The sequence below is a fragment of the Polymorphospora sp. A560 genome, assembly GCF_045781765.1.
GTDB lineage: Bacteria > Actinomycetota > Actinomycetes > Mycobacteriales > Micromonosporaceae > Polymorphospora > Polymorphospora lycopeni.
The window spans coordinates 1,431,900-1,488,855 of record NZ_CP122282.1; the positions used below are offsets into that span (position 1 = coordinate 1,431,900).

Consider the following 56,956-nt stretch of genomic DNA (forward strand, 5'->3'; position numbering starts at 1 on the left):
GCTCGGGATGAGCAGCCCGAGCAGGACGACGAGGAACAGCGCGTTCTGCCCGCGGAACCGGATGCGGGCGAAGGCGTACCCGGCCAGGGCCGACACCGCGAGCGTGCCGAGCGTGACGACGGCGGCGATGTAGGCGCTGTTGAAGTACTGCTGGGCGAACGGCTGCAGTTCGAAGACCTGCCGGTACGCGTCGACCTGTGGGTTCGCCGGCAGCAGGCTCGGCGGCCAGGAGAAGATGTCGCTGATCGGCTTGAACGACGAGGTGACCATCCACCAGGTCGGGAAGACGAACGGGACGGCGAGGACGAGCAGCGCGCCGTACAGGCCGAGCTTGGCGCGGCGGGACACCCTACTGCTCATGGAACACCCACCTCTTGCGCATCTGCCACTGGACGACGGTGAGGACCAGCACGATCCCGAAGAGCAGTACGGACAGCGTGGCGCCGTACCCGAAGTGGTGGAACTGGAACGCCTGCTGGTAGAGGTAGTAGACGAGCACGGTGGTGGACGTCCCCGGCCCGCCCTGGGTGAGCACGGCGATCTGGGCGAAGACCTGGAGCGAGCCGACCACGGTGATGATCGAGGTGAGCAGGATCGTCGGGCTGATCAGCGGAACGGTGATCTTGCGGAACTGGGTCCACCGGCCGGCGCCCTCGACCCGCGCCGCCTCGTAGAGTTCGGCCGGCACGCCCTGCAGGGCGGCCAGGAAGAGCACCATGTTGAGGCCGACGTTCTTCAGCACCTGCACCACGACGACCGACAACATCGCGGTCGCCTCGCCGCGCAGCCAGTTGGGGCCGTCGACGCCGATCGTGTCCAGCAGGCCGTTGATGCCGCCGTTGTCCTGGAGCAGGAAGCCCCAGACGATCGTCCAGGCGACCAGCGACACCACGACCGGCGAGAAGAACAGGGTGCGGAAGACGACGGTGCCGCGCAGCTTCTGGTTGAGCAGCACCGCGAGCAGCAGGGCCAGACTGAGGTTGAGGACGACCAGGCCGAGCGAGAAGAGCCCGGTCGCGCCGAGCACCGACGGCAGGTTGGGGTCGTCGGCCAGCGCCCGGTAGTTCTCCGCGCCGACGAAGTCGAAGGTGTCGGCGAGCACGTTCCACTCGTGCAGGCTGTAGTAGACGACCAGCCCGAGCGGCAGCAGCACGAAGATGATGCTGCCCAGCAGTTGCGGGCTGACGAACAGCAGCCCGGCGAGCTGGTCCCGGCGCCGGGTGGTCCACCAGGACCGGCGGGGCGGGTCGGCGGGCTTGGCGGCCGGCGGGGTGGACCGGGCGTGGGCCCGGTCCACCACCTGCGTCGTACGCGACATCAGCGGTCCAGCAGCGGCTTGATCTGGGTGCAGACGCCGGTGAGTACGGTCCGTACGTCGGCGCCGGGCTGCCACAGCGGGTCGAGCGCGGCCCGCACCGCCTGGCTGATCTCGGCCTGCCCGGTGTGGCTCGGCTTCACCACACCGGAGGAGATGCCGTCGATGACCACGCTCTGCAGCTGTTCCGGCTTCAGCAGCGGGTTGGTCTTGGCCAGGGTCTCGGCGGTGAGCTGCGACTGGCGCGGCGGCGGGAAGAACTGCGCGAGCTTCGCCGAGTTGGTCGGGTTGGTCAGGAAGGCCAGGAAGTCCGCGGCCACCTTCGCGTTGTCGCCCTTGCGCAGTACGCCCATGCCGCCCTGGCCGATCACGGCGTAGTCGCCGTTCGGGCCGGCCGGCAGCGGCACCAGGTCCCAGCCGAACTTCTGGTCGGCCAGCAGCGACGCCCGGGAGATCTGGGTGATCGTCATGCCGGCGTCACCGGCGAAGAAGTCGGCCGTGGTGCCGGGGGCCGGCAGCGCCTTGTCGGTGAAGATCGCCTTGTGCAGGAACGTCATCGCGTCGACCATCGGCTGCTGGTCGAAGCCGCAGGTCTTGCCGTCCTCGCTCCACGCCTGGGCACCCCATCCGGTCCACACTGTGGACAGGTTGTCCCAGCCCTTGTAGTCGAAGTCGCGGATGACGAGCCCGGCCTTGCCGGTCTCGGCGTTGACCGCCGAGGCGGCCGCGACCGCCGTGTCCCAGGTCCACCGGCCGGCCGCGATCAGCTCGGCCGGCGTCTCCCGGCCGGCCTTCTCGAAGAGGTCGGTGTTGACGAAGACCCCGAACGGCGAGGTCGAGAACGGGTACGCGTACAGCTTGCCCTCGTCCTGCCACAGCTTCGTGGCGGCCGGGGTCAGCTCGTCGAAGGCGTACCCGTCGGTGCCCTTGAGGGTGTCGTCGAGCGCGACCAGGGCACCCGACGAGACGAAGTCCGGCGCCGAGTTCTCGAAGATCCAGGCCAGGTCGGGCGGGTTGCCGCCGGCGATCTGGGTGGTGAGGGTGGTGGTGTAGTTCTCGAACGGGATCGGATCGAACTTGATCTCGGTGACGTTCGGGTTCGCCTTCTTGTATTCCTCGGCGATCTCGTTGAACAGCGCGAGGTGCGCCTCGTTCGCCGACCAGGTCGTCATGCGCAGCGACACCGGTCCGTCGCTGTCGCCGGCGTCGCCGCCGCCGCATGCCGTCAGGCCCAGCAGCGCGGCCAGTGTCACCGCCGCCGTCAATCTGGCTCTCATCAAACCCTCCCTCAGTAGCCGGCGATGTCGGGCCAGTGCAGCTCGACGCCCTCGCCGACGAGGCGATTCTGGAAATCGGCCAGCAGGCCGGGAGTGTCACGTACCGCCCGGGGGACGACCCCGCGCTCCAGACAGAAGTCCGCGAGCATGCCGGCGACCTCGCCGACGTTCCACTCGACGGGGTGCAGGCGGTACGAACCGTTGGTGATGTGGGTGGTGCCGATGTTCTTTCCGGCGGGCAGGAGGTTGTCCATGCGCCGGGGGATCAGTGCGCCCAACGGGATCTGGAAGGGGCACGAGGCGACGTCGACGTAGTTGTCGCCGCCGGTCGACGGGTGCAGGTCGATGCGGTACATGCCGACGCCGACCGAGTCGGGGTAGATGGCCGCGCCCTTGTCGCCGCGTACGTCCAGCGACAGGTCCTGCTCGACCACGGTGTATTCGGCGCGGATCCGGCGCGACTCGCGGATGTACGGCGCCTGGGCGAGCCCGTCCGCGCTGCCGGTGACGTCGCCGCGCAGCCGCAGGCCGGGGAAGCCGGTGCCGCCGTCGGTGCGCGGCGCCTCGGTCTGCAGCCAGTAGAGCACCGACCGGGACAGTTCCCGCGCCGCCGCGAAGTGGTGCTCCGGATCCGGTACGTCGATCACCGGGCTCTCGAAGTAGTCGATCATCGGCCAGTTGACCAGGCAGATGTCGCTGTCGTACGCCCCCTCGCGGAACAGTCGGCGGGCCGCGATCCGCCGGAACGTCCACAGGTTGCCGTCGCCGGGGTTGCGGCGCTGGTCGGCGTCGACCAGCAGCGGGTCGTCGTCGGGATTCGGGGTGAAACTCCGCTCGGAGATCTCCAGCGTGCGTGGGTTGGGAGAGCGGAACGACAGCATCCGGTCGCCCCAGAACGCCGGCTGGTAGTCCCGCCAGAACGAGTAGCGTTCCGGCCGGTCGATGGTGTGGTCGCCGTCGACGTGGTCGACCGCGAAGCACACCGACATCGCCTGCATGTTGGCCGGCTGCGCCACGTCCGGCGCGCTCGGCTCACCGGTGTCGGCCCGCGACTCGAACCCGGTGACGTACTCGGTGCCGGTCATCGGCAGCAGCTCACCGGTCTCGGTCGCGTCCAGGACGTACCCGGCCGTCACCACGATCTCGTCGGCGCCGTCGCGGTGCGCGACCGTCACCGCGGTGACCCGGTCGCCGTCGACGGCGGCGGACACCGGCCGGTACGGCTGCAACACCCGCAGCCGCCCGGATCCCCGGTACGGCGCCAGCATCGACTCCAGGACGGCGACCGCCACCCGTGGCTCGTGGCAGAGCCGGCTGACGTGGCCGGCGCCCGGGTTCAGGTCCCGCCACGCGCGCGCCCGGTCGGTGAGCGGGTAGTAGCGGCGGTAGTAGTCGCGGATACCGTCCCGCAGCGCCCGGTAGCTCGCGGTGATGCCGAAGCGTTCCACCCAGCTGTGCTCGTCCGGTGGCACGGCCTGGCTGGTGAGCTGGCCGCCGAGCCAGTCGAACTCCTCGGTCAGCACCACCGAGCGCCCGGCGCGCAGGGCGCCCAACGCCGCCGCGACCCCGCCGAGACCTCCGCCGACGACCAGGATGTCGGCTCGCATCTCCCGCAACGTGCTTCCCTTCACTTGGTGGACCTTCCCGACCCGGCCGGCGGCGCCAGCGTGGCGCCGTCGACGGGTTCACAGGACAGCAATCTCTGGATCTCACTCCGCCCGGTCGGCTCGAGGAGGGTGGTGAGGACCTCGACGGCCTGCCAGCCCATCTGCCGGCGGGGAATCCGGAAGCCGGAGAAGTCGATGTCGGTCGGTGCCGGCCGGGTCGGGTCGCCCAGCGCGAGGATCGACAGGTCGCCGGGGATGGACAGGCCGCGCTCGCGGGCGAGGCCGGCGATGGCGGCCCCGTCGGCGTACTCCTCGACGAACGCGGCGGTCACCCCGGCGTCCAGCAGCGCGTCGAGCAGGTCGGCGGGGGAGCGGTCGGCCGTCGGCTCGTGCCGGGTGGTCACCCCGGTGGCGGCCACCGCGGCGGTGAAACCGCGTAGCCGGTCGGCGTGCGACTCCGGCGCCGGGCGCCGGTCCGGGCCGGTCGGGCCGTCGCCCTGTCCGACGTACGCCAGCCGGCGGTGCCCGACCCCGACCGCCCGGTGTACGAGGGCGGCCGTCGCGGCCGGATAGTCGGCGCCGACGTACGGCACCGGGCCGCCGGCGTCGTCGCGGCGGCCGACGGAGACGAACGGCAGTCCTTCGGCGACCAGCCGGGTCAGCTCGTGGTGGTCGAGCGACCGTCCGAGCAGGACACAGCCGTCGGCGAGCCGGAGCCGGTTGTCCTCGTGGAAGACCCGGCGCCGGCCGTCGACCACCGGGGCGCTGGTGAACAGCAGCAGGTCGCAGCCGAGCTGTTCGGCGCACTGCTCGATGCCGACCAGGAACGGGTGGTAGAAGTCGCCGGTGCCGGTCGGGAACACCGGCTCGTAGGTGAAGACGCCGATGATGCGGTTGTGCCGCGCGGCCAGCCGGCGGGCGATCGGGTCGGCGACGTAGCCGGTGCTGCGGATCGCCTGCAGCACGCGGTCGCGGGTCTCGGGCGCGATCCGTACGTCGGCGTCGGCTCGGCCGTTGAGCACGAGGGACACCGTGGCCTGGCTCACGCCGGTCATCCGCGCGATGTCCTGCTGCGTCACCCGTCTCCGCGATGCGGTCACGTTCCGTACCCGTCCGTTTCTCTGCTAATACGCATTAGTTACGTCGAGATGAAATCCTGCGGTCCCGGATCGTCGGCCGTCAAGCCCTCGGCGGCAACTTTTTCTCGGCGAACCTGCCTTGATAATTCGTATTAGCGTCTTGACGCCGCCATCGACGGGCGACGAAACTCAGCCATCACGAGCGGGTCCGGGATGGACGACCAGGTCACTGAGGGTGACGGTGGGTCGGCGTGCCCGCCTGCCCGCACCAGGCAAGTCCTTGATCGACGAGCGTCCCCTCACGATCGGAGGCACCACCATGGACCATCACCCCCGACCCGACGCCGGACCGGCCGTGCCGGACCCGGCCGGCGGCGCGGCCGTCCCGGGCGAGCGGTTCGCGCTCCGCCGCCGGGGCCTGCTGCGGGGTGCCGCGCTGCTCGGCTCCGCCGCCGCGGCCGGTGGCTTCGGCGGGCTGGCCGCGGCCGCCCCCGCCCACGCCGGGCCGGCGGGATTCCCCAACTACCGCTACGTCCGCGACGCGTTCGCCGGCCCGCTGCGCTACAACCCGACCGGCGAGATGATCTTCCCCTGTGTGCGTGGCGTCTACGACAAGATCAGTAACGCGCGCGGGCGGTACTACCTCTACTACGCGCCGCACGACGCGCCCGGCGGGATCTGCCTCGCCTATGCCGACCGGCTGGAGGGGCCCTACACCGAGTATCCGAACAACCCGATCATCAACCGGTTCCTGCAGGGAAAGGCGACGGTCAGCCACGTCTCGTCGCCGCACGTGGTCTGGAACGCCCCCACCCGCGAGTTCTACCTCTACTTCCACGGCGAGAACCACACGACCCGGGTCGCCCGCTCCCGCGACGGGATCAACTTCACGGACATCACCCCGATCCTGAGCACCCGGCTGGTGCCGAACACCACCGAGACCTCGTACGCCCGGGTCTTCGAACACTCCGTGGCCGGCAAGGGCAACCGGTACGTGATGCTCTTCATGGGCGCCCACACCATCCGGCCCGGCACCCGGAAGATCTTCTGGGGCTGGTCGCCCAACGGCTGGGACCAGTGGCAGTTCGCCCCCAACCCGCTGGTCTCGCCGGCCGGTGACGGGCTGACCGACATCGCCGCGCCCCACCTGCTCAAGCGCAACAACACGACGTACGTCGTCTACCACGGCAACGACGGCCGGATGCGGCTCACCGAGGTCGGCAACAACTTCGACCGCGAGGTGCACCTCGGCGTCTTCCACACCCCGATCGCCTCCGACAACGGCCGGGTCGCCTCACCCGCGTTCGGCACCGACGGCGGCGTGTCGTACATGATCTACGAGGCCGGCCCCCGCCTGGGCGCCCGCATCTGCGTCGCCCGCGCCGTCTAGCCCCACCGATCACGGTGATCAGGGACCGCGTCGCGCGTGTCGTCGGCGCGGCGCGGCTCCCGGTCCCTGATCACGCGGATCAAGACGCCGGCTCCGACCGTTTCCGCCCCGGCGGGTCGGGTAAGCGAGCGCCCGTACCCGCTGGTCCGCCGCGCGGACCCGCAGCGGATTGGGGGACGGGATGGCGGACAGCATCGCCAGGTTCTTCGAGGGACTCAACCACCACGGGCACGAGGCCCGGCTGGAGAAGCTGAACGGCACGGTACGCATCGAACTGCACGACAACGGCCACTCCGAACACTGGCTGGTGACCGTGAAACGGGGCGAGATCACCGTGACGCGGGAGGACCACGTCGCCGACGCCACCATCTACGCCTCGCCGGAACTGTTCGGGCGGATCGTCCGGGGCGAGGCGAACGCGATCTCGGCGCTCCTGCGTGGCGAGATGAGCAGCGCCGGTGACCTGCAACTGGTGGTCCGGCTGGAACGGATCCTCCCCGGCCCGCCGGACGCCCGCGGCCCGCACCGGCGTATCGAAGCCGGGAGGGTCGCGTCGTGACCGAGGAGAACCTGGTACGCATCCTCGACGGCAGCACGTTCGTGGTCAGCGACGGGCGGGGCGACATCGAGGCGACCCCGACCTCGCCGACCGGGTTCTTCGCCCTCGACACCCGGTTCCTGTCGAGATGGGTGCTGACCATCAACGGGCAGCGGCTCGACGCGCTCAGCGCCGACGACCTCCAGTACTTCGAGACCCGGTTCTTTCTCGTGCCGGGCACCGCCACCCACTACGTCGACGCCGCCCTGTCGGTCATCCGGCAGCGAATGGTCAACGACGGGTTCGACGAGGAACTGACCGTACTCAACCACAGCCAGGACCGCCTCGACCTCGACGTACGCGTCGACGCCGGCTCCGACTTCGCCGACCTCTTCGAGGTCAAGGACGCGGTGGCCAAGAAGGGCAACTACTACCGGCGGATAGAGGACGGCAAGCTGCGGCTGGGATACGAGCGCGAGCACTTCCGTCGCGAGACGGTGCTGTGGGCCAGCGAACCCGCCGAACTCGACGACGACGGCATGACGTTCCGGATCGGGATACCACCCAACGGGCAGTGGCACACCAGGATCCGGGTGGTCGCCGAGACCGTCGTACCCACCGGGCACGACCTGCGGATGGGCCTGCAGGTCCACGGCGGCGAGAAGCGGGCCATGGAGGCCGACCTCGCGGAGTTCGTGGCCCGGGCGCCGACGATCTCCTGCGAGAGCGAGGCGCTGGCCGGCACCTACCGGCGCAGCCTGGTCGACCTCGCCGCGCTGCGGTTCGCGCCGATCTCGATGCCCGGCCAGGCGCTGCCCGCCGCCGGCCTGCCCTGGTTCATGACGATGTTCGGCCGGGACAGCATCCTGACCAGCCTCCAGGCCCTGCCGTTCGTGCCGGAGCTGGCCGCGACCACGCTCAAGGTGCTCGCGATGCTCCAGGGCAGCCGGCTCGACGACTTCCGCGACGAGGATCCGGGCCGCATCCTGCACGAGTTCCGGTACGGCGAGAGCGCCGCGTTCGAGGAGCAGCCGCACTCGCCGTACTACGGCTCGGTCGACGCCACGCCCCTGTTCGTGGTGCTGCTCGACGAATACGAGCGCTGGTCCGGCGACGCCGACCTGGTCCGGTCGCTGGAGTCCGAGGCGCGGGCCGCGATCGCCTGGATCGACGACTACGCCGACCTGGTCGGCAACGGCTACATCTGGTATCAGCGGCGCAACGAGACGACCGGCCTGGAGAACCAGTGCTGGAAGGACTCCTGGGACTCACTGTCCTACCGCGACGGCACACTGCCCGGCTATCCACGGGCCACCTGCGAGGTCCAGGGGTACGCGTACGACGCGAAGCTGCGCGCCGCCCGGCTGGCCCGGCTCTTCTGGAACGACCCCGGCTACGCCGACCGGCTGGAACGGCAGGCGATGGAGCTGAAGGAGCGGTTCCACGAGGACTTCTGGGTCGCCGACGGGGAGTACTACGCGCTCGCGCTGGACGCCGACGGCCGGCAGGTCGACACCCTGACCTCCAACATCGGGCACCTGCTGTGGAGCGGGATCGTCGACGAGCGGTACGCGCCGAGGATCGCCGAGCACCTGCTCGGACCGCGGCTGTTCAGCGGCTGGGGGGTGCGGACCATGGCCGAGGGGGAGGTCCGCTACAACCCGATCGGCTACCACACCGGCACGATCTGGCCGTTCGACAACTCGTTCGTCGCCTGGGGCCTGCGCCGGTACGGCTTCAGCGAGGAGGCGGCCACGATCGCCGAGGGGATCATCGACGCGGCACAGTTCTTCGCCGGCCGGTTGCCCGAGGCGTTCGGCGGGTACGCCCGCTCGCTGACCCGGTATCCGGTGGTCTACCCGACGGCGTGCAGCCCGCAGGCGTGGTCGACGGGAACCCCGATGCTGTTGCTGCGTACGATGCTCGGCCTGGAGCCGCACGAGGGGCATCTCGCGGTCGACCCGGCCCTGCCGACCGGCCTGGGCCGCCTCGAACTGCTCGACATCCCCGGCCGGTGGGGACACGTCGACGCCTTCGGCCGGGGCCGGATCGACGTGACCGACCGCCGCCCCCTGCGCGAGACGCACGGCGGCGCCGTCACCTGACACCCCCTTCCCGCGATCTTGCAGTTGTCTCCTCCTTTTGCTCGTTGTGGAGGGCGACAAGTGCAAGATCGCGGGGAGACGGGGTGGCGGGTCAGGGCTTCAGGTGCTGGGCCACGGCGTCGGGCAACGGGGTCGTGGGGCGGGCGATCAGGCGGCTCAGGTCGCCAGTGCCGGTGTGCAGGTCGCCCCGGGCCAGGCCGGCGTCGCTGTCGGCGAGCATCCGCGCCACCGGCTCCGGCAGGCCGAACCCGGCCAGCGTACGGGCGTACTCGTCGACCGGCAGGTCGCGGTAGGCGACCTCGGTGCCGCTCTGCCGGGTCACCTCGGCGGCCAACTCGGCCAGCGTGAACGCCTCGTCGCCGCCGAGTTCGTAAACCTTCCCGGCGTGCCCGTCCCCGGTGAGCACGGCCACCGCGGCGGCGGCGAAGTCGGCCCGGGTGGCGGCGGAGACCCGGCCCTCGCCGGCCGCGCCGAGGATCACGCCCTGCGCCACGGCACCGGCGAGGTCGTAGTTCTCGAGGTACCAGCCGTTGCGCAGCAGCACGTACGGCAGCCCGGAGGCGCGGACCAGGTCTTCGGTCGCCTTGTGCTCGGGACCGAGCGGCACGCTGGTGGTGTCGGCGGCGAGGATGCTCGTGTACGCCAGCAGCGACACCCCGGCCGACCTGGCCGCCTCGACGACGTTGCCGTGCTGGCGCAGCCGCTGGCCCAGCTCGTTGCCGGAGACCAGCAGCAGCCGGTCGGTGCCGGCGAGGGCGGCGGCCAGGGTCTCCGGCCGGTCGTAGTCGGCCTCGCGGACCTGGACGCCACGGGCGGCGAGGTCGGCGGCCTTCTCCGGGGCGCGTACGGCGGCGACGATCCCGGCGGCCGGTACGCCGCGGTCGAGCAGCTGTTCGACGACGAGCCGGCCGAGATGGCCGGTCGCTCCGGTGACAGTGATCATGTGGAGCTTCTCCCGATGGGTGGCGGGCCGGCGGGGCTCGCCGGGCGCTTCCCAAACGATTGCACTAACTTTTCGAAAGTGCAAACTTCGGGGGAGTATCGTCGGACCATGAGCAGCGCCCCGCCAACGGCCGCGTCGTTCGACCCGGACGACGCGCTGATCTGCGACGTCTTCGCCCGAGCCTGCCCGTCCCGGGCGATCATGGAGAACATCGTCGGCAAGTGGGGGGTGCTCGCGCTCGCCGCGCTGCTCGACGGCACCTACCGCTTCAACGCGCTGCGCCGCCGGGTCGACGGAGTGAGCGAGAAGATGCTGGCCCAGACGCTCCAGAACCTCGAACGCGACGGGCTCGTGCACCGCGAGGTGCAGGCGACCATCCCGGCCCGGGTCGAATACAGCCTGACGCCGGCCGGCACCCGGATCGCCACGCAGCTGGTCAACCTGCTCGAGGTGATCGAGGCCGAGGCGCCGGGGATGATCGCGGCCCGCGCCGAACAGGAGCCGGCAACCTGACCCGGTCACACCGGTCGACGGACGAAAGCCGGCCGGTGGTGACCGCCTGATCGGTCACCACCGGCCGGGGTTCAGCGGGCGAGATAGGTCCGGTGCAGCTCGGCCAGGATCCGCGCGCGGTCCCGGTCGCCGGCCTCGGCGAGCTGGTCGAGGAGCAGGCCGGCGAGCGCGGAGAGGCCCACCAGCAGCTCGGCGACCGCCCGGCCGGGTTCCGCCCCGGTCAGCGACTCGCCGACCACCCGGTGCAGGGTCTCCCAGTAGAGCGCCGGGTCGTCGCCGGAGGTGACGTACGCCGTGGTCAGCTCCAGCGCCGGCGGCAGGAGCGTGGCGATGACCTCGTCAGGGGTGGCCGGAGGCATCAGCCCGCCGGCGGGTGGCGGCGACGGCCGCCGCGTAGCGGGCGCTCACGTCGGGCCAGTTGACGACCTCCCACATGGCCTTGACGAAGTCCGGCCGTACGTTGCGGTATTGCAGGTAGTAGGCGTGCTCCCAGGCGTCGAAGGCGAGCAGCGGTACCGAGCCGATGCCCACGTTGCCGTGGTGGTCGTAGACCTGCTCGACGATCAGTCGCTTGCCGAGCGGCTCGTAGGACAGCACGCCCCAGCCCGAACCCTGCACCGCTGTGGTGGCGGCGGAAAGCTGCCCGTGGAACGCCTCGAACGACCCGAAGTGCTCGGTGATCGCGTCGGCCAGGTCGCCGTCGGGGCGGTCGCCGCCGTCCGGCGACATGTTCTGCCAGTAGAGCGAGTGCAGGACGTGCCCGGAGACGTTGAACGCCAACGTCTTCTCCAGCCCGACGATGCTCGAGAAGTCGCCCTTGTCACGGGCCTCGGCGATCCGCTCGACCGTGTCGTTCGCGGCCTTCACGTAGGTGGCGTGGTGCTTGTCGTGGTGCAGTTCCAGGATCTGGCCGTTGATGTGCGGCTCGAGCGCGGCGTAGTCGTAGGGCAGGTCCGGCAGCGTGTACGTGCTCACGGAAGCGGTCTCCTCGTCGGTGTGGCCAGATGCCATTTTCTAGTAGTTGCCAACTATAGGCAAGAAGAGCCGTCCGGATATGCGAACGTGGGCGCCTCCCTGAACAGGGAGGCGCCCACGTCGTGGCGTGTCTTCTTACTTGTTGGTGGTGTCGGTGATGATGTCGGCGGCCATCTTCTCCCACTGGGCGTAGTGGTCGGGGTAGGCGGAGACCTGTACGGTCTGGGCGGCGACGGTCAGGGGCATGTCTTCCCAGCCGTCGACCTGGGTGAGGCCCTTGTAGAACGCCTTGGCGGAGTAGTCGGGGTCGGTGATCTGCTCCACGCTGCCCCAGCCGGACGAGGGGCGCTGTTGGAACAGGCCCTGGGAGTCGTGGTCGTTACGGTCGCCGAGGTGGCCGAGGTTCTCCAGCTTCGACTCCTGCAGGGCGGTCGCGATCGCGATGGTCCAGGCGCGCGGCGGCAGGTTGAGGTCCTTACCCGCGTCGATGATCTTGCGGGCGTTGTCGAGCTGCTCGGCGTTGGGGGTGAAGCTGGACTGGTCGCCCGGGACACCGTTCGGCATCAGCTGTTCGGTGGTCGGCTTGTCCGCCTGCTCTGCCACGGTCTGCGCGACCGTGACGGCCTGCGTGGGGGTGGGGTCGGCGGCCAGGGCGGCGCTGGTCGGGCCGGCCAGACCGGCGGCCATGGCGATGCCGGCGGTGGCGAGCAGGGCCTTACGGGTGTACGTGGCGAAGACAGTCATGATCGGGGGTGTCCTTTGTTCGAGGGGGATGGTGACAACCCGAACGGGGTGTGTTCGGGCTGCCGCCCTCACGCATGCCTCTCACGCGGGGCAAAACCTTCACGGACGTGGCGCGGGGGGTGCTGCTCACGTCCGGACCGGGTGTAACGCACCCGCACCCCGGGCCATTCCGGCCCGGCGACATCCGGCTGGGGATCTCCGGATCGGGCGGGGCGCGATCGGGTGGGGCACCGCAGCGGTGCCACCTCGGCCGCGGTCATGTATAACGACCCGGGCCCGCCGGCCATTCCGCCGATCGGCCGCCCGGCAGGCGTCACCATCCGCGCCGGAAATGTCCCAATGTCCGGATCGGGAGCCGCGCTCGGGCCCGGGTATCACCGGGCTACCTTGTCGATCTGGGCGTCAGGGACCTTATACGTCGCGGATAAGGTCCCTGACGCCCAGATCAACACTTTCGTCGCGACCCGGCGGCGGTGCCCCGATCCTTCCGGCAGCGGATTGCGTGCGAATCGGCGCGCGTCATGTCCCCGGTGCCGGCATCCTGGATAGGTGACCACCCCGCCCGGAGACCCCCGTACCGACCTCGAACACAAGGTCACCGAGCGACGCGACCGCCCCGACGGGCTCGACGCGTTGCACCTCGTCGAGGTGCCGCTCGTACCCGAGATCCGGCTGCACCTGGCCGAGGACGCCATCGTGTGGTGGGCCAGGATGGAGGCCGAGGCGGGCCGGAGCCTGGCGGCGCCGTACTGGGCCTCGGCCTGGGCGGGTGGCCAGGCCGTCGCGAGGTATGTGCTGGATCATCCGGAGACGGCCGCGGGGTGCCGGGTACTCGATCTGGCCTCGGGGTCCGGTCTGGTCGCCATCGCGGCGGCCCTCGCCGGGGCGAGCACGGTGACGGCGACCGACATCGACCCGTACGCGATCGCCGTGATCGCCCTCAACGCGGCGGCCAACGGGGTCGCCGTCGACGTGAGCGGACGCGACGTGCTCGACACCGACGGAGACGGCGCCGACCTGGTGCTCGCCGGTGACGTCTTCTACGACCCGTCGATGGCCGACCGCATGCTGCCGTTCCTCGACCGGGTCGTGGCGCGCGGCGGCCGGGTGCTCGTCGGCGACCCGGGGCGCGGCACCCTGCCGTGGGAGAGCCTGGAGGTGGTCGCGAGCTATCCGGCGCCGACCGAGGCCGCGTTCGCCGACGCCGAACTGGCCCGGACGTACGTCCTGCGGCTGTCGCGGCCCTGACCGGTCAGGACCGGACCGGGTCGCCGACGCGTACGGCGCCCGGTTCGACGACCGACGCGTACCGGCCGAAACAGGTGGCCCGGCCGTACGACGCGACCGGCATCCGGTGGTGCCGGGCGAGGGTACGCAGCAGCCGGGGGTCGGCCGGCACGCCGCCCGGCTGGGCGAGCGACGGTACGACACAGCGTGGCGTCGGCACCAGCACCGAGAGGACCAGGTCCGGGCCGATCCGCAGCCGCTGCCCCGGTTCCGGATCGTGGTCGAGCGACAGCACGAGGTTGGGGCGGAACCGGGCGGCGGCCACCGGTGCGCCGTGCTGCCCGGCGAGCGCCGCGAGCGCCCCGGTGGTGACCAGGTGGACCGGGCCGAAGTCGAAGAACCGCCCGCCGGGTTCGAGGCCGACCGGGGTGGTGGTGTCGGTGCCGGGCCGGGCGTCGGCCATCCACTCCGGGATCAGCCCGGGTTCGTCGGGCCACCACCGGTGCACCCGGCCGCCGGCCGGGGCGGTACGGGTCAGCCGTACCGGAGTGTCGAGCCAGGTCGACAGGGCGGCGTCGGCCGTACCGTCGTTTGTGGATGCCGGGGCGGCGCCGGGCACCGTGACGGTCAGCCCGCCGGTGCCGGTGTCGCGGGCGGTGACGTCGAGCAGCCGCCCGAAGCGGCCCGGCTTCTTGGCGCTGGCCAGGACGTCGTCGGCGTCGACACAGGCCCAGACCCGGTCACCGGCGAGCCCGTCCCGATCGACATCCACATCGGACAGTGCTTCGCCGGCGCCGGACTTGAGGGGATAGCGGTGCAGCGACACGAGCCGCCCGCCGCCGTGGGAGAGGGTCACCCGGCCGACGCTAGCCGATCGGTGGGGTCCGGTCCGGGACGGCGGAGCCGGCCGCCGGGTCCACCGGACCGGCGCGCCCGGCCCCGGCCGGCACCACGGTCGGCAACTCGTCGAGCACTCCGGCGAGCAGGTCGGCGGCGATCCGTTCCGGGTCGGGGTGCGGCCCCCAACGGGCCACCGACCCGCGGTGCGCCTCGGCGACCTGTCCGGGCAGTGCGGCGAGGAACGCGTCGAGCCGGCGGCGGGCCGGTCGGCGCAGGAACACCCACAGCAGACCCACCGCCGGCCGCATCAGCCCCCGGCCACCGGCGGTGACCGAACCGGCGACCGTCCACGATCGGCCGCCGGTGACGCGCAGGTCGGCCCGGCCGCGCCCGCGCGGATGCTCGACGGTGGCCACCAACTGCGGCTCCTGTCCACCGTGCGGCGGCAGCCGGTCGGTCGCCAGCCGGACCCGGACCAGGGCCGCCCCACGGGTGAACCGGTTGCCGCCGGACGGGTCGCGAATCTCGGCCACGACCTCGACCGGCCCGGCCCGGTTCGGCCGTTCGACCGTCACCCGTACGTCGGCGGCGCCGGCCTCGTCGCGTACGGCGAACGCGGCCCGGTGGTGCTCGTCGGCGAGCAACTCCAGCCGGACCGGCCGGAACTTCACGGCCGTGCCCCGGTCGTGACCGGGCCGGCCGGTCTGTTCCTTGGGCACGAGCAGCCGGTAGACGGTGCCGGGGTACGGGTGCGAACCCCGCACCACCGCGAGCCCGGCGTGCGGCTCCCCGGTGCGTGGGTGGATCGCGACGCCGTCGTCGAAACGCAGGGCCCGCCAGCCGGTCAGCAGGGCGGGCAGCGCCGCCAGGTAGGGGCGCAGGTCGACGGCGTCGACGGTGACGCGGCCGCTGAGCTTCGGCATTCCAAGATCGTATCTTGGGGTCGCACCCGCCCGGCCCGTCTGCGGCGGGCCGGGCGGCTCAGAGCTGGCAGTACATGCGGCTCAGAACCGGCAGTACATGACGTGCAGGCCGACCCGGCCGAGGCGCGGGTGGGCGAAGGCGCCCGGAACCGTGCCGACCACCTCGAACCCGTGCCGGCGGTAGAGTTCGACCGCCCGGTGGTTCGACTCGGCCACCGCGTTGAACTGCATTCCGGCGTAGCCCCGGTCGCGGGCCCAGTCCAGCGCGTACCGGCACAGCGCGCCGCCCACACCCCGGCCGCGCGCCCCGGCGGCGACCATGAAACTCGCGGTCGCCACGTGCGAGCCCGGTCCGGGCCGGTTGGTGCCCATCTTCGCGGTGCCCAGCACCCGGTCGCCGTCGACCGCGACGACCGTCTGTCCGGGCGGGTCCTCGATCCAGACCCGGTATGCCTGCTCGGCGGTCATCGCCGGGTCGTAGGTGAAGGTGTCCGCGGCGCGGACGACCTCCTCGACGATCGGCCCCACCCGCGCCCAGTCGGCTTCGACGAACTCCCTGATCAGCACGCGGCCGAGGGTAGTCTCGCCGTCGCTCGGACCGCGATCGGGTTTGGCGCCCCGAACGGCCGCCGCATACGAGAGATTCCTAGATCCAGCTATCGATTTCATTACATATGCAGATCGGTCAACGATGAAAGTTTTCCTGTCGGCAGGCCGGCTGGGCTGCGGATTTCGGCCGTTGGGTCGTTTGTCTGATCTAGACCGACTGGTGGTGATGGTGGCGGTAACGATGTTCACCGAGCATGTTGACACTCGTAACATTCGATCTTTCTTCGTGAACAGGGCTCTGTTACGGTCAGCTCTCAATCGACGCCGATGAGCGTTTGGGTTGTCCGGGCGTCCGTGCCCGCGAGGGAAGGTGTGCGCTCATGCTGAGCTTCTCCGGCCAGGTATCGACCACCGCGACCGGCGGTCTGACCGTCACGGTCGCCCCCGGTGCCTCCACGACGTGCGGCGGTGGCAACTGCTGCTGCACGAGCTGCTGCTCCTGGTAGTCCCGGAAGCCGCAGCTCCGGCTAGTGCCCGCAAGTAACCGTCCAGAAGGGAGACCCCGTCCATGCTGAGCTTCTCCGGCCAGGTATCGACCACCGCGACCGGCGGTCTGACCGTCACGGTCGCCCCCGGTGCCTCCACGACCTGCGGTGGCGGCAACTGCTGCTGCTCCAGCTGCTGCTCCTGGTAGTACCGCACGTGTGATCCGGTGGCGGCGCGTCCTGCGACGCCACCGTTTCCCTGGAAAGGGCCGGAGAAAACCCACATGCCGTACGAGAGAACCAAAGAGGAAGTCGAGGAGGCGCTGTCGCGCCACGACTACCTTCGCCAGACCGGCGGCTTCGCCATGCAGCACACGATCGTCTCCATGTACTCCTCCTCGACCGTCGTCAACCCGCCCGACGTGGTGGTGCGCGGCCGGTGGGCGGTGGGCGACGACGACTTCGCCGGTGAGCAACTGCTGTTGAACTACCGCACCGACAACGCGCGTCTCGGATTCCAGTTGGGCATCGGGCGGTTCTACGAGCCCGACGCCATCCTTTCCTCGTGTCACGCCGACCTGGAGGAGGATCTGCGCGACTCGATCGGGCTGCCGAAACCGAAGACGCTCAAGACCGGCCTGACCGCGACGGTCACCATGCGCCGCAGCACCCGCGAGTTCAGCGGCAAGCCGGTCAGCCTGGCCGACCTGTCGACGATGCTGTTCCACTGCCAGGGCAACTCCGGCGAACTGCCGTACGGCAATCCGGCCGACCCGCACGGCGTGATCAAGCTACGCAACGCGCCCTCCGGGGGTGGCCTCTACCCGGTGTCGATCTTCGTGCACGTCTTCAACGTGACCGGACTGACCGCCGGGGTCTACGAATACCAGCCGTACGCGCACGCGCTGGCCCGGGTGGCGGACGAGAGTGCGAACGCGATCCTGTCTTCGCCCGACCTGGACGTCAACAAGTCCGGATTCGTGCTGACCTTTACCTACAACCTCTACCACAACTCCCGCAAGTACGGCGACGGCGGCGTGGTGTTCGGGCTCATCGAGGTCGGCGCGATCCTGCAGAACCTGCACCTGGCCCGGACCGCGCTCGCGCTGGCCGGCAGCGACCAGGGCAGCTACGACAAGCAGACCATCGAACAGGCGCTGGGGCTGGACGGGCACACCCGCCACGTCGTCCACCTCACCGTAGTCGGACAGGGGGAGTAGACCGGTGTCGTATGTGCTGGCCAGCACCGCACGGCTGATCGAGGACGGCACCGGGCGGATGCGGATCCGCACCGGGGTGTGGAACTTCGAGGAGGCCGTCGTCGACGTGAGCGCCGAGTCCCCGGCCGTGGCCCGGTCCGTACGCGGGGCACTGCGGGCACTGCGTACCGGCGCCGTCGAGGTGGCCGACCACCTCGACCCGGAGTTGCTGCCGATCGAGCGGGCCAACATCGAGCGCCTCTTCGCCGACCTCGCCCAGGCTGGGATGCTGGTCGACGAGAGCCAGGGGGCGATCCAGGACGCGGTCACCGCGGCGCTGCTCGGTCGGCTGGTCACGCCGTACCCGACGGGGGGCGGGGCGCCGGAGGGCGAGGTGCTCTTCCTGACCGACTGCGGGGCGTCCGCCACCCAGGCCCGGCAACTCGCCGAGGGCATGCGGCTGCGGCTGACCGTCGCCGACGCGGACCTGCTCGACCGGCTCGGCGCCGCCGACCTCACCTCGCGGATCGACGGCCTGGCCACCGAGCGCGGCATCGCCGAACTACGGCCGGCGGTCACCGCGGCGGCCGCCGTGGTGAGCTGCTTCCAGCGGCCGTCGTTGCCGCTGCTGCGCAACCTCAACCGGCTGCTGGAATACACCGACGTGCCGTGGGTCAGCGCGTTCATCGACGGGCCGTTCATCTCGGTCGTCGGTGTCAGGTCGCCGCACACCGGCTGCTTCGAGTGCTTCGAGCAGCGGGCCCTGGCCCGCCTCGAAGACCACGTGACCTACCACGACTTCGCCCGCTCGCCGATGGGCGCCCAGGTGGAACGGCCGACCGACGCGCCGATGATGAGCATGCTGACCGTGATGGCGCTGACCGAGGGCTACCTGCATGCCGCCGTCGGCTCGTCGCGGTTCTCCGGCCGGGCACTGAGCATCCATCTGCCGACCTGGGAGATCCAGGCCCAGGACCTGCTGCGGATGCCGAACTGCCCGGCCTGCGGCAAGGTCTCCCGGCAGCGGCTCAAGGAGATCAACTTCAACAGTCGGGCCGCCGTCGACCGGATCGTCGCCGAGGTGCTGCGGTGACCGGACTGACGCACTACCCGCCGATGCCGCACCTGCTGCGGCGCTACCGGCACCTGGGCGGCAACCAGACCGGCATCATGCCCGGCTTCCTCGTCTCGGTCGCCGACATCCCCGGCGAGCCGCAGATGCGGGCGATGACGGCGACGATGCCGCACTACCACCGCTCGATCATGAACGACCCGCACCTCCAGGTGCAGTACCACCTCAGCGGATACGGGCTCTACAACGAGGAAGCCCTGATCAAGCTGATGGGGGAGAGCGTCGAGCGGTACGGCGCGATGACCGCCATCCGCATGTTCGACCAGGAGTTCCGCTACGCCACCCGGCGGGAACTGAGCCAGGAGGGGGCCTGTATGCCCCTGGACCTGCTCGGCATCCTCGACCCGGCGCAGCAGGAGGCGCTGAGCAAGCGGCTGCACCGCTACACCGGCCGCCCGCCGACCGAGGACGACAAGATCGCCTGGGTACGCTGCCCGTCGCTGGTCCGCCCCGGCGAGGACGTCTGGGTTCCCGCCCAACTGTTCTTCCTCGGCTTCACCGCCAGCGAGGAGCACGGCGACCTGCTCTTCACCCCGTCGTTCTCCACCGGCACCGCGGCCCACGTCAGCCTCGACCGGGCGCTGCGCAACGCGCTGATCGAGGCCGTCCAGATCGACTCGTTCATCCTGAACTGGTACACGCCGACCCCCGCGCCGTCGGTGGTCATCGACGACGAGGACGTCCTGCGGGTGCTGGCCAGCATGAAGCTCGGCCCGGACTCCGAATACCGGATCAAGGCCGGCTACCTGACCCGGCCCGAGCTGCCGCTGCCGACCGTCGGGGTCTTCCTCGACCGCAAGACCGACGCGCTGCCGCTGATCAGCTTCGGCGTGCAGGGCGACGGCGACCCGCGCTCGGCGGTCCTGCGCGGCACGATGGAGAGCGCCGCGATCACCGGCCTCGGCATGTACTCGGCCATCTTCGACACCACCTCGGTGCACGCGGCCGTCAACACCTCGCCCTACCTCGACCTCGACACCAACGTCCTGTTCTACGCCAGCCCGCAGGACGCCCGGCGCAAACGGGAGATCGTCGCGCAGCGGTTCTCCGGCACCTCGGTGAAGCTCAGCGAGATCCCGGCGCTCGGCGACCACGAGGAGACCCTGACCGCGCTGATCAAAATGGTCGGCGGGGTCAGCGAGTGGGCCTGCTACCTCGACATCACCCCGCCGGAACTGGCCGAGACCAACTGGAAGGTGGTCCGGGTCCTCATCCCGGAACTGCTCAGCATGTGCCTGCCCGGAATGCCGCCCAAGGCCCATCCACGGATGCTCAGCTACGGCGGAGTGACCAATGAGCACCCCCATCCTCTCCCTTAGCCTGCTGGTGCTGGTCAGTGTGGCGTTCCCCGGTCAGGCGTTCCGGCTGCTGCTGACCGGGGCCGGCGGGCCGGCCCGGCCGGGCGTACCGGTCGCCGCCCGCCGGTTCCCGCCCGAGGCCGGCTTCGCCGTCGCGCTGCTCGCCGTCGCCGCCCTCGCGGTGGCGGTGGCACCGGCCGGCCTGGTCGTCCTCACCACCGGCAACCCCCTCTGGTACGTCGTCGCGGTCGTCCTCGGGCTGGCCGCCCCGTTCCTGGAATACCTGCTCGGTGCCGGGGTGCTGCTGGCCCGGCGGCAGCGGGTCGGCGGCATCGGGGTGCACGAGCGGGTCGGGCTCGGCCCGCTGCGGGTGCTGGCCGCCCTCGGGATCGCCGTCGCCGAGGAGATCCTCTTCCGCAGCGTCGCCCTCGGCCTGCTGCTCGACCCGTTCGGCCTGCTCAGCCCAATCGCGGTCGGTCTGACCGCGCTCGTGTACGGCCTCAACCACCTCTACTACGGCTGGCTGACCGTGGCCCAGAAGACCCTCACCGGGCTCTGGCTCGGCGCGCTTTTCATCCTGAGTGGACATAGTCTGCTCGTACCACTGATCGCCCACGTCGTGCAGAACCTGGTGGTGCTCGTGCTGCTGCCACGCTGGAGTCGCCCGTGACCGGGCAGGTCTGGCTGTTCGCCGGGCTGTCGGTCGTCGTGACCGCGGCCTGGCTGGCGCTCTACCGGCTGCCGTTCGCCGACCCGCGCCGCCGTCAGCGGATCCGGCTCGCGGTCGCCTCCCGCACCAACCTGCCCGCGAAGTACGTCTTCCCGATCCTGGGCACCGTCATCTACCTCGCCCTCGGCCTGCTCGCCGCGGCGGTGCTGGCCCGGCTCGGCGACGTCGACGTGGTGGGCGTACTGAGCTGGGACGTCAGCTGGGCGGGCATCGGGCGTACCCTGCTCGCGGTCGTCGGGGCGAGCGCGCTCACCTCGTTCGCCATGTCGCTGCTCTACGCCTTCGCGCCCCGCGTCGACGTACCGGGAGCGGTCTCCGGGGTGCGCTGGGTGCAGGAGATCCTGGTCCTGCCCCGCCGCTGGCGGTGGAGCGTGCCGATGGTCAGCGCGGCCGTGGAGGAGTTCGTCTTCCGGGGCGTGCTGCTCGCCGGGCTGCTCGTCGCCGGTGCCCCGGCGTGGCTGGCGGTCGTGGTCAGCGGCCTGATCTTCACCACCGCCCAGGTGCTGCTGACCGAGCAGCGCCTCCAGGCCTTCGTGCTCGCCGTGTCCAGCGTCGTGCTGTCGCTGGTGTGCGGGCTGCTGACCATCGTGGAGGCGAGCGTGCTGCCGGCCCTGCTCGTGCACGCCTCGTTCGCCGGTTACTACACCAACACCAGCGCCCAGCGGGCCACCGTCCCGGCCGGCCCGCCGCAGATGAGGAGGCCCGGGTGATCGAGGCCAGAGGTGTCACCGTCCGCTACGGCGAGGTGGTGGCCGTCGACCGCGTCGACCTGACCGTCGACAAGGGAGAGATTGTCGGGGTGATCGGCCCCAACGGGGCGGGCAAGACCACCCTGCTCGAATGCCTCGAAGGGCTGCGTCGCCCCGACGCCGGCGAGATCCGGGTCGGCGGCATCGACCCGCGCGTCGACCGGGACCGGATGGCCCGCATCGCCGGCGTGCAGTTGCAGCACTCCGCCTACCCGCCCCGGGCGTCGGTCGACGACGTGTGCCGGCTGTTCGCGGGCTTCTACCCGGACGGGGCCGGCTATCCCGAGCTGCTCGAACAGTTCGGTCTGACCAGCCACCGCAGGAAGCAGGTCGCCAAGCTCTCCGGCGGCCAGCAGCAGCGGCTGTCGCTCGCGCTGGCCCTGCTCGGCCGCCCCGACGTGGTCTTCCTCGACGAGCTGACCACCGGCCTCGACCCGGCCGCCCGCCGAGTCATCTGGGAGGAGCTGCGGCGGCGCAACAACGACGGGCTGACCATCCTGCTGACCTCGCATCACATGGAGGAGATCGAATACCTCTGTGACCGGGTCGGCATCCTGGTCAAGGGTCGCTTCGTCGCGACGGGCTCGCCTGCCGAACTGGTCCGCGAGCACGCCGGCGGCGGCGACCGGTTGATGCTCGAAGGCGTCGCCGCCGACACCGCCCTGCGCGCCGAACTCACCGCCCTGGCCGGGGTCAGCGTCACCCCGGCCGGCAACCGGCTGCTCGTCCGGGCCGAGGACGCCGGCTCCCGCGAGCGTGTCGACGGGGTGCTCGCCGACCGGGGCATCGCCGCCCGGCCGCTGGCCGCCTCGCTGGAAGACGTCTACCTCACCCTGTCGGAAGAGCAGACCCATGTTCACTAACGTGCTCGCCTTCGAGACCAAGCGCATGCTGCGCAACTTCCCGCCGCTCTTCTTCGGCCTCGCCTTCCCGGTCATGGTGCTGGCCATCTTTGGCGGCATCTACGGCAACGACCCCAGCGAGCAGTTCGACGGGCTCGGCACCGTCGACGTCTCGGTGCCGGCGTACGTTGGGCTCGTCATCGCGGTCGCCGGGCTGATGAGCTTCCCGCTCGGCATGGTGGAATACCGCTCCCGCGGCTTCCTGCGCCGGCTGCGCGCCACCCCGGCCCGGCCCGGCCAGTTCCTGACCGCCCAGGTGCTGATCAACGCCGCGATCTGCGCCGTCGGCACGGTCCTGCTCCTCGTCGTCGGCATGCTCGCGTACGACCTCAACCCGCCCGCCCACCTGGCCGCGTTCGTCGGGATCGCGCTGCTGGCGGCGGCCGCCATGTTCGGCATCGGCATGGTCATCGCCTCCCTCGCCCCCAGCGAGCAGACCGCGATCGTCATCGCCAACATCGTCTACTTCCCGATGATCTTCCTGACCGGGGCCACCGTGCCGCTGGAGATCATGCCCGACGGGATGCAGCGGATCGCCGACGCGCTACCGCTGACGTACGCCATCGACGCGCTGAAGTGGGCCTGGCTCGACCGGGGCGGCGACTCCCTCGGCCTGGGCATCGGTGTGCTCGCCGGCACGCTGGCCGTCTGCGCGGCGGTGTCGGCCTGGCTCTTCCGCTGGGAATGACGCGGTGGGAAGGGGAATGACGCGGTGGGAGTAGCCGGAGAGATCCAGGCGACCGCCCTCGTCGCCGCGGCGTGCCGGGCCGAGGAGACCCGTCAGCCCGCACCCCGGCTCACCGACCCGTACGCCGAACGGTTCCTGGACTCCCTCGACGCGGCCGGGCGGGCCCTGCTCGCCGCCGGCCGCGACGAGGTCGTGCACCGGACCACGCTCATCGACGGGCTGCTGCTGGACGAGGTACGGCGCCACCCGGGCGCCACCGTGGTCAACCTCGGCGCCGGGCTCTGCACCCGGCCGTATCGGCTGGATCTCTCCGCCTGCCGGGAGTACGTCGAGGTCGACGCGCCCGAGATCCTGGCCCGCAAGGCGACCGTACTCGGCGGGGCGGAACCGAGCTGCCCGGTGCGCCGGATTCCCGGCGACGTACGCGGGCTGCCGGCGCTGGGCGTCGACGGTCCGGCCGTCCTGGTGACCGAAGGGCTGCTGGTCTACCTGCCGCCGGCCGAGCTGGCCGGGCTCGCCGCCACGCTCGGCGGCCTGCCGGCGGTGACCGGCTGGCTGGCCGACGTGGTGTCGGCCGACTCGGCGCGGGCAATGGCGGCGGTCGCCGGCCGGGCCCGGGCCGGCCTCGCCCTCCACGGTCTGGAGTCGATGGACACCGTCGAGCGGGCCGGCTGGGCGGTCGCCGACTACCGGCTGCTGCCGGCACGGCGTCCGGCCGCGCGGCCGACGGGCCGACCGCCCGGCCCGTCGGTCCCGGCCAGCCGCCGCGTCCTCGACGGCGTCGTCCTACTGCGCCCGGCCGCACCACCGCGAACCGTTACCGGCCAGGCGGTGTCATGAACGCGGCATCCGCGAGCGGGCGGGAACCGTGCCATCATCGGCGCCATGACCAGGATCGAAGTGGTGCGCGGTGACATCACCGAGGAGGACGTGGACGCGGTCGTGACGGCCGCCAACGAGTCGCTGCTCGGCGGTGGCGGTGTCGACGGCGCGATCCACCGGGCGGCCGGGCCCCGGCTCGCCGAGGCCGGTGCCGCCCTCGCCCCGTGCCTGCCCGGCGAGGCCGTCGCCACGTCCGCGTTCGACCTCGGGCCGCGGATCCGGCACGTCATCCACACCGTCGGGCCGGTCTGGGAGGGCGGCGACCACGGCGAGGCGGAGCTGCTGGCCTCCTGCTACCGGCGCGGTCTCGCGGTGGCCGACGAGATCGGCGCCCGCAGCGTGGCCTTTCCCGCGATCGCCACCGGCGTCTACGGCTTCCCACCGGACCGGGCGGCCCGGATCGCCGTGGCGACGATCCGGGAAACCGCCACCGAGGTCGAGCAGGTCCGGCTGGTCGCCTTCGACGCGGCGACCCGGGACCTCCTCGCCGCCGCGCTGCGGGACTGAGCACCACCCGACGGATCCCGCCGCCCCCGGGCGGTTCACTGCGCCGGGACAGGCCGGCGGTCAGCCGCCCGTGCCGAGGTCGGCCCGGTCGGCGGCGGCGCGGCCGGACTCCCAGCCCTCCCGGCTGTCGACCCGGCTGCCCCGGGCCCGGACCGTACGCGGGAAGACCCGGTCCATCGTCTCCCGCACCTGCTCGTCACGGGCGGCGAGCACCGGCAGCAGGTCGGTCGCCGCCACGGGACCGGGCTCCGCGACGGGGCCGGTGGGCCGGATCGCCTCCTCCAGCGCCGCCTTCGCGGCACCGGCCAGCCGCTCGCCGATCCGAACCGCGAACGCGACCAGGAACGACTGCCGGAACGCCTTGAGCCGGGCCCGGCCGGCCTTGCCGCCCGGCGGCTCGGCCCGCGCCATCGCCCGGTGCGCCTGGACCAGCAGCGACGCGTGGAGCAGGTCGACCGCGTCGATGTCGGCGTCGAAGCCGAAGACGGTCGCGAACCCGAACTCCGGTGACCACACCAGGTGGCAGCGGTTGGCCCGGGCCACCGCGTCCAGCAGCGACGCCTTCTCGCTCTCGTACGGGTGGTCGACGCCGATCCGTCGCGCGAACGGCACCACCGTCGCGGTGTCGTCCCGCGCCGCCGACAGCGCCTCGTCCAGGCTGTGCCGGGCGATCAGTTCCTGGGCCTTGGCTGTGTACGCCTCCGCCTCGGCCGGATAGGCGGTCGACTCCGCCTTGGCCAGCAGGGCGCGTACCCGGTCCAGCAGCCGGTGGTCGACCCGGCCGCGCGGGCCGGCGGTCCGGGCGGCGGTGCCGGGCGGCGGGATCAGGACCTCGATCGGCGGCAGTTCGGCCAGGATGCCGAGCAGGGTCAACACCAGATCGAGTACGGCCACCCGGTCGAGCTTCCACCGGCCGGCCAGGTCGCCGAGGTAGCCGCCGGAGTTTCGCCACCAGACGTGCGCGCCCAGCGCGTCGGCCTGGCTCAGCCACCGCTCGTCGACGCTCTCGCGCGGGAACCGGCGAAGATGGGCGGCGACCGCGTCGGTCACCAGGTGGGCGTGCGTCACGGTGCCGTTGCGGGCCACGACCCGGTGCAGTTCGACCGGCTGCCAGCCGCCCCGCCACAGCCGCGCGAACGCGTCGTGCAGGACGTCGACGAGTATCGGGTCGACCTCGGCGGCCGGGGCGACGGTCAGCGCGTCCAGCCCGGCCTCGTAGCCCACGCCGCCGCGGACCACCGCCTCGATCCTGTCCCGCACCGTAGTCACCCGGACCAGGGTACGGCGAACGTGGCGGCTCCCGCCGGCCACCGGCGTACGTCGCCTACTGCGACTGGCTCGCAACTGCATACGATAGGCAACCGTGGAGACGCGTTCCGGTACCCCGAGGCCGATCACCCGCTACGGCGACCCGGTCCTGCACCGGCGTTGCGCGCCGGTCACCGAGTTCGACGACGCCCTCGCGGCGCTGATCGACGACATGTTCGCCAGCATGTACGCCGCCGAAGGGGTGGGCCTGGCGGCCAACCAGATCGGCGTCGACGCCCGGATCTTCGTCGTCGACTGCCCCGACGCCACCGGCGTCCACACCGTCGCCCACGTGGTCAATCCCGTGCTGCACCTGCCCGACCAGCGGGAACTCGTGCTCGACTCCGAGGGCTGTCTGTCCGTACCGGGGGAGCGGGCCGACCTGGCCCGGGCCGCGACCGCCTCGGTCACCGGATTCGACCGGCACGGGGCGCCGATCCGCCTCGACGGCACCGGTACGCTCGCCCGCTGTTTCCAGCACGAGGTCGACCACCTCGACGGCCTCGCGTACGTCGACCGGCTGCCGGCCCGGCGGCGCAAGAAGATCCTCGCCGCCAGCGAAGGGCACCCCGGCGTCGGTGCCGGGGTCGACCCGGACCGGTGAGGGTGACGGCGGTCCGGCTGGTCGGGGGACGGCCCGGGCGGGTCAGTGGACCGACTTGGCCCGCAGGTGTGCGCGTTCGCCCTGCCGGCCGAAGAGGCTGAGCACCTCGACGGGACCGGGCTCGGCGCTGCCGAACCAGTGCGGCACCCGGGTGTCGAACTCGGCGGCCTCGCCCTCGCTGAGCACAAGATCCTTGTCGCCGAGGACCAGCCGCAACCGGCCGTTCAGCACGTAGATCCACTCGTAGCCCTCGTGGGTCTGCGGGTCGGGGTCCGGGCGGGCCGGAATGAGCAGCTTGTACGCCTGCACCCCGCCGGCGCGCCGGGTCAGCGGGATCATCGTCATCCCGTTGCGGGTGACCGGGCGCAGGTGGACCCGGGGGTCGCCGGTCGGTGGCGCGCCGACGAGTTCGTCGATCTGCACGCCGTACGCCCGGGCGAGCGGCAGGAGCAGTTCGAGGGTGGGGCGGCGCTGGCCGGATTCCAGCCGGGACAGGGTCGACACCGAGATTCCGGTCGTCGCGGCCAGGTTGGCCAGGGTGATCTCCCGCTGCCGGCGGAGCGTGCGCAGGCGGGGGCCGACCGCGGCGAGCACGCTGTCCAGGTTGTCGTCCATCACCCCAGGTTGCCACGACAGCAAGCCCGTTTGCCTCCTGATTTCGTTCCCAAGATCCCCTGCCCCAGGTCCCGTGCCCCAAGATCCCGGTGATCAGGGATCAAGTCGCGCGTGTCGTCGGCGCGTCCAGGCTCCAGTTCCCTGATCACCGGGATCTTGGGCGCCGGAAGGACTTGCGCTGACCGCGAACAGGTCGGCGGGAACGGCCCGCGTGGGAGCCAATGGATCTGCGCGGCGGACCGCCGCGCGCGAACCCGGGGAGGATCGCATGGCGCGGCTGGCGGCATACGACGGGATAGCGGACTGGTACGAGACCGAGTTCCTGGGCGAACAGGGTGATTCCGACCCGATCGGCGTCCGGCGCCTTCTCGCCGGCCTGTTGGGGCCCGGCACCGGCCGGTGCCTGGAGATCGGCTGCGGCACCGGCACCCACGCCGGGCAGATCCGCGAACTGGGCTGGACCCCGTTCGGCGTGGACCTCTCCGCCGGCATGCTGCGCCACGCCCGGGGCCGGTTGCCGATCGCCCGGGCCGACGCGCGACGGATCCCGGTACGCGACGACGCCGTACCCGCCGCGGTCACGGTGATGGTGCACACCGACATGCCCGACTACCCCGACGTCGTACGCGAGGCGGCCCGGGTCCTGCGGCCCGGCGGCGTGCTCGTCCACATCGGAGTGCACCCGGCGTTCTGTGGCGGGTTCGCCGACCGCGCCGACAGTGCCGCCGTCGTCATCAGGCCCGGTTACCTGGACACGTACTGGACCCATGAGTCCTGGACCGACCAGGGCGTACGCGACAAGGTCGGAGCCATGCACCGGCCGCTGCCCGAACTGCTGCACACGTTCCTCGACGCCGGGCTGGTGCTCGAACGGTTCGACGAGGGCGGCAGCCCCTGCCCGACCACGTTCGCGGTCCGGGCCCGCAAACCGGCGTAGGAATCGCTTCGGGTTCCCTGTCCCTGGCCACGGATCGTGGTCCGGCCGCCGCGACGCCGCTGGTCGCGTGAACTCTGCCGGATGGCGCGGCGGGCGGCCGCGAGCGGGTCGGCGTTGCGGGCCCTGCGGCGGCGTACGGCCAACACCGTGACCGCCGCGGCGGCCAGAACCACCGCGGCACCGCCGACGATCCAGACCCAGTCGCTCATGGCGTAGATCGTAGGGACGCCCGGATGCGCGGCGCCACCGGTCGATCACATGATGCCGATTGTGGACATGGAAGGGGGCGCCGGACCTGTCGTCCGGCGCCCCTGTCCACTCAGGGTCTAGCTGATGACGAGGTCACCGCCGGAGGCGGTCAGGTTGATCTCCTCGCTCACCGTGCCGTTCCAGTCGGACGAGAACAGCAGGCGCTCCCCGTCCCACACCGTGATCGACACGGTGTCGCGGCGGCCGGGACCGCCGTTGTCGGTCGCGCTGACCCGCAGGGTCAGCCCGGTCGCGACCTCGACCGGGTTCTGCGGGGTGGACAGGTCGAACAGCGACACGTTGTAGCGTGCCTGCGCGACCCGGGAGGTCCGCCCCTTCTCCGCGCCGTAGGACAGCAGCTCGGAGCCCTGGAACTTGTACCGCTTGTCACCCGAGCGGTAGCCGACCAGGACCTTGCCGACCAGCTTGCCGCTGGTGTTGTTGAACTTGGCGTCCAGGTTCAGCTCGATCCGGTGGTCGTCGTCGAGCGGGTAGGCGCCGGCCGTACGGCCGCCCTTGACGTAGCCCGTGCCGCTGAAGAGGACCCCGCTCGGGGCCACGACCTTGACGGTGCCGGTGGCGGTGCCGTTGTAGCGGCCGGCGACCACCGCGGTCACCTCGGTCGTGCCGATCGGCAGCGTGGCCACGCAGCCGGCGGAGCCGCCGGTCACGTCGGACGCCACGAGCTTGACCTCGGTGCTGCACAGCGTGGTGTCGCCCGCCTTGAAGGTGGCGGGCGTACCACGGACGTCACCGGACTCGCCGGTCACCTTCGCCTGGAGCATTACCTGGGCCGAGCCGGCCCCGTCGGTCGCGTACGCCAGCGTGTCGCCGGTGTAGGTGACCTCCGCCTCCTGGACCTGGTCGATGCGGATGTCCGCGTCGTTGAGGTCGAAGAAGACGTTGCCGATCGCCTCGATCTTGATCCGGGCGGTGGTCGTGGTGATGTTCGGCAGCGTCACGGTCGCGCTGCCGTTGTTGGCCGTCGACTCCGCCAGCACGTACGGGAAGGTCTTCGCGCCGTCGACCGACAGCGAGATCTTCACGTTGGTCGCGTTGACCGGGGCGACGTTGGTGTTGGCCACGTCCCAGGTGATCGACTGGGTCGAGCCGCCGAGCAGGAACGACGGGGTCACCTGCGAGGTGACCAGGAACGGTCCGGCCTCCGGGGCGAGCACCAGCGCGGTCTGCGCGCTGCCGACGCCGCCGCCACCCGGCCGGGTGTCCCGGGCGGTGAGCTTGAAGTGCATCGTCCGGTCGTTGTCGTAGCCGACCCAGTCCGCGGTCGGCAGGAACTCCGAGTAGCAGTCCACCAGTGCCGCCGGCACGTTGGACGCGCTGCCGCTGGCCGGCGGTGCCGGCGCGGCCGGGCAGGCGCCGGTCTTGGCGTTGGTGTTGTTGACCAGGATCTGCTTGACGTCGGGGAAGACCCGGGTCGGGTTGTTGCCGACCGCGTTCAGCCCCGGCGAGTGGTACTGCTGGGTGTCGGAGTCGCTGACGATGGCCGCCTCGCCGAAGACCCGGAACAGCGGGCCGTTGGTCTTGACGTTGTCGACCAGGCCGGTGCCGGCGCTGCTGCCACCGCTGATGCCGCCGCGGTCGTTCTGCTCCCACAGGTAGGTGAGGGCGTCGCCGTCGGCGTCGGTCGCGCTGCCGGTCAGGGCGAACGGCGTCCGGACCGGGATCGTGTACGTCTCCGGCACGGTGACGACCGGGGCGTGGTTGGCGGTCTCCTCGATCTTCCAGCCGCCGTTGTCGACCGGGCCGCCCTTGGCGGTCTCACCGACGAAGCCGGTGACCCCGTTGAGGTTGCCCAGGGTCAGCGACGTTACGTTGGTCTGCGCCAGCGGGCCGCCGTTGAAGGTGACCTGGAAGCCGTAGTCGTTGAGCGCGCCGCTGCCGCCGAACGCCGCGACGGTGACGGTGGCGCCGGCCGGCCAGCTGGCGATGCCCTCGATCGCGGCCTTGATGCCGGCGGTCGTGTAGTTGGTGCCGCGCACGATCGGCGCCGAGAGCTGGTTGCGGTAGCGGATGCTGAACGAGTCACCGTCGGTGTCGAAGTCCCGCAGCGAGACCGTCTGCACCTCGTTGATCGCCGGCCGGGCCGAGTTGATGAACGTGGTGATCTCGAAGAAGGTGCGCTGCGACCAGTACGGGTCGCTGTGCGGCTGCAGGTTGTCCTGCTGGCAGATGCCGGCGTACGCCATGATCGACGAACCGCTGCCCGGCTCGTACGAGTTCGTGGCGCTGCGGTTGCCACCGGAGCAGTTCCACTGGGTGCCGTTGAAGGTGTGGTTACCGGCGAACTGGTGGCCGATCTCGTGCGCCACGTAGTCGACCGCGAAGTAGTCGCCGATCGGGTTCGGCAGGCCGGTGCAGCCACGGGCCTTGCCGTCGCCGCCGACCACGCCGAGGCCGGCGACGCCGCCACCGGGCAGGCCGAAGCCGATGTGCCCGACGTCGTAGTTGCTGGCGCCGACGAGCTGGCCGAGGACGATCCGGTTGCGGTTCAGCGTGCCGCCGGTGCAGCCGGTCAGCTGCGCCTCGGTGTAGCACGGCGAGGCGCCGCACGGCCCGTTCGGGCCGGCGGCCATCTCGACCGTGTTCAGGTTCGTCTTGTCGGTGTCGTTGATCAGCACGAGCCGGATCGCGGTCTCGTCCTCGTAGATCTGGGTCACCCGGTTGATCAGCGTCACCTTGGCGGCGGTCACGTTGTCCGCGCCGAAGTAGTTCGCGTACGACGGGTCGGTGACCAGGGCCAGCCGGTAGGTGCGCAGCTTCACCTTCGGCCCGACCTCGGAGTCCTGCTGGAGCCCGGTGATCTCGTCCTCGAGGTCGTGGTGCATGTGCCCGACGTCCTCGCGCTCGACCAGCGGGCCCTTGGTGTTGACCAGGTCGTGGGCGTAGTAGCTGGCGTAGACGCTCTGGTCCCGGAAGTACGGGTCGACGTACCACGGGCCGTCCGACGAGCGGACCGACGCGTGGAAGCCGAGCGGCGTCAGGTCGGCGCGGATCGTCGCCGTCGCGTCGTCGAGACCCTTACCGGCGTACGTCTTGATGTCCGGGTGCTTGGCCGCCAGCCCCTCTTCCATGACCGGCGAGTCGACGACCTCGAACCGCTGCAGCTTGCCGTCGGGGGCAGGCACGGTCAGGACCAGCGGCGCCTGCTGCGTGGCGGCCCGGGCGGATTCGTCGGGTGCCCGCTCGAGTTGGCCGGCGATCATGTCGCGGTCGAGGGTGTACGCGGCCAGCTTCGTGGCCTGGATGTCGGCGGGCTGCCCGCCGCGGGCGGCGGCGGGCGCACCGTCCACCTTGTGCCACGGCCCGGTCGGGGCGGGCGGCGGCGCGGCGGTCGCCCCGGTCGGGCTCAGCGCCGGCAGCAGGGCCACCGCCAGTACGGCGGTCAGTGCGCCGGCGACCCGCCCGCGCCGGCCCCGGCCGGTAGGTGTCGGAGGGAATCTCAAGTTGTCGTCTCCTTCTGCCCCGGCGCGCGGCACACGCGCCGGTGTGGATCTTTCAGGGAGTCCTCCGACGCTAGGCCGCCCGTCATATCTGGCAACATCAGCCATACGGCCGGTACACAGGGGATTCACCCGATCGCTGACCGCCATTCACGATCGAATCGTTACAAGACCGTCTTCTTCGGGGCATGTATGGATGTCTCCTTCCCGCGAGCGGCCGCTCGGCCAGGTCCGAGGCGCCCGGGCGGCATACGCCTGTCGTGGCTGACAGCGAATTCAGTGTGGATACGCCGAATTCGCTGTGGGCCACGACAGCAATACCTGCCCGGCACCCAACCCGCGTGCGGCCCGGAGGCCGGTTGCGGAAGATGGGATACGTGGTCGACGACAGCGGTGAGTCCGCCGAGCAACGCCTGTACGACGCAGCGACGCGGTGGGACGTCGATTCCGGGTACGGCCCGGCGGACATGATCGATGCCGCCTGCCGGGCGCTGGTCGACGGGCTGGACTCACCGGCGCTGCGCGAACTCGCCGGCACGTCGGCGCGGGACTCCTCGTGGGACATCCGCGAACTCGTCCGCACGGCGTTGGACGAACTCCGGATTCCCCGCCCGGGCGCTGTTCCCACCGGCTACGCCGTGGCGGCGGGCGGCGGGACGACCCGCCGGCCGGGAGTCGACTCGCTCCGGCTGGAGGTGCGGCCGGCGCAGAGCCCGGCCGGCGGCGACTTCCAGGTGCTCGTCCACGTGAACGGCGCGGAGATGACGTCCGCCGGCGCCGGGCTCGGCATGGATCCGTACGACCTGCTCGTTCCGACGAGTGGCCTGGCCGCCGCCGACCGGCCGCGCACCGTACCCATCGCCCGCTGCACGTGCGGCGTCTACGGCTGTGCGTCCACCGACGTCACCATCACCCGCGACGGCGACCGGGTGCACTGGGAGTGGTCGAAGGAGGTGCCCATGCACCGGGCCGTCACCTTCGCGGCGACCGGATACGACGCCGAACTCGCCCGGGTCGCCGCCGACCACTCCTGGGAGACCCCGGCACGGACCGCCGGACGTCTCGTGCTGACCGGTATCGACCGGGAACGGCTGCTCGGCCACGGGCTCAGAGCCGACTGGGTCGCCCATTCCTACGGCGACGACGACACGTTCCGGATCGCGCTCGGACTCGACGACGACTACCAGATCTTCGTCGACATCCCCGTACGCGGCCGTGGCCCCGAGGAACTCGCACGCGAGGTGTGCGCCACCCTGGCCCGTCCACCCGCCAGGTGGCGCGCCACCTGGCACGCGATCAAACCGACGCTGACCGGGCCACCGAAGATCGCGGGGCGGTCCTGGCGGCCGTTCAGATACCGCTAGCCTCACGCCATGACGTACCCGTGGGGCGACTCGCGCCGCGCGTTCACCGACGCGGCGGAGTGCTTCGTCCGCACCGCCGCCCTCGTCGGCGACCGGTGGGACCGGCCCGGGCTGGGGGAGTGGGACGTACGCGCCCTCGTCGGCCACACCAGCCGCTCCCTGCTGACGGTCGAGGCGTACCTCGCCCGACCGGCGGCGACCGTCGAGGTCGCCTCCGTCGCCGGCTACTACCGCGCCATCCGGACCGCCGCCGCCGGCCCGGACGCCGCGGCCCGGGGGCGTGCCGCAGGGGCCGCCCTCGGTGCCGACCCGGCGGCCGCGGTGGCGGAGATCGCCGCCCGGGTGCTGCCGCTCGTCGAGGCACGCGACGGTACGGAACCGGTGACCACGATCGCCGGCGGCATGCGGCTCGGCGACTACCTGCCGACCCGGACGTTCGAGCTGACCGTCCACACGGCCGACCTCGCCACCGCACTGGACCTGCCGGCGGTGTTGCCTCCGACGGCCGCCGCCCAGGCGCTGCGTGTCGTCGCCGACCTCGCCGCTCCGGACGGGCTGGCCGGTCCGTTGCTGCTCGCCGCCACCGGCCGGTCGGGGCTGCCGGCGGGCTTCTCGGTGCTCTGAGGTCGTGGTGATCGTCTGCGGCTCAGACAGTCCTGGTACGGCGTGTCGAGTGCCTGAACCGCAGACGATCGAGGCCGATCGTCTCGCGAGACGAGGGCGCGCCCGGCAGGATTCGAACCTGCGGCCTTGAGATTAGAAGTCTCCTGCTCTATCCGCTGAGCTACGGGCGCCTGTGCCGCGCCAGCAGGCTACCGCCCGCCAGTGGATGGCTGGTTACCGGTACGGCGAGGTGCTGGCCAGGTCATCCTAGGTTCCGGGCCGGCGGCAGACGAGCACAATCCGGCCTCGGCCGATCTCACACCCGCCCCGCCGCCGGCGTGAAGAAAGCGTTACGGGCTCCGCACAGCGAAGGCGCGGAGTCCGAAACAGCCTGTTCTAAGCTTCGCGGTCACCAGATCCGGCGCTGGCCGGGTCGTCGACCACGGAGCAGCCATGGCCTTCCCGACCGCTGTCCGCCCCGACACGACCGACCGCAACCCGTCCCGCCGTACCGGCCGGTGGATCGACCACTGGGAGCCGGAAGATCCCGCATTCTGGGCGTCGACCGGCAGGCGGGTCGCCCGCCGCAACCTCGTCCTGTCGATCTTCGCCGAGCACCTGGGTTTCTCGGTCTGGGTGATCTGGAGCATCGTCGCGGTCAACCTGAACAGCGTCGGGTTCGCGTTCACCGAGAGCCAGCTCTTCTGGCTGGTCGCGATCCCGAACCTGGTCGGGGCGACGCTGCGGCTGCCGTACACGTTCGCGGTGCCGAAGTTCGGCGGCCGGAACTGGACGATCGTGTCCGCGCTGGTCCTGGTCGTGCCGTGCGTCGCGCTGGCGTTCGCGGTCTCCGGCCCGGGTACGTCGTTCGGGACGATGCTGTTCGTCGCGGCACTGGCCGGCGTCGGCGGCGGCAACTTCGCCTCGTCGATGACGAACATCTCGTACTTCTATCCCGAAAAGGACAAGGGCTGGGCGCTCGGCCTGAACGCGGCCGGCGGCAACATCGGGGTGGCGGTGGTGCAGGCACCGTTCGTGGTGTCGGCGGTCGTGACCGCCGGAGCCGGCATCCACCTGGCCCGGGCCGGCTGGATGTGGGTGCCGCTCGCGCTGCTGTCCGCCTTCCTGGCCTGGCGCTACATGGACAACCTGTCGGTGGCCCGGACCGACTTCGGCTCCAGTGTCGTGGCGGCGAAGCGCCTGCACACTTGGGTGATGTCGTTCCTCTACATTGGCACGTTCGGCTCGTTCATCGGCTACGCGGCCGCCTTCCCGCTGCTGATCAAGGGGCAGTTCCCCGAGGTGAACGTGACGACGTACGCGTTCCTGGGCGCCCTGGTCGGATCGCTGGTGCGGCCGATCGGCGGCCGGCTCGCCGACCGGGTCGGCGGTGGGGTGGTGACCGCCGCCAGCTTCCTGGCGATGGGGCTCGGCGTGCTCGGTGTGGTGGGCGCGCTGCGGGTGGGCAGCTTCGGGCTGTTCCTGGCCTGCTTCATGGTGCTGTTCCTGGCGACCGGGGTCGGCAACGGCTCGACGTACCGGATGATCCCGGCGATCTTCCGGCACGGTGTGGACCCGGCCGACGCCGCCGCCACCGCGACGATGAAACGCCAGGCCGCCGCCGCGATCGGGATCATCTCGGCGGTCGGCGCGTACGGCGGGTTCCTGGTGCCGCGGACGTACGGATGGTCGACGTCGGCGTTCGGGTCGATCGAGCCGGCCCTGTTCGTCTACGTCGGCATCTACGCCGTGATGATCGCCGTCACCTGGTGGTTCTACCTGCGCCGGAGCACCGAGATGGCGAAGGCGGGCGTGTGACCGGGCACGGCGCGGTGACCGAGCGCGGCGAGGGAACCCCGGCAATCTCGGGCACGGACACCCACTGTCCGTACTGCGCGCTGCAGTGCGCCCAGCGCCTGCACGGTGAGCCGCTCGCCGCCGAACCCCGGGCATTTCCCACCAACAACGGCGGAATGTGCCAGAAGGGCTGGACGAGCACCGAGCTGCTGCGGGTGCCGGACCGCCTCACGACCCCGCTGCGTCGCACCGCGTCGGGATTCGAGCCGGTCGGCTGGGACGAGGCACTGGACGACATCGCCGCCCGGGTCGGCGCGCTGCGCGCGGCGTACGGCCCGGACGCCATCGCCGTCTTCGGCGGCGGCGGGCTGACCAACGAGAAGGCGTACCAGCTCGGCAAGTTCGCCCGGTTGGCGTTGCGGACCCGGCTCATCGACTACAACGGACGGTTCTGCATGTCGTCGGCCGCGGCGGCCGGGAACCGGGCGCTCGGTGTCGACCGTGGACTGCCGTTCCCGCTGACCGACCTGCGCGACGCCGACGCCGTCCTGCTGCTCGGCAGCAACCTGGCCGACACCATGCCGCCCGCCGTCCAGCACCTCGGCCCGGTCCGGGAACGGGGCGGGCTCGTCGTCGTCGACCCGCGCCGCTCGTCGACCGCCCGGCTGACCGACGACGGCGCCGGCGAGCACCTGCAACCCCGGCCCGGCACCGACCTCGTACTGCTGCTCGGGCTCCTGCACCTCGTGCTCGGGGGCGGGCTCGCCGACCTGGCCTACCTGCGGGACCGGGTCGACGGCCTCGACGGGGTACGCCGCAGCGTGGCCGAGTGGTGGCCGGAGCGGGTCGCGGACGTCACCGGCGTCGCCGAGCCGCGACTGCGCCGGGTCGCGGCGCTGCTCGCCGACGCCGCCGCCCACCGGGGCGGTCGCGGCGTCTTCGTGCTGACCGGGCGCGGTGTCGAGCAGCACGTCGACGGCACCGACACGGTCACCGCCGCGATCAACATCGCGCTGGCGCTCGGCGCCGTCGGGGCCGGGCGGGGCGGGTACGGCGCGATCACCGGCCAGGGCAACGGGCAGGGCGGCCGCGAACACGGCCAGAAGTCCGACCAGTTGCCCGGCTACCGGATGATCGACGACCCGGCGACCCGGGCCCACGTGGCCCGGGTCTGGGGCGTCGACCCCGACCTGATCCCCGGCAAGGGCGTGCCGGCCGTCGAACTGCTGTCGATGCTCGGCGCCCCGGGCGGGCCACGGGCGCTGTTCGTGCACGGCAGCAACATCGTCGTCAGCGCGCCGGACGCCGCGGCGGTCCGCCGCCGGATCGAGGCGCTGGACCTCGTCGTCGTCTGCGACCTGGTGCCGTCGGAGACGGCCCGGCTCGCCCACTACGTCCTGCCGGTCACCCAGTGGGCCGAGGAGGAGGGCACCATGACCAACCTCGAAGGACGGGTGCTGCGCCGCCGGAAGGCCGTCGACCCGCCGCCCGACGTACGCTCCGAACTGGAGATCTTCGCCGGGCTGGCCGGCCGGCTGGCGGCGCCCGGAACGTGGTCGACCGAACCCCGCGAGGTCTTCGACGAGCTGCGCCGGGCCAGCGCCGGTGGGCGCGCCGACTACGCGGGCATCAGCTACGCCCGGCTCGACGCGGGGGAGGCGCTCTACTGGCCGTGCCCCGACGAGACCCATCCGGGCACCCCGCGCCTGTTCCGGGACGGGTTCCCGACCCCGACCGGCCGGGCCCGGATGGTGCCGGTACGTGCGGTCGGCCCCGCCGACGACGTACGCGCCGACGCCCCCGTCTACCTCGTCACCGGCCGGCTGCTCCAGCACTACCAGTCCGGTGCGCAGACCCGCCGGGTCGCCCGGCTCAACGACTCCCAGCCCCACGCGTACGTCGAGATCCACCCCAACCTCGCCGACCGGCTCGGGATCGACGCGGCGGTGGACCTGCGGCTCACCTCGGACCGCGGCTCGATGGTCGCGCCGGCCCGGATCAGCCCCGACATCCGGCCCGACACCGTCTTCGTCCCGTTCCACTTCGCCGACGCCGGCATGGTCAACGCCCTGACCAACGACGCGACCGACCCGGTCTCGGGGATGCCGGAGTTCAAGGTCTGCGCCGTCCGGGTCGAGGTCGCCGACGGCACGGCGGGGGAGGTGCCGCGGTGAGGATCGTGATCGTCGGCGCCGGCATGGTCGGCCACCGGCTCGCCGACGAACTCGTCCGCGCCGCCGGGGCCGGTGCCTCCCGGGCCGCTGATGACCGGGCCGGCGGCGACCTCCACGTGATCCTGCTCGGCGACGAGGCGCACGAGCCGTACAACCGGGTCATGCTGTCGGAACTCCTCGCCGGCCGGATCGACCTGGCCGGGATCGAGCTGCCCCGGCTCGACCCGGACCGGGTCCGGGTACGCCTCGACGCACCCGTCCGCGCCATCGACCCGGCCCGCCGCGAGGTCGTCACCGACACCGACCGGATCGGCTACGACCACCTGGTCCTGTGCACCGGCGCCCGCCCCCGGATACCGGACGTACCGGGACTGCGTGACGGGCTGCCCGGCGGGGCGTACGCCGTGCGGCGGGTCGACGACGTACGGGACATCTCGGCCGCCGCGCTCAACGCCCGCCACGCGATCGTCGTCGGGGTCGGACCGCTCGGCGTCGAGGTCGCCTGCGCGCTGCGGCATCGCGGCACCGCCGTCAGCCTGCTGGCCCCGGAGTCCGCGATGCTGAACCGCGACCTCGACGAGCCGGTCGGCGAGATCGTCGCCCGCACCGCCGGCGACCTCGGCATCGGCTTCGTCCGGGACGCCGAACTCGTCGCGGTCGAGGCCGACGGCGGCCACGTCACCGCCGTACGGCTGGCCGACGGCCGGCGGGTCGACTGCGACCTGCTCGTCCTGGCCTGCGGCGCCGGCCCCGACACCGACCTCGCCGCCCGCGCCGGCCTGCCGACCGACCGGGGGATCGTGGTGGACGACCAACTGCGTACCGGCGACCCGCACGTGTCCGCGATCGGCGACTGCGCGCAGACCCCGGACGGAGTCAGCGGCCTGATCGCGCCGGGCTGGGCCCAGGCCCGCGCCCTCGCCCGCCGGCTGCTGCGCGGCGAACCGGTCGGGCCCATCCCGATCGAGGGTGCGACGATGCGGCTCAAGGCGGTCGGGATGAGCGTGGTGACGATGGGCGTACGCGCCTCGACGGCCCGCGACGCCGACCGGGTGCTGGTGCTCGACGACCGTCGGGCCCGCCGCCACGTCGAGGTGGTCGTCCGCGCCGGCACCCTGATCGGGCTGACCTGTGTCGGCGCACCGGAGATGGCGGCGCGGCTGGCCAGCCAGTACGACCGCCCCGGCATCGTGCCGCCCGACCCGCTCGCGCTCCTGCTCGCCGACGCCCCGCGCGAGGCCAACCCGTCGCCGACGACGATGCCCTCGTCCACCACCGTCTGCCGCTGCAACGGCGTCACCAAGGGCGACCTCGTCCACGCCTGGTCGGACGGGTGCACGTCGGTCGACGCGCTGGTGGCGGACACCCGGGCCACCAGCGGCTGCGGCGGCTGTCGCGAACTGGTGTGCGGGATCGCGCGGTGGCTGGAGCGGTCCGATCCGCCCCTCACAGCCAGCCGGCTCGCCGCGTGAGGCAACCGTCGTTGGCCGGTAACAGCGGGAGCGAAGACATGAAACCCCTGATCCCTACGGTCTGAGCCATGACGGCAAGGAAGCGGCTCGTCGTGGCCGGAGCGGGCATGGTCGCACAGCGCCTGGTCGAGGCACTGGTCGAACGCGGCGCCGACACGGAGTGGGACATCGCGGTCTTCGGCGAGGAGAGCCGCCGCCCGTACGACCGGGTGGCCCTGACCTCGTACTTCGCCGACCTGGACCCGGACAACCTGCTGCTCGGCGACCCCGGTCTGTGGACCCGGCCCGGGGTCCGGCTGCACCGCGACACACCGGTGACCGCGATCGACCCGGCCCGGCGTACGGTCACCGCCCGCGGCACCGCGCACCGCTACGACGCCCTCGTGCTCGCCACCGGCTCCTACGCCACGGTTCCCCCGGTCGAGGGCAGCGACCTGCCCGGCTGTTTCGTCTACCGGACCGTCGACGACGTCGCGGGCCTGCGCACCTGGGTGCTGCGCCGGCAGGAGCAGCTCGGCCGGCCGGTGCGCGGCGCGGTGGTCGGCGGCGGCCTGCTCGGGCTGGAGGCCGCCGGGGCGCTCACCGCGCTCGGCGCCACGACGACCGTCGTGGAGTTCGCCGACCGGCTCATGCCGGTGCAGCTCGACCAGGGTGGCGGGGCGGCCCTGCGGCGCATCGTCGAGGGACTCGACGTGACGGTCCGCACCTCGACCGCGACGTCGAGCCTGCGGGCCGGCCGGGACGGCAACGTCGCCCGGATGGTCTTCGCCGACGGCGACACCGTCGGGGTCGACGTGGTCGTCTTCGCCACCGGCGTACGGCCCCGCGACGAACTGGCCCGCGCCGCCGGCCTCGCCGTACACGAGCGCGGCGGCGTTCTCGCCGGATCCGACTGCCGCACCAGCGACCCCGACGTCTTCGCCGTCGGCGAGGTCGCCCACGTCGCCGGCCGGGTCTGGGGCCTGGTCGGACCCGGGTACGCGATGGCCGAGGTCGTCGCCGACCGGCTGGTGGGCGGCGCCGCCACCTTCACCGGCGCCGACCTCTCCACGAAGCTGAAACTCCTCGGCGTCGACGTCGCCAGCTTCGGCGACGCGTTCGCGGCCACCGCCGGCAGCCTGGAGGTCGTGTACGCCGACCCGGTCGCCGGCGTCTACAAGAAGCTCGTCCTCAGCGACGACGCGTCGACCCTGCTCGGCGGGATGCTGGTCGGCGACGCGTCGGCGTACACGGGCCTGCGGCCGATGGTCGGCGGCTCGCTGGGCGGCGACCCGACCGGCTGGCTGCTGCCGGACGGGGTCGAGCCGCCCTCGTCGACGGAGCTGCCGGACGCGGCCACCGTCTGCTCGTGCAACAACGTCACCGCCGGCACGATCCGCCGCGCGGTGACCGACCAGGGCCGCACCGACCTCGCCGGGGTGAAGGCGTGCACGAAGGCCGGCACCAGCTGCGGGTCCTGTGTGCCACTGGTCAAGCGGCTGCTGAACGCCGAACTGGCCCGGGCCGGCGTCGAGGTGAGCGACAACCTGTGCGAACACTTCGCCCACAGCCGGGCGCGGCTGTTCGACATCGTGCGGGTCAGCGGCATCACCACGTTCAGCGAACTGCTCGACCGGCACGGCCGGGGGCGTGGCTGCGACATCTGCCGGCCGGTCGCGGCCTCGATCCTGGCCTCGCTCGGGCACGGGCACGTGCTCGACGGCGAGAACGCCGCGTTGCAGGACACCAACGACCACGTGATGGCCAACCTCCAGAAGGACGGCACCTACTCGGTCGTGCCCCGTATCCCCGGCGGTGAGATCACCCCGGAGGGCCTGATCGCGATCGGTGAGGTGGCCCGCGACTTCGACCTCTACACGAAGATCACCGGCGGGCAGCGGATCGACCTGTTCGGGGCGCGGATCGAGCAACTGCCGGCGATCTGGTCCCGGCTCGTCGACGCCGGCTTCGAGTCCGGCCACGCGTACGGCAAGTCGCTGCGCACGGTGAAGTCGTGCGTCGGCCAGAGCTGGTGCCGGTACGGCGTACAGGACTCCGTCGGCCTCGCGATCGCGCTCGAACTGCGCTACCGGGGGCTGCGCTCCCCGCACAAGCTCAAGCTCGGTGTCTCCGGCTGCGCCCGGGAGTGCGCCGAGGCGCGCGGCAAGGACGTCGGCGTCATCGCCACCGACCGGGGCTGGAACCTCTACGTCGGCGGCAACGGCGGCTTCACGCCCCGGCACGCCGTCCTCTTCGCCGAGGACCTGTCGACCGAAGACCTGGTCCAGGCCATCGACCGCTTCCTCATCTACTACATCCGTACCGCCGACCGGCTGCAACGGACCGCACCCTGGCTGGAGTCGGTCGAGGGTGGGGTCGACGCCGTACGCGCCGTCGTCTTCGACGACAGCCTCGGCATCGCCGCCGACCTCGACGCGGCGATGAGCGCCCACGTCGGCGGCTACGAGGACGAGTGGGCGGCGACGCTGCGGGACCCGGAGAAGCTGCGCGGCTTCAGCTCGTTCGTCAACGCCGCCGACGAACCCGACCCGGATCTGGCGTACGTACGGGAAAGGGGCCAGAAGCGGCCCGCGACCCGGGCCGAACGCGCGGTCCTGATCGCCGGCGGCTCGCTGCCGGTCCGGACGGCGGGCGTCCTGTGAGCGAGCGGAGCGAGCGGGCCGGTTGGTTCAGTGTCGTTCACGGCGGTGCCGAGCGGAGCGAGGTGACGCTGTGAGCGAGCGGGCCGGTTGGCGGCGGGTGTGTGCGGTCGGTGATCTCGTGCCGGACCGGGGGAGGGCGGCGCTGGTCGACGACGAGCAGGTGGCCGTCTTCCTGCTCGCCGACACCGGCCGGGTGCACGCGGTCGCGCACCGCGACCCGTTCAGCGGCGCGAACGTGATGGCGCGCGGGCTGGTGGGTACGCGCGGGGAGCGGCCGACGGTCGCCTCGCCGATGCACAAGCAGGTCTTCGACCTGCGCACCGGCGAGTGCCTGGACGACCCGACGGTCCGGCTCCGGGTCTGGCCGGCCCGGGTCACCGACGGCTGGGTGGAGGTGCGGCCGTGACCGAGCGCAGCGAGGGGGTCGTGAGCGAGCGCAGCGAGGGGGCACCGTGACCGGGCTCGGGCCGGTGCTGGCCGGGACCCGCGTCCTCGTCACGGCGCAGCGCCGCGCCGACGAACTGGCCTCGGCGTTGCAGCGGCGGGGCGCCTCGGTGACGATCGCCGCGTCGATCGGGGTGGAGTCACACATTGACGAGGCGACGGTCCTCGACCGGACCCGCGAGTTCATCGCCGCCCCGGCCGACATCGTCGTCGTCACCACCGGCATCGGGTTCCGGAGCTGGCTGGACGTGGCCGAGACCTCCGAACTCGGCGAGGAACTGGTCAAGGCGCTGTCCCGCAGCCGGCTCATCGCGAGAGGGCCGAAGGCCCGGGGTGCCCTGCAGGCGGCGGGGCTGACGCCGGACTGGGTCGCCGAGTCGGAGACGTCGGCCGAGATCGGCGACTTCCTGTCCGCCGAGGGGATCGGCGGGCAGCGGGTCGTCGTACAGCATCACGGGGCCGGCGACGACGGGCTGGAGGAGCGGCTGACGGCGGCCGGGGCGGCCACGACCGGGCTGGTCGTCTACCGGTGGGGTGCGCCGCCGGACCCGACCGCGGTGCAGCATTCGGTGCGCGAGACGGCCGCCGGCGGCTACGACGCGGTGGCGTTCACCTCGGCCCCGGGCGCGGCGGCCTGGCTGCGGGCCGTACGCGAGCAGGAGGTCGCGGAACAGGTCGTCGCGGTCGGCCGGTGCGGGCGTACGGTCTTCGCGTCGGTCGGCAACGTGACCGCCGAACCGCTGCGTACGGCGGGACTGGAGCCGATCGTCCCGGAGCGGGCCCGGCTCGGCGCGCTCGTCCGGGCGATCATCATGCGGCTCGGCGACGACTCCGACAGCATCGGCACACCGGCCGGGCGGCTGCGGATCCGGGCCACCGCGGCGACCCTGGACCACCGGGTGCTTCCCGTGTCGCCGGGCGGCCTCTGCCTGCTGCGGTCGCTGGCCGAGCGGCCCGGTGCCGTGCGGTCCCGCGAGGAGTTGCTCGCCGACCTGCCGGGTGGTTCCAGCGACCCGCACACGGTGGAGATGGCGGTCGGCCGGCTGCGTGACATCGTCGGTCGGGACGTCGTGCAGACCGTCGTGAAGCGTGGATACCGGCTGGCGGTTCCGTCGTGAGCGGGCGGAACGGGGCGGGGGTGTGAGCCGCCCGCTGGTGGCCGTCAGCCACGGGACCCGGGATCCGCGTGGGCAGGCCGCGATCCGGGCGCTGGTCGGCGCGGTCCGCCGGCGCCGGCCCGACCTCGACGTCCGCGAGGCGTTCGTCGACGTCCAGGCCCCGGACCTCGGCGCCGTGCTGGACAGGGCCGGCCCGGCGGCCGTGGTCGTGCCGCTGCTGCTGGCGCCCGGACACCACGTACACGTCGACGTCGCCCGCGCGGTCGCGGCGGCCGGCGCGGTCGCGGCGCCGGCGCTGGCCCCCGACGACGGGATCGCGGCGGTCCTCGTCGACCGGCTGCGTGGCTGCGGTGCGGGCACCGACGACACGGTGGTCCTGGCGGCGGCCGGCTCCAGCGACGTACGGGCCCGGCCGGCCGTCGAGGAGACCGCCCGCCGGGTCGCGGCACTGTGGGGAGCGCCGGTCGAGGTCGGCTGTCTCGGCGGTACGGGCGAGCCGCTGCACGCGGTGCTCGCCCGGTCGTGGCGTCCGGGGCGGCGGGTGGTGTGCGCGGCGATGCTGATGGCGCCGGGGTTCTTCCACGACCGGCTCCGGTCGGCCGGCGCCGACCTGGTCACCGGCCCGCTGCTCGACGGCCGCCGGCCGGATCCGCGCCTGGTCGGCCTCGTCGTCGAACGCTACGAGGCGGCCCTCGCCGCCACCCTGGCCGGTTCCGGGGTGATCTCCGGCTGACCCGGTCGATGCCGGTCGCGGGCTGGGAAAATAGAGTCCTGACGACCCGCTGGCGCACCGGAGGAGTTTCAGCCTTGTCCACCCAGCCCGACAGCTACTTCATCCGGATCGACGAGAACCGCTACCGGCCGACCGAGTTGACCGGTGGCGCGTGGGCGCTGACCGAGCAGCACATCAGCCCGATGATCGGGCTGATCGTGCACGCGATCGACCGGTACGTCGCCGGCCGGGCACCGGACGGCATGGTCGTCGGCCGGATCAGCGTCGACATCCTCGGGGTCGTCGGGCTGGAGGACTTCGACCTGCACGTGGAGACCGTACGGCCGGGTCGCACGATCGAACTCGTCGAGGCCACCGTGGTCGCCAAGGACCGGCCCGCCGTACGGGCCCGGGTGTGGCGGCTCAGCGCCCACGACACCTCGTCCGTCGCCGGCGGTCAGGGCGAGCGGCTGCCCAGCCCCGACGACCTGGCCCGCTGGGCGATGTCGGAGACGTGGTCGGGCGGATACATCTCCTCGCTGGACGTGCGACCGGTCGGGGCGCCGACGCCGGGCCGGACCACCGCGTGGGTGTCGACGCCGGCCCGGCTCGTCGCCGGTGAGCCGAGCAGCACCCTGGCCCGTTTCGTCGGCCTGGTCGACACCGCCAACGGGATCGCCGCCCGTCAGCCGCCGACGGAGTGGCTGTTCCCGAACCTGGACCTGTCGATCCACCTGTTCCGGCAGCCGGCCGGAGAGTGGGTCGGGCTGGACACCACCGTCGTCTTCGGCGCCCACGGGCAGGGCCTGACCAGCACCGTCCTGCACGACCTGGCCGGCCCGGTCGGGCACGCCGAGCAGATCCTCACCGTCCGGCCGGCGCGCCGCTGACCCGCGTCACTCCGCGGCCGGGACCGGCTTCCCGGTCGACCCGTCCGGCGGCGGCCCGGACATCTCCGTCGCCGCCGACTCGACGAACGCGGTGACCCACCGGCCGACCTCGGTGAACACCCGTTCTCGTACGGCCGGGCCGCTCAGCGTCAGGTCGTGCATGCCGCCGTCGAAGCGGACGAGGGTGACGTGGCGGCCGAGGCGGGGCGCCCACCGGACCATGTGCTCGACGTCGAGGACGGCGTCGGCCAGCGACGCCGACTCGTGGTAGACCGTGCCCCGGAAGCTGCGGGTCGAACAGGCCAGCAGGACGGGTACGTCGATCGCCAGGCCGTGCCGGACCCGCTGCTGCGCCGACCGGATCGCGGCCAGCCACGCGGCCCGGACCGGGAACCCGCCGAGCGGCTTCCACTGCAGGTCGTACGTCCACTCGCCACGGTGTTCGGCGTGCAGGGTCTGGCCGTACACGGGGGACAGGCCACTCGGGACGATCCGGTACGGGGCGCGGCGGGCGAGTTGGGAGACGGCTGCCGCCAGTGGCCGGCGGACCAGCCAGGACGCGTTGAGGTCGAAGAACGGGCTGTTGAGGAAGAGGCCGTCGACCAGGTCCGTCCCGCTCCGGGCGTGGGTCCACAGGGCGGTGATCAGGCCGCCGGTGGAGTGCCCGTTGACCAGCAGCGTGCGGTTGCCGTCGACCTCCCGGACGATCCGGGCGGCGGCGTCGAGTTCGGGGAAGTAGTCGGCGATCGAGCGGCAGAAGTTCGGAGTCTGGTGGGGGAGCAGGCTGCGACCGTACTTGCGCAGGTCGAGGGCGTAGAAGTCCCAGCCCCGCCGGGCGAAGAAGTCGGCGAGGTGGGTCTGGAAGAAGTAGTCGACGAAGCCGTGCACGTAGAGGACGGCGCGGCCGGTGCGATCGGTGGCCCGCCGCCGCACCAGGGTGGCGACGACCGGTCCCTCGTCGTCGTGGCCGAGGTCGATGGTCCGCCGCTCGTAGGACGGACCGAGGATGTCCTCGTCCCAACTCCCGCTCATGTCGCGACGTTACCGCGCGCGGCGGTCCGGGGCGCGGCATGCGGCCGGCTCCGTAGCAGACGGAGCCGTGATCAGGGCGTTTTCCACAGGCGGGTCGGCGGTCCACAGATCCGGCGCCGGTGGTGTCGGAGCGGGCCGGGGCCGGGCCAGTCTGGGGCTCCGCTACTGATTCGTGGAGGGGTCTTGTACGACACCAACGTGACAATCATCGGAAATGTGCTGACCGCCCCGGAATGGCGGCGTACGACGCAGACCGGCACCCTGGTCGCCAACTTCAAGGTCGCGTCGACCGCGCGCCGGCTCGACCGGGAGAACAACCGCTGGGTCGACGGCAACAGCCTGCGGGTACGCGTCAACTGCTGGCGCAAGCTCGCCGAGGGCGTCGCCTCGTCGCTGATGGTCGGCGACCCGGTCGTCGTGGTCGGCCGGATGTACACCCGGGACTGGACCGACGCCGACGGCAACCACCGGACCATGTACGAGCTGGAGGCCGTCGCGGTCGGGCACGACCTGTCCCGTGGGCGGGCCAAGTTCGTCCGCAACCGGCCGGCGCTGTCGACGAGCGCGGTGGCCGACCCGGAGGCCGAGTCGCGGGTGCAGGGGCAGGAGACCGAGCCGGTCCCGGCCGCCGAGGCCCCGGCCCGGCGCGACAGCCTCTTCGACGACGATCCGGACTTCGCCGACGTGCCGGCGGCACCGCTGCCGCAGTACGACCCGCTCGCCGAGGTGCGCGGCACCGGGTTCCCGCCGGGCGGGGCAGCGGCGAGCGGCGACGGCGACGCCCCGGCACCGTCCGGCGGTGGCGACCGGTTCGGCCCGGGTGACGGTGTCGACGGGCTGCCCGGCGCCGATGGGCTGCCCGGCGCCGGCGGCGAGCCCGGGCTACGGTCCGGGACCGAGGGGGAAGGCGAGCCCGGCCTACGGTCCGGAACCGAGGGGGAACCGGAGGAGCCGTTGTCCGGCGGCCGGCGCGGGGATGCCGGCGACGGGCCGGGCGAGGGCCAGCCGGAAGCGTCCGGACCGCGCACCGACCTGCCGGAGCCGGCCGGTCTGGTGGCGCGGGGACGCCGGGGCCGGGCCCGCGTCCCGGTGCCGGCCTGACGCGGACCGGGCGGGCCGCCGTTCGGCGGCAGCCCGCCCGGGGCCGTGGGCGGAACGGCCACCGGCGGCCCGCCCGGAGGCCGATGGGGACCCGGCGCCGCCAGAGCGGGTGGCGGGCGGCCGGGGCATAGGCTTCCCGAGGAGGTGATCGACATGGGGACGGACGTGATCGTCGTCGGGCTGGGCAGCATGGGCGCGGCCACCGCCCATCAGCTCGCGAGTCGCGGGCTCCGGGTGGTCGGCATCGACCGGTACCGGCCGCCGCACACCAACGGCGCCCACGCCGGCGGCTCCCGGATCATCCGGCTGGCCTACGCCGAGGGTGTCGCCTACGTGCCGCTGCTGCGCCGGGCCTACGAACTGTGGGCGGCTATCGAGCGGTCCTCCGGCGTCGACCTGCTGACCCCGACCGGCGGGCTGATGCTGGGCCGACCCGACTCGTCGATGGTCGCCGGCGCACTTGCCTCGGCCCGCACCCACGGGCTCGCCCACGAGTTGCTCGACGCCGCGCAGATCCGCCGTCGCTTTCCGGTGTTCGCCCCGCGCGACGACGAGGTCGGCGTCTACGAGGAGGTCGCCGGGTTCGTGCGGCCGGAGGCGACGGTGGCGACCCTGCTCGACCTCGCCGGGCGGGCCGGTGCCGACCTGCGCTACGGCGTACGGGTCACCGGCTGGTCGGCGGGTCCGGGCGGGGTGACCGTCCGCACCGACGAGGGCGAGCTGACCGCCGGCCGGCTGGTGCTCTGCCCCGGCGCCGGAGCCGGTGAGCTGATCGCCGATCTGAACATCCCGTTGCGGGTCGAGCGACGGGTCCAGCACTTCTGGCCGGTCGCCGACGCCGGGTTCGCCCTCGGCCGCTGCCCGATCTGGCTCTGGGAGTCGGCGGCGGGCGTGGTGGCGTACGGCTTCCCGGGGGCCGACCCGCCGCCCGGCTCGGACCGCGGCGGTCTCGTCGTCAAGACCGGCGTGCACGTCGACCCGAACGCCGTGCCACGGTCCGACCTCGCCCCGGCGCAGCCGGCGGAAGCCGCCCGGGCGGCGGAAGTGCTCACCCCGCTCCTACCTGCCCTCGCCTCGGCCGGCCCGCCGGACGGCATCCCGTGCCTCTACACCCTCACCCCCGACGAGCACTTCGTCGTCGGGCCGCATCCTCGGTACGACTCGGTCACCGTCGCGGCCGGGTTCTCCGGCCACGGGTTCAAGTTCGTGCCGGTGATCGGTGAGATCGTCGCCGACCTGGCCCAGCACGGCAGCACCCGGCACGACATCAGCCTGTTCGCACCGGACCGGTTCGGGCAGGTGGCGGCATGAGGGGCCAATGGGCGGCCGACGCCGTCGGGCTGCTGGCCGGCTACGCGCTCGACGCGTGGCTGGGCGACCCGCGCCGGCTGCACCCGGTCGCCGGTTTCGGGCAGGCCGCCGGCGCCCTCGAACGCCGCCTGCACCCGGCCGACCGGGCCACCCGCGCGGGCGGCGCGGCCGACCGGGCTGCCCGCGCGGGCGGTGCGGCCGACCGGGCTGCCCGCGCGGGCGGTGCCGACCGCACCGGGAGCGCGGGCGGGCGGCGGGACGAGCGCGTCGCCGGTGCGGTCTTCACCGCCGTGGCGGTCGGTGCGCCGGTGCTCGCCGGGGTCGCCGCGGTGGCGCTGACCCGCCGGCGGCCGGTGGCCCGCGCCGCGCTCGTCGCGGCCGGCACCTGGGCGGTGCTCGGCGGCCGCACCCTGCGGGCCGAGGCCGGGGCGATGAACAAGGCGCTACGCGGCGGCGACCTGCCCGCCGCCCGACAGCGGCTCAGCCACCTCTGCGGGCGCGACCCGGCCCGGCTCGACGAGCCCGAACTCGCCCGGGCGACGGTCGAGTCGGTCGCCGAGAACACCTCCGACGCCGTGGTGGCGCCGCTGTTCTGGGGAGCGGTGGCCGGATTGCCGGGGCTGCTCGGTTACCGCGCGGTCAACACCCTCGACGCGATGGTCGGGCACCGGTCGCCGCGCTACGCACGGTTCGGCACCCCGGCCGCCCGGCTCGACGACGTCGCCAACCTGCTGCCGTCCCGGCTGACCGGGCTGCTCGGGGTGGCCGCCGCGCCGGCCGTGCACGGCGACCGGGCCGACGCGTGGCGGGTGTGGCGGCGGGACCGCCACGACCACCCGAGTCCCAACGCCGGGCAGTGCGAGGCGGCGTTCGCCGGCGCGCTCGGGGTGCGGCTCGGCGGCCGCAACATCTACTTCGGACGATCGGAGGTCCGGCCGTTCCTCGGCGACGGCCCGCGCCCGGAGGCCCGGCACATCCGGCGGGCTGCCACCCTGTCGCGCACGATCGGCCTGGCGGCGCTCGCCGGGGCCGCGGCCCTCGCGACCGTCCGGGCGGCGGCAGCCGGCGCGGCCGGCCGCCGCGTCCGGCCCCGGCTCGGCGCCGCGGTCGCCGGCGCCGCGGTGACGGCCGGCGGCGCCGTGCTGCGCAGGGTGGCCGGGCCGGGCCGGGTGACCCGTGGAGCAGCGGTGGACGGTGGCGGGTGAGCGGCGGGCTGCTCGTCGCCGGCACCACGTCCGACGCCGGCAAGAGCGTGTTGACCGCCGGCATCTGCCGCTGGCTGCACCGGCGCGGGGTCAAGGTCGCGCCGTTCAAGGCGCAGAACATGTCCAACAACTCCGCCGTCGTGGTCGGCGCCGACGGGCGCGGCGGCGAGATCGGCCGGGCCCAGGCGATGCAGGCCGCGGCCGCGGGCATCGCGCCGGAGGTACGGCTCAACCCCGTGCTGCTCAAACCCGGCAGCGACCTGTCGAGCCAGGTGGTGCTGCTCGGCGAGGCTGTCGACCACGTCCACGCCGGCAACTTCCGGGCACTCAAGCCGCGCCTGGCCGAAACCGTGCACGCCACGCTGACGGAGTTGCGGGCGGAATACGACGTCGTCGTCTGCGAGGGCGCCGGCAGCCCGGCCGAGATCAACCTGCGCGACTCCGACTTCGTCAACATGGGGCTCGCCCGGCACGCCCGGCTGCCCACCGTCGTGGTCGGCGACATCGACCGGGGCGGTGTGTTCGCCGCGCTGTTCGGCACGGTAGCCCTGCTCGACGCCGCCGACCAGGCGCTCGTCGCCGGGTTCGTGGTCAACAAGTTCCGCGGCGACCTCGGCCTGCTGCGCCCCGGGATCGAGATGCTGACGGCGGTGACCGGCCGGCCGACGTACGGGGTGCTGCCCTTCGACGTCGACCTGTGGCTGGACGCCGAGGACTCCCTCGCCTACGGGCGTACCCTCGGCCGGCCCGGCCCGCCCCTCGGCACGCAGTGGCTCGACGTCGCCGTCGTACGGCTGCCCCGCATCTCCAACGCCACCGACGTCGAGGCGCTCGCCACCGAGCCAGGCGTACGGGTCCGGCTGACCGTGGAGCCCGCCGAGGTCGCCGCCGCCGACCTCGTCGTCCTGCCCGGCAGCAAATCCACCGTCGACGATCTGGGCTGGCTGCGCGACCAGGGCCTGGCCGACGTGGTGTGCCGACACGCCGCCGCCGGACGCCCGCTGCTCGGCATCTGCGGCGGCTTCCAGATGCTGGCCCGCTCGATCCACGACGAGGTCGAGAGCCGGCGCGGCACCGTCGACGGTCTGGGCCTGCTCCCCGTCGACATCTCCTTCGCCGCGCGCAAGACCCTGGCCCGGTCGGCCGGCACCGCGTTCGACGCCGTCCCGGTCCACGGCTACGAGATCCGGCACGGCTATGTCGCCCGCGCCGATCCGGGGCTCACCCCGCTGCTCACCCACCTCGACGGGCGGCCCGAGGGGGCCGTCGCCGGCAACGTCTTCGGGACACACTGGCACGGGGCGTTCGAGTCCGACGCCTTCCGGCGCCGGTTCCTGACCGAGGTGGCCCGCCTCGCCGGCCGGCGAGGGTTCGTGGTCGCTTCCGACACTTCCTTCGAGGGCGTCCGCGAGCGCAGCCTCGACCGGCTCGGCGACCTGGTCGAGGAGCATCTGGACACCGACGCCCTGTGGCGGCTCATCGAGGACGGGCCGCCCGCCGGCCTGCCGTTCGTCCCGCCCGGCGCCCCGCACCCACCGACCCGGCCGTGACCGGCATCCTGGACCGGCCGTGACCGGCACCCTGGAGTCTTACGCCGAGCTGGCCGCCCGGGTGCTCGCCGGGCCGCCGCTGGTCGGACGCAGTCGACTGGTGGCGGTCGACGGCCCGAGCGGCGCCGGCAAGACCCGGTTCGCCGGCCGGCTCGCCGCCGCCCTCGAAGCGGCCGCGACCACGCCAGCCGGTCCGGCCGGCACCGACCCGGCCGCTGGTCCGGCCCGAACCAACCTGGCCGCCGATCCGGCCCGCCCCGACGTGGCCGCTGGTCGGGCCGGGCGCGCCACCCCGACCGGCGGTGCGGGCGGGCGGGTCGCGACCGTCGTGCACACCGACGACCTGCTCGACGGCTGGGACGACCAGCTCACCTTCTGGGACCGGCTGGAGGAGTCGGTGCTCGGACCGCTGCGCGCCGGCCGGCCCGGCACCCACCACCGCTACGACTGGCTGCGCGCGGAGTTCGGCCCGGACCCGGTCGTCGTCGACCCGGCGCCGGTCGTCGTCCTGGAGGGGTTCAGCGCCGCCCGGGCGGCCGTGCGTCCCGAACTGAGCCTCGCCGTGTTCGTCGTCGCCCCGGCCGACCTGCGGCTCGACCGGGCGCTGTCCCGGGACGGCGCCGCCCTGCGGCCACACCTGGAACGGTGGCGCCGGACCGAGGACGTCCACTTCCGCGCCGACCGTACCGCCGACCACGCCGACCTGGTCGTCGACGGCGCGCCCGCGGTGCCGCATGACACCCGGCACTACGTCCGGATCGGGGGCGCGCGGTGGCCGGCGTGATCCCGACCCGGCGGGCGGGCGCCCCGGCCCGCCGACGGGCGGGCGTCCCGGGCCGCCGACGGGCCGGGACGCCGGCCGGAACCGCCATCGGCGTAGACGCGCTGGCGTTGCTGGGGCACCATCGCAGGAAGCCCACCCAATGCCGAGTCGGGGAGCCACGATGACTGCGAGCGCACCATGACAGCCAGCGACGACACCGCGGCGGCCCCCGCCCGGCGCCGGGTGGCGCTGACCGGGATCAGCTCGCGCGCCTGGGAACACCCGGCCGACCGGGGCGCCCTGACCGCCCTGCGCGAACTGCGCGGCTTCGACGACGTGGTCAAGGCGTTCTTCGGGATGTGGAACGAGCGTGGCTTCCGGCTGTCGTATCTCGCGTCGGCGATCCGGGTCGACCACCGGCAGTACCCGCGGGTCTACCGCCTCTACACCGAGGCGGCCAGCACCCTCGACGTCCTCGAACTGCCGGAACTCTTCGTCACCCAGTCGCCGATGCTCAACGCCCAGGCGATCGGCCTGGAAAAGCCGTTCATCGTGCTCAACACCGCCTGCGTGCACCAGCTCGACGACGAGGAACTGCGGGCCCTGCTGGGGCACGAGCTGGGCCACGTCCGCAGCGGCCACGCCGTCTACAAGACCATCCTGATGATCCTCACCCGCTGGGCGGCCAACCTGAGCTGGTTGCCGGTCGGCGCGATCGCCCTACGCGCGATCATCGCGGCGATGATGGAGTGGTGGCGCAAGGCGGAACTGTCCGCCGACCGGGCCGGTCTCCTCGCCGGGCAGGACCCGGCGGCGTCGCTACGGCTGCTGATGAAGCTCGCCGGCGGCGGCGACCTGACCCAGATCGACACCGCCGCGTTCCTGGAGCAGGCGGCCGAATACGAGAGCGGCGGGGACGTCCGCGACAGCCTGCACAAGCTGCGCATGACCGCCTGGAGCAGCCACCCCGTGCCGGTCGCCCGGGCCGCCGACCTGCGGCAGTGGATCGACTCCGGGGCGTACGGGCGGGTCCTCGCCGGTGACTACCCACGCCGTGACTCCGACTCGTCGGCGTCGGTGTCGGAGGAGATCAAAGCGGCCGCGGAGTCCTACCGCGAGGCGTTCGGGCGCTCCCAGGACCCGCTGGTCGGGCTGCTGCGCCGGCTCGGCGACGGGGCGAGCGACGTCGGTGAGTGGGCCGGCGGCGGGGCCGCCCGGGCCCGCTCCTGGCTCGGTGCGGCCGGTGAGGCGGCGGCCCGCGCCGCCCGCAAGCCCCGCACCCCGTCGGGCGGCTCCGAGGAAGGCCGCGACGCCTGGTCCGACGCCAGTGACGGACCTGGATGACCGGGCGAGCGCGGCGGCACGATCGGTAAGGTTCGGCCTACGATCGCGGTCATGACCGCAACTATCTTCACCGAGTCCGAGCTGCGCGCGGCCGTCGCGCGTGAGCTGCCCGGCGTACGCGCCGATCTGGAGCGCCTGGTCCGGATACCGGGCATCGCCTTCGACGGTTTCGACCACTCCCACGTCGAGCGGTCTGCCGAGGCGGTGGCCGAGTTGCTGCGCGACCTGCGGCTCGACGTCAAGATCGTCCGTGCCGGCGGCGGGCAGCCGGCGGTCATCGGTCGCCGGGCCGCCCCGCCCGGTGCGCCGACCGTCCTGCTGTACGCCCACCACGACGTGCAGCCGGTCGGCGATCCGACGTTGTGGGAGAGCGAGCCGTTCGAGCCGACCGAGCGGGACGGCCGCCTCTACGGCCGCGGTGCCGCCGACGACAAGGCCGGCATCCTGGCCCACGTCGCCGCGCTGCGGGCGTTCGGCGACGACCTGCCGGTCGGCGTGGTGCTGTTCATCGAGGGGGAGGAGGAGTTCGGCTCCGACAGCCTCGAACAACTCCTCGCCGACCACCGCGACGAACTCGCCGCCGACGTCATCGTCATCGCCGACTCCGGCAACTGGGACGTCGGCGTACCCGCGCTGACCACCTCGCTGCGCGGCATCGTCAACTGCTTCGTCGAGGTCCGCACCGGGCAGCACGCCATCCACAGCGGCATGTTCGGCGGCGCCGTGCCCGACTCGCTGACCGTGCTGTCCCGGCTGCTGGCGACGCTGCACGACGACGCCGGCGACGTGGCCGTCGACGGGCTGCTGGCCCGGGCGGCGGCGAACGTCGACTACCCCGAGGACCGGCTGCGGGCCGAGGCCGGCCTGCTCGACGGGGTGTCGTTCATCGGCACCGGGCGGCTCACCGACCGGATCTGGCACAAGCCCGCCCTGGCGGTGCTCGGCATCGACGCCCCGCCCACCAACGCCGCGCCGAACGCCCTGGTGCCGGCCGCGAAGGCGAAGCTCAGCATCCGGCTCGCGCCCGGCGACGACCCGAAGAAGGCGTACGCCGCCCTGAGCGCGCACCTGGAACGGCACGCCCCGTGGGGCGCCCAGGTCACGGTGACCCTCGAACACGACGGGGCGCCGTGCGTGATCGACGCGTCCGGCCCGATGTTCGACGCGGCCCGGTCGGCGTTCCGCACCGCCTGGGACGGCACCGATCCGGTCGACATGGGGGTGGGCGGGTCGATCCCGTTCATCGCGACGTTCCAGGAGATGTTTCCCCGGGCGGCGATCCTGGTGACCGGGGTCGAGGACCCGCACGCCCGGGCGCACGGCCCGAACGAGAGCCTGCACCTCGGCGAGTTCGCCCGGGTCTGCCTGGCCGAGGCGCTGTTGCTGGCCAACGTCGCCGAGGTCGGCGTCCAGCCCTAGCACCGCGACGAGCCGTACGCCGGCCCGGGCGCACCGGGGCGGCGTACGGCCCCGGCGGGTGTCCCGGCCGCCTGAGAAAAGTCCTTGCTCGATGGGGTGAAACTGCTGCGCGCCGGTTCGGTGGCACGCTAGGGTTTCGAACATGAGTTCTAACGAGGCCATTGCGCGGCTGGACGCCGCCGTCAGTGCTCTGGGGGACGTACACGTCTCCGCGTGGTCCGACGAAACCCTTCAGGACCAGCTCGGCGAACTTTCCGCGGCACTCTGTGCCCTCGACGCCGTGCTGTCCCGGGTCGCCGACGAGGTCCGCGCCCGCGGGCTGCGGGTCGAGGAACCGCTCGCCGCCTGAGCCCGACACCGTCACGCCCGGCGACGACCGGCGACCGTACGCCCACGCCGGGCGGCGGCCGTACGCCAGGAATGCCGCCGGCGAACGCCCGGCGGCCGTTGTCCTTCGAGGCAGTCGTTACTGCCCCGAAGGCAGCCGGCGACGCATGCCGGCCGGGGGCGGCGCTGCGGCAGGGTGACCGCGACACGCTCGACGTGCTCAAGGCCGTCCGCCGGCTGGGCTGCCGGCGTTTCGTGCTGGTCGCCGCCGTCGACTCCGACGCCGCCCTGATCCCCGCCGTGGAACTGGGGGTACGGGCCCTCGCCGCGCGGTCCGAGGCGACCGGCCACCGGCTGGCGCAGCTCGTCGTCAACACCTCGACCGGTGGGGCGGCACAGGTGGCTGCCACGATGGGCGGATGCGGTTCGTGGACCTGGCGGCCACCTCGGCGGCCGTACGAGCGATCTCCGGCCGGCGGGCCAAGACAGACCTGCTGGCCGCAGCCCTGCGCGACCTGGCCCCCGACGAGGTGCCGGCCGGCTCCGCCTACCTCGCCGGCGAACTGCGGCAGCGGCAGACCGGCGTCGGCTACGCCAGCCTGCGCGACCTGCCCCCGCCGGCGGCCGAGCCGACCCTGACCGTGGCGTCCGTCGACGCCGCCATCGCCGAGATCGCCGAGGTCGCCGGCCCGGGCTCGCAGGCGCGGCGGCGCGACCTGCTCGCCGCGCTGTTCGCCGCCGCCACCGCCGACGAGCAGCGACTCCTCGTCGGGCTCTTCAGCGGCGAACTGCGCCAGGGAGCCCAGGCCGGGCTGCTCGCCGACGCGGTCGCCCGGGCCGCCGGGGTGCCGGTCGCTGTCGTACGACGGGCCCTGCTGCTCGCCGGTGACCTCAAGGCGGTCGCGGTCGCGGCGCTGGCCGGGGGAGAGCCGGCGCTCGCCGGGTTCTCGCTGCGGGTGGGGCGACCGCTGGCCCCGATGCTGGCGCAGAGCGCGGCCTCGGTCGACGAGGCGTTCGGCACCGTCGGCGGTCCCGCCGCCGTCGACGTCAAGCTCGACGGCATCCGGATCCAGGTGCACCGGTCCGGTGCCGACGTCGCCGTCTTCACCCGCAGCCTGGACGAGATCACCCCGCGGGTGCCGGAGGTGGTGGCGGCCGTACGCGCCCTGCCCGCCCGGGAGCTGGTGCTCGACGGCGAGGCCATCGCCCTCGACGCGACCGGTCGGCCCAGGCCGTTCCAGGAGACGTCCGCCCGGGCCGCGACCCGGGGCGCCCGGCGCGGGGTCACCGCCGGGATCAAGGGCGCCGGCCAGGCGAAGACCGGGGCCACCCCGGCCGCGTCGACGGGCGGCGCGCTGACGCCGTACTTCTTCGATCTCCTGCGCCTCGACGGCACCGACCTGCTCGACGCACCCGGCCGGGACCGCTGGGCGGCGCTCGCCGACGCGGTCGCCGCGCCGCTGCTGGTCGGCCGCGTCACGGTCGACTCCGTCGAGGCGGCGACCGCCGCCTTCTCCGCCGCGCTCGACGCCGGCCACGAGGGCGTCGTCGTCAAGTCCCCGGACGCGCCGTACGAGGCGGGCCGGCGCGGCGCCGCCTGGATCAAGGTCAAGCCGCGGCACACCCTCGACCTCGTCGTGCTCGCCGTCGAGTGGGGCAGTGGCCGGCGCCAGGGCTGGCTGTCCAACCTCCACCTCGGCGCCCGCGACCCGGCCACCGGCGGGTTCGTCATGCTCGGCAAGACCTTCAAGGGGCTGACCGACGAGCTGCTGCGCTGGCAGACCGAACGGTTCCTCGGCCTGGCCGTCGAGCGCGGCGACTGGGTGGTGACCGTACGGCCCGAGCAGGTCGTGGAGATCGCGTTCGACGGGGTGCAGCGCAGCACCCGCTATCCGGGCGGGGTGGCGCTACGGTTCG

Annotated in this window: 54 protein-coding genes and 1 tRNA gene (2 of these 55 only partly in view); 38 read left to right on the forward strand and 17 right to left on the reverse strand. The window is 72.8% G+C overall.

Annotation, left to right across the window (positions count from 1 at the left end; genetic code table 11):
• The 5 genes in view from QCD66_RS06615 to QCD66_RS06635 are tightly spaced (at most 11 nt apart) and all read right to left on the reverse strand, a layout consistent with a single transcriptional unit that may run on beyond the window.
• Positions 1-360, reverse strand: partial view of a carbohydrate ABC transporter permease gene (locus QCD66_RS06615; RefSeq protein ID WP_375734058.1) — the 5' end (the start) only. Its footprint begins 483 nt before the window's first position; only the first 360 of its 843 coding nucleotides appear in the window; the start codon lies at positions 358-360; its stop codon lies off the left edge, out of view.
• A complete protein-coding gene (locus tag QCD66_RS06620; protein WP_407567039.1) occupies positions 350-1,318 on the reverse strand; it encodes a carbohydrate ABC transporter permease in 969 nt (322 codons plus the stop codon). The genes QCD66_RS06615 and QCD66_RS06620 overlap by 11 nt, the downstream gene beginning before the upstream one ends.
• A complete protein-coding gene (locus QCD66_RS06625; RefSeq protein ID WP_364221589.1) occupies positions 1,318-2,592 on the reverse strand; it encodes a sugar ABC transporter substrate-binding protein in 1,275 nt (424 codons plus the stop codon). The genes QCD66_RS06620 and QCD66_RS06625 overlap by 1 nt, the downstream gene beginning before the upstream one ends.
• Positions 2,593-2,603: 11 nt before the next feature.
• Positions 2,604-4,223, reverse strand: coding sequence for an FAD-dependent oxidoreductase (locus QCD66_RS06630; RefSeq protein ID WP_364221586.1), 1,620 nt, complete (start codon positions 4,221-4,223; stop codon positions 2,604-2,606).
• Positions 4,220-5,278, reverse strand: coding sequence for a LacI family DNA-binding transcriptional regulator (locus QCD66_RS06635; protein ID WP_364221583.1), 1,059 nt, complete (start codon positions 5,276-5,278; stop codon positions 4,220-4,222). Before QCD66_RS06635 ends, QCD66_RS06630 begins: the two co-directional genes overlap by 4 nt.
• A gap of 319 nt (positions 5,279-5,597) precedes the next feature.
• Between QCD66_RS06635 and QCD66_RS06640 the strand changes: the two genes are divergently transcribed.
• The 3 genes from QCD66_RS06640 to QCD66_RS06650 all read left to right on the forward strand — a co-directional run bounded on the left by QCD66_RS06640 (position 5,598) and on the right by QCD66_RS06650 (position 9,311).
• Positions 5,598-6,668, forward strand: coding sequence for a hypothetical protein (locus QCD66_RS06640; protein WP_357544395.1), 1,071 nt, complete (start codon positions 5,598-5,600; stop codon positions 6,666-6,668).
• 181 nt (positions 6,669-6,849) lie between these two features.
• Positions 6,850-7,227, forward strand: a complete 378-nt coding sequence (locus QCD66_RS06645) for an SCP2 sterol-binding domain-containing protein (RefSeq protein ID WP_375734060.1) — start codon at positions 6,850-6,852, stop codon at positions 7,225-7,227.
• The gene (locus tag QCD66_RS06650) at positions 7,224-9,311 is read left to right on the forward strand and encodes a glycogen debranching N-terminal domain-containing protein (protein ID WP_375734061.1); all 2,088 of its coding nucleotides are present in this window, start codon (positions 7,224-7,226) and stop codon (positions 9,309-9,311) included. The genes QCD66_RS06645 and QCD66_RS06650 overlap by 4 nt, the downstream gene beginning before the upstream one ends.
• 91 nt (positions 9,312-9,402) lie before the next feature.
• Here the strand turns inward: QCD66_RS06650 and QCD66_RS06655 are convergent, their stop codons facing one another.
• On the reverse strand, positions 9,403-10,254 hold the full coding sequence (locus tag QCD66_RS06655; RefSeq protein WP_375734062.1) for an SDR family oxidoreductase: 852 nt from the start codon (positions 10,252-10,254) through the stop codon (positions 9,403-9,405).
• Between the two features lie 108 nt (positions 10,255-10,362).
• On the opposite strand from QCD66_RS06655, the gene QCD66_RS06660 reads away from it, so the two are divergent.
• The gene (locus QCD66_RS06660) at positions 10,363-10,767 is read left to right on the forward strand and encodes a helix-turn-helix domain-containing protein (RefSeq protein WP_364221568.1); all 405 of its coding nucleotides are present in this window, start codon (positions 10,363-10,365) and stop codon (positions 10,765-10,767) included.
• Between the two features lie 71 nt (positions 10,768-10,838).
• Here the strand turns inward: QCD66_RS06660 and QCD66_RS06665 are convergent, their stop codons facing one another.
• From QCD66_RS06665 to QCD66_RS06675, 3 genes are all read right to left on the reverse strand, one after another.
• The gene (locus QCD66_RS06665; protein WP_364221565.1) at positions 10,839-11,126 is read right to left on the reverse strand and encodes a hypothetical protein; all 288 of its coding nucleotides are present in this window, start codon (positions 11,124-11,126) and stop codon (positions 10,839-10,841) included.
• Entirely contained in the window at positions 11,107-11,742 is a 636-nt protein-coding gene (locus QCD66_RS06670) for a superoxide dismutase (protein WP_375734063.1), read from the reverse strand. Before QCD66_RS06670 ends, QCD66_RS06665 begins: the two co-directional genes overlap by 20 nt.
• A 135-nt stretch (positions 11,743-11,877) precedes the next feature.
• Complete coding sequence (locus tag QCD66_RS06675; protein WP_407567040.1) at positions 11,878-12,486, reverse strand: hypothetical protein; 609 nt, start codon at positions 12,484-12,486, stop codon at positions 11,878-11,880.
• Positions 12,487-13,119: 633 nt separating this feature from the next.
• Between QCD66_RS06675 and QCD66_RS06680 the strand changes: the two genes are divergently transcribed.
• Positions 13,120-13,734, forward strand: a complete 615-nt coding sequence (locus tag QCD66_RS06680) for a 50S ribosomal protein L11 methyltransferase (protein WP_364220757.1) — start codon at positions 13,120-13,122, stop codon at positions 13,732-13,734.
• A gap of 4 nt (positions 13,735-13,738) precedes the next feature.
• Here the strand turns inward: QCD66_RS06680 and QCD66_RS06685 are convergent, their stop codons facing one another.
• The 3 genes from QCD66_RS06685 to QCD66_RS06695 all read right to left on the reverse strand — a co-directional run bounded on the left by QCD66_RS06685 (position 13,739) and on the right by QCD66_RS06695 (position 16,043).
• Positions 13,739-14,569, reverse strand: coding sequence for an MOSC domain-containing protein (locus tag QCD66_RS06685; RefSeq protein WP_364220742.1), 831 nt, complete (start codon positions 14,567-14,569; stop codon positions 13,739-13,741).
• Between the two features lie 10 nt (positions 14,570-14,579).
• On the reverse strand, positions 14,580-15,476 hold the full coding sequence (locus QCD66_RS06690; protein ID WP_375733225.1) for a hypothetical protein: 897 nt from the start codon (positions 15,474-15,476) through the stop codon (positions 14,580-14,582).
• 81 nt (positions 15,477-15,557) lie between these two features.
• A complete protein-coding gene (locus QCD66_RS06695) occupies positions 15,558-16,043 on the reverse strand; it encodes a GNAT family N-acetyltransferase (protein ID WP_375733224.1) in 486 nt (161 codons plus the stop codon).
• A 362-nt stretch (positions 16,044-16,405) separates the two neighbouring features.
• On the opposite strand from QCD66_RS06695, the gene QCD66_RS06700 reads away from it, so the two are divergent.
• The 11 genes from QCD66_RS06700 to QCD66_RS06750 all read left to right on the forward strand — a co-directional run bounded on the left by QCD66_RS06700 (position 16,406) and on the right by QCD66_RS06750 (position 24,597).
• Complete coding sequence (locus tag QCD66_RS06700; protein WP_357542643.1) at positions 16,406-16,531, forward strand: hypothetical protein; 126 nt, start codon at positions 16,406-16,408, stop codon at positions 16,529-16,531.
• 62 nt (positions 16,532-16,593) lie between these two features.
• Positions 16,594-16,719: a hypothetical protein gene (locus tag QCD66_RS06705; protein ID WP_281425879.1), complete on the forward strand. Its 126-nt coding sequence runs from the start codon at positions 16,594-16,596 to the stop codon at positions 16,717-16,719.
• Positions 16,720-16,794: 75 nt separating this feature from the next.
• Positions 16,795-17,730 carry a SagB family peptide dehydrogenase gene (locus QCD66_RS06710; RefSeq protein ID WP_364220735.1) on the forward strand — a complete coding sequence of 312 codons (936 nt, stop codon included), beginning with the start codon at positions 16,795-16,797 and terminating at the stop codon, positions 17,728-17,730.
• 4 nt (positions 17,731-17,734) lie between these two features.
• Complete coding sequence (locus QCD66_RS06715) at positions 17,735-18,802, forward strand: TOMM precursor leader peptide-binding protein (RefSeq protein ID WP_364220732.1); 1,068 nt, start codon at positions 17,735-17,737, stop codon at positions 18,800-18,802.
• The gene (locus QCD66_RS06720) at positions 18,799-20,160 is read left to right on the forward strand and encodes a YcaO-like family protein (RefSeq protein ID WP_375733223.1); all 1,362 of its coding nucleotides are present in this window, start codon (positions 18,799-18,801) and stop codon (positions 20,158-20,160) included. The genes QCD66_RS06715 and QCD66_RS06720 overlap by 4 nt, the downstream gene beginning before the upstream one ends.
• Positions 20,135-20,809, forward strand: a complete 675-nt coding sequence (locus QCD66_RS06725; RefSeq protein ID WP_357542635.1) for a CPBP family intramembrane glutamic endopeptidase — start codon at positions 20,135-20,137, stop codon at positions 20,807-20,809. The genes QCD66_RS06720 and QCD66_RS06725 overlap by 26 nt, the downstream gene beginning before the upstream one ends.
• Entirely contained in the window at positions 20,806-21,579 is a 774-nt protein-coding gene (locus QCD66_RS06730) for a type II CAAX prenyl endopeptidase Rce1 family protein (RefSeq protein ID WP_375733222.1), read from the forward strand. The genes QCD66_RS06725 and QCD66_RS06730 overlap by 4 nt, the downstream gene beginning before the upstream one ends.
• Positions 21,576-22,481, forward strand: a complete 906-nt coding sequence (locus tag QCD66_RS06735) for an ABC transporter ATP-binding protein (RefSeq protein ID WP_375733221.1) — start codon at positions 21,576-21,578, stop codon at positions 22,479-22,481. The genes QCD66_RS06730 and QCD66_RS06735 overlap by 4 nt, the downstream gene beginning before the upstream one ends.
• Positions 22,471-23,208, forward strand: a complete 738-nt coding sequence (locus QCD66_RS06740; RefSeq protein ID WP_375733220.1) for an ABC transporter permease — start codon at positions 22,471-22,473, stop codon at positions 23,206-23,208. Before QCD66_RS06735 ends, QCD66_RS06740 begins: the two co-directional genes overlap by 11 nt.
• A gap of 24 nt (positions 23,209-23,232) precedes the next feature.
• On the forward strand, positions 23,233-24,048 hold the full coding sequence (locus tag QCD66_RS06745; protein ID WP_375733219.1) for a class I SAM-dependent methyltransferase: 816 nt from the start codon (positions 23,233-23,235) through the stop codon (positions 24,046-24,048).
• Positions 24,049-24,093: 45 nt separating this feature from the next.
• Positions 24,094-24,597: an O-acetyl-ADP-ribose deacetylase gene (locus QCD66_RS06750; protein WP_364220715.1), complete on the forward strand. Its 504-nt coding sequence runs from the start codon at positions 24,094-24,096 to the stop codon at positions 24,595-24,597.
• A gap of 60 nt (positions 24,598-24,657) precedes the next feature.
• Here the strand turns inward: QCD66_RS06750 and QCD66_RS06755 are convergent, their stop codons facing one another.
• A complete protein-coding gene (locus QCD66_RS06755; RefSeq protein WP_375733218.1) occupies positions 24,658-25,866 on the reverse strand; it encodes a DUF2786 domain-containing protein in 1,209 nt (402 codons plus the stop codon).
• A 94-nt stretch (positions 25,867-25,960) separates the two neighbouring features.
• Between QCD66_RS06755 and def the strand changes: the two genes are divergently transcribed.
• Positions 25,961-26,509, forward strand: coding sequence for a peptide deformylase (gene def, locus QCD66_RS06760; protein WP_375733217.1), 549 nt, complete (start codon positions 25,961-25,963; stop codon positions 26,507-26,509).
• A 42-nt stretch (positions 26,510-26,551) separates the two neighbouring features.
• On the opposite strand, the gene QCD66_RS06765 is transcribed toward def, so the two are convergent.
• On the reverse strand, positions 26,552-27,124 hold the full coding sequence (locus QCD66_RS06765) for a helix-turn-helix domain-containing protein (protein WP_375733216.1): 573 nt from the start codon (positions 27,122-27,124) through the stop codon (positions 26,552-26,554).
• A 268-nt stretch (positions 27,125-27,392) separates the two neighbouring features.
• Here QCD66_RS06765 and QCD66_RS06770 point away from each other — a divergent pair, with 268 nt between their 5' ends.
• Positions 27,393-28,061, forward strand: a complete 669-nt coding sequence (locus QCD66_RS06770; RefSeq protein ID WP_375733215.1) for a class I SAM-dependent methyltransferase — start codon at positions 27,393-27,395, stop codon at positions 28,059-28,061.
• Positions 28,062-28,142: 81 nt separating this feature from the next.
• A complete protein-coding gene (locus QCD66_RS06775; RefSeq protein WP_375733214.1) occupies positions 28,143-28,277 on the forward strand; it encodes a hypothetical protein in 135 nt (44 codons plus the stop codon).
• Positions 28,278-28,387: 110 nt separating this feature from the next.
• Here QCD66_RS06775 and QCD66_RS06780 read toward each other — a convergent pair whose 3' ends face one another.
• Complete coding sequence (locus tag QCD66_RS06780) at positions 28,388-31,774, reverse strand: M12 family metallo-peptidase (RefSeq protein ID WP_375733213.1); 3,387 nt, start codon at positions 31,772-31,774, stop codon at positions 28,388-28,390.
• 374 nt (positions 31,775-32,148) lie between these two features.
• Here QCD66_RS06780 and QCD66_RS06785 point away from each other — a divergent pair, with 374 nt between their 5' ends.
• The gene (locus QCD66_RS06785) at positions 32,149-33,135 is read left to right on the forward strand and encodes a hypothetical protein (protein WP_407567041.1); all 987 of its coding nucleotides are present in this window, start codon (positions 32,149-32,151) and stop codon (positions 33,133-33,135) included.
• Between the two features lie 9 nt (positions 33,136-33,144).
• Entirely contained in the window at positions 33,145-33,759 is a 615-nt protein-coding gene (locus QCD66_RS06790; protein ID WP_375733212.1) for a maleylpyruvate isomerase N-terminal domain-containing protein, read from the forward strand.
• 97 nt (positions 33,760-33,856) lie between these two features.
• Here the strand turns inward: QCD66_RS06790 and QCD66_RS06795 are convergent.
• Positions 33,857-33,929 (reverse strand) — tRNA-Arg (locus tag QCD66_RS06795).
• Positions 33,930-34,191: 262 nt separating this feature from the next.
• Between QCD66_RS06795 and QCD66_RS06800 the strand changes: the two genes are divergently transcribed.
• The 8 genes from QCD66_RS06800 (at position 34,192) to QCD66_RS06835 (ending at position 44,987) form a co-directional block, all read left to right on the forward strand.
• Positions 34,192-35,556, forward strand: coding sequence for an MFS transporter (locus QCD66_RS06800; RefSeq protein WP_375733211.1), 1,365 nt, complete (start codon positions 34,192-34,194; stop codon positions 35,554-35,556).
• Positions 35,553-37,709 (forward strand): molybdopterin oxidoreductase family protein, encoded by a 2,157-nt coding sequence (locus tag QCD66_RS06805; RefSeq protein WP_375733210.1) that lies wholly within the window; start codon positions 35,553-35,555, stop codon positions 37,707-37,709. Before QCD66_RS06800 ends, QCD66_RS06805 begins: the two co-directional genes overlap by 4 nt.
• Positions 37,706-39,181, forward strand: coding sequence for an FAD-dependent oxidoreductase (locus tag QCD66_RS06810; protein ID WP_375733209.1), 1,476 nt, complete (start codon positions 37,706-37,708; stop codon positions 39,179-39,181). Before QCD66_RS06805 ends, QCD66_RS06810 begins: the two co-directional genes overlap by 4 nt.
• Before the next feature lie 68 nt (positions 39,182-39,249).
• Positions 39,250-41,823, forward strand: coding sequence for a nitrite reductase large subunit NirB (gene nirB / locus QCD66_RS06815; protein ID WP_375733208.1), 2,574 nt, complete (start codon positions 39,250-39,252; stop codon positions 41,821-41,823).
• Positions 41,824-41,893: 70 nt separating this feature from the next.
• Positions 41,894-42,229, forward strand: coding sequence for a nitrite reductase small subunit NirD (gene nirD / locus QCD66_RS06820; RefSeq protein ID WP_375733207.1), 336 nt, complete (start codon positions 41,894-41,896; stop codon positions 42,227-42,229).
• Positions 42,230-42,275: 46 nt separating this feature from the next.
• On the forward strand, positions 42,276-43,385 hold the full coding sequence (locus tag QCD66_RS06825; protein ID WP_375733206.1) for a uroporphyrinogen-III synthase: 1,110 nt from the start codon (positions 42,276-42,278) through the stop codon (positions 43,383-43,385).
• A 22-nt stretch (positions 43,386-43,407) separates the two neighbouring features.
• Entirely contained in the window at positions 43,408-44,118 is a 711-nt protein-coding gene (locus tag QCD66_RS06830) for a sirohydrochlorin chelatase (RefSeq protein ID WP_375733205.1), read from the forward strand.
• Between the two features lie 74 nt (positions 44,119-44,192).
• Positions 44,193-44,987, forward strand: coding sequence for a thioesterase family protein (locus QCD66_RS06835; RefSeq protein WP_375733204.1), 795 nt, complete (start codon positions 44,193-44,195; stop codon positions 44,985-44,987).
• A gap of 6 nt (positions 44,988-44,993) precedes the next feature.
• On the opposite strand, the gene QCD66_RS06840 is transcribed toward QCD66_RS06835, so the two are convergent.
• A complete protein-coding gene (locus tag QCD66_RS06840) occupies positions 44,994-46,019 on the reverse strand; it encodes an alpha/beta hydrolase (protein WP_375733203.1) in 1,026 nt (341 codons plus the stop codon).
• Between the two features lie 183 nt (positions 46,020-46,202).
• On the opposite strand from QCD66_RS06840, the gene QCD66_RS06845 reads away from it, so the two are divergent.
• The 9 genes from QCD66_RS06845 to QCD66_RS06885 all read left to right on the forward strand — a co-directional run.
• A complete protein-coding gene (locus tag QCD66_RS06845) occupies positions 46,203-47,120 on the forward strand; it encodes a single-stranded DNA-binding protein (protein WP_407567042.1) in 918 nt (305 codons plus the stop codon).
• Between the two features lie 153 nt (positions 47,121-47,273).
• On the forward strand, positions 47,274-48,431 hold the full coding sequence (solA, locus tag QCD66_RS06850) for an N-methyl-L-tryptophan oxidase (protein WP_407567043.1): 1,158 nt from the start codon (positions 47,274-47,276) through the stop codon (positions 48,429-48,431).
• Positions 48,428-49,636, forward strand: a complete 1,209-nt coding sequence (locus QCD66_RS06855; RefSeq protein WP_407567044.1) for a cobalamin biosynthesis protein — start codon at positions 48,428-48,430, stop codon at positions 49,634-49,636. Before solA ends, QCD66_RS06855 begins: the two co-directional genes overlap by 4 nt.
• Positions 49,633-51,186 carry a cobyric acid synthase gene (locus QCD66_RS06860; protein WP_375734655.1) on the forward strand — a complete coding sequence of 518 codons (1,554 nt, stop codon included), beginning with the start codon at positions 49,633-49,635 and terminating at the stop codon, positions 51,184-51,186. Before QCD66_RS06855 ends, QCD66_RS06860 begins: the two co-directional genes overlap by 4 nt.
• 31 nt (positions 51,187-51,217) lie before the next feature.
• Positions 51,218-51,970 (forward strand): hypothetical protein, encoded by a 753-nt coding sequence (locus QCD66_RS06865; RefSeq protein ID WP_407567238.1) that lies wholly within the window; start codon positions 51,218-51,220, stop codon positions 51,968-51,970.
• 177 nt (positions 51,971-52,147) lie between these two features.
• Positions 52,148-53,293 (forward strand): M48 family metallopeptidase, encoded by a 1,146-nt coding sequence (locus tag QCD66_RS06870; protein ID WP_357542580.1) that lies wholly within the window; start codon positions 52,148-52,150, stop codon positions 53,291-53,293.
• 51 nt (positions 53,294-53,344) lie between these two features.
• On the forward strand, positions 53,345-54,712 hold the full coding sequence (locus QCD66_RS06875; RefSeq protein WP_364220646.1) for a dipeptidase: 1,368 nt from the start codon (positions 53,345-53,347) through the stop codon (positions 54,710-54,712).
• A 142-nt stretch (positions 54,713-54,854) separates the two neighbouring features.
• Positions 54,855-55,061: a hypothetical protein gene (locus tag QCD66_RS06880; protein WP_357542576.1), complete on the forward strand. Its 207-nt coding sequence runs from the start codon at positions 54,855-54,857 to the stop codon at positions 55,059-55,061.
• A gap of 397 nt (positions 55,062-55,458) precedes the next feature.
• Positions 55,459-56,956: the 5' portion of an ATP-dependent DNA ligase gene (locus QCD66_RS06885; protein ID WP_375734657.1), read on the forward strand. Its footprint extends 83 nt past the window's final position; only the first 1,498 of its 1,581 coding nucleotides appear in the window; it begins with the start codon at positions 55,459-55,461; its stop codon lies off the right edge, out of view.

What these genes read in the sequence shown, in the direction of transcription:
- QCD66_RS06665 (WP_364221565.1), bottom strand. Translation starts at nt 11,126, where the DNA reads ATGCCTCCGGCCACCCCTGACGAGGTCATCGCCACGCTCCTGCCGCCG.
- QCD66_RS06770 (WP_375733215.1), top strand. Translation starts at nt 27,393, where the DNA reads ATGGCGCGGCTGGCGGCATACGACGGGATAGCGGACTGGTACGAGACC.
- QCD66_RS06690 (WP_375733225.1), bottom strand. Translation starts at nt 15,476, where the DNA reads ATGCCGAAGCTCAGCGGCCGCGTCACCGTCGACGCCGTCGACCTGCGC.
- QCD66_RS06855 (WP_407567044.1), top strand. Translation starts at nt 48,428, where the DNA reads ATGAGGGGCCAATGGGCGGCCGACGCCGTCGGGCTGCTGGCCGGCTAC.
- QCD66_RS06840 (WP_375733203.1), bottom strand. Translation starts at nt 46,019, where the DNA reads ATGAGCGGGAGTTGGGACGAGGACATCCTCGGTCCGTCCTACGAGCGG.
- QCD66_RS06740 (WP_375733220.1), top strand. Translation starts at nt 22,471, where the DNA reads ATGTTCACTAACGTGCTCGCCTTCGAGACCAAGCGCATGCTGCGCAAC.
- solA (WP_407567043.1), top strand. Translation starts at nt 47,274, where the DNA reads ATGGGGACGGACGTGATCGTCGTCGGGCTGGGCAGCATGGGCGCGGCC.
- QCD66_RS06875 (WP_364220646.1), top strand. Translation starts at nt 53,345, where the DNA reads ATGACCGCAACTATCTTCACCGAGTCCGAGCTGCGCGCGGCCGTCGCG.
- QCD66_RS06645 (WP_375734060.1), top strand. Translation starts at nt 6,850, where the DNA reads ATGGCGGACAGCATCGCCAGGTTCTTCGAGGGACTCAACCACCACGGG.
- QCD66_RS06750 (WP_364220715.1), top strand. Translation starts at nt 24,094, where the DNA reads ATGACCAGGATCGAAGTGGTGCGCGGTGACATCACCGAGGAGGACGTG.
- QCD66_RS06675 (WP_407567040.1), bottom strand. Translation starts at nt 12,486, where the DNA reads ATGACTGTCTTCGCCACGTACACCCGTAAGGCCCTGCTCGCCACCGCC.
- QCD66_RS06640 (WP_357544395.1), top strand. Translation starts at nt 5,598, where the DNA reads ATGGACCATCACCCCCGACCCGACGCCGGACCGGCCGTGCCGGACCCG.
- QCD66_RS06725 (WP_357542635.1), top strand. Translation starts at nt 20,135, where the DNA reads ATGAGCACCCCCATCCTCTCCCTTAGCCTGCTGGTGCTGGTCAGTGTG.
- nirB (WP_375733208.1), top strand. Translation starts at nt 39,250, where the DNA reads ATGACGGCAAGGAAGCGGCTCGTCGTGGCCGGAGCGGGCATGGTCGCA.
- QCD66_RS06660 (WP_364221568.1), top strand. Translation starts at nt 10,363, where the DNA reads ATGAGCAGCGCCCCGCCAACGGCCGCGTCGTTCGACCCGGACGACGCG.
- QCD66_RS06705 (WP_281425879.1), top strand. Translation starts at nt 16,594, where the DNA reads ATGCTGAGCTTCTCCGGCCAGGTATCGACCACCGCGACCGGCGGTCTG.
- QCD66_RS06620 (WP_407567039.1), bottom strand. Translation starts at nt 1,318, where the DNA reads ATGTCGCGTACGACGCAGGTGGTGGACCGGGCCCACGCCCGGTCCACC.
- QCD66_RS06790 (WP_375733212.1), top strand. Translation starts at nt 33,145, where the DNA reads ATGACGTACCCGTGGGGCGACTCGCGCCGCGCGTTCACCGACGCGGCG.
- QCD66_RS06655 (WP_375734062.1), bottom strand. Translation starts at nt 10,254, where the DNA reads ATGATCACTGTCACCGGAGCGACCGGCCATCTCGGCCGGCTCGTCGTC.
- QCD66_RS06765 (WP_375733216.1), bottom strand. Translation starts at nt 27,124, where the DNA reads ATGGACGACAACCTGGACAGCGTGCTCGCCGCGGTCGGCCCCCGCCTG.
- QCD66_RS06775 (WP_375733214.1), top strand. Translation starts at nt 28,143, where the DNA reads ATGGCGCGGCGGGCGGCCGCGAGCGGGTCGGCGTTGCGGGCCCTGCGG.
- QCD66_RS06870 (WP_357542580.1), top strand. Translation starts at nt 52,148, where the DNA reads ATGACAGCCAGCGACGACACCGCGGCGGCCCCCGCCCGGCGCCGGGTG.
- QCD66_RS06710 (WP_364220735.1), top strand. Translation starts at nt 16,795, where the DNA reads ATGCCGTACGAGAGAACCAAAGAGGAAGTCGAGGAGGCGCTGTCGCGC.
- QCD66_RS06625 (WP_364221589.1), bottom strand. Translation starts at nt 2,592, where the DNA reads ATGAGAGCCAGATTGACGGCGGCGGTGACACTGGCCGCGCTGCTGGGC.
- QCD66_RS06880 (WP_357542576.1), top strand. Translation starts at nt 54,855, where the DNA reads ATGAGTTCTAACGAGGCCATTGCGCGGCTGGACGCCGCCGTCAGTGCT.
- QCD66_RS06700 (WP_357542643.1), top strand. Translation starts at nt 16,406, where the DNA reads ATGCTGAGCTTCTCCGGCCAGGTATCGACCACCGCGACCGGCGGTCTG.
- QCD66_RS06800 (WP_375733211.1), top strand. Translation starts at nt 34,192, where the DNA reads ATGGCCTTCCCGACCGCTGTCCGCCCCGACACGACCGACCGCAACCCG.